General features: G+C 71.3%; 50 protein-coding genes and 1 pseudogene (1 of these 51 running past the window's edge). 19 read left to right on the top strand and 32 right to left on the bottom strand.

Going from position 1 to position 57,671, the window contains the following annotated elements; genetic code table 11:
• Positions 1-1,006, top strand: partial view of a GGDEF domain-containing protein gene (locus tag F0L68_RS25910; protein ID WP_149852412.1) — the 3' portion only. It extends 191 nt beyond the left edge of the window; only the last 1,006 of its 1,197 coding nucleotides appear in the window; its start codon lies off the left edge, out of view; it ends in the stop codon at positions 1,004-1,006.
• Between the two features lie 3 nt (positions 1,007-1,009).
• Here F0L68_RS25910 and F0L68_RS25905 read toward each other — a convergent pair whose 3' ends face one another.
• Positions 1,010-2,191, bottom strand: a complete 1,182-nt coding sequence (locus tag F0L68_RS25905; RefSeq protein ID WP_149852411.1) for an AI-2E family transporter — start codon at positions 2,189-2,191, stop codon at positions 1,010-1,012.
• 317 nt (positions 2,192-2,508) lie between these two features.
• On the opposite strand from F0L68_RS25905, the gene F0L68_RS25900 reads away from it, so the two are divergent.
• Entirely contained in the window at positions 2,509-3,402 is an 894-nt protein-coding gene (locus tag F0L68_RS25900; RefSeq protein ID WP_149852410.1) for a hypothetical protein, read from the top strand.
• A gap of 216 nt (positions 3,403-3,618) precedes the next feature.
• A complete protein-coding gene (locus F0L68_RS25895; RefSeq protein ID WP_149852409.1) occupies positions 3,619-6,699 on the top strand; it encodes a beta strand repeat-containing protein in 3,081 nt (1,026 codons plus the stop codon).
• Positions 6,700-6,788: 89 nt separating this feature from the next.
• On the opposite strand, the gene F0L68_RS25890 is transcribed toward F0L68_RS25895, so the two are convergent.
• From F0L68_RS25890 to F0L68_RS25880, 3 genes are all read right to left on the bottom strand, one after another.
• On the bottom strand, positions 6,789-7,640 hold the full coding sequence (locus tag F0L68_RS25890) for a GGDEF domain-containing protein (protein ID WP_149852408.1): 852 nt from the start codon (positions 7,638-7,640) through the stop codon (positions 6,789-6,791).
• Positions 7,641-7,704: 64 nt separating this feature from the next.
• On the bottom strand, positions 7,705-8,655 hold the full coding sequence (locus tag F0L68_RS25885; RefSeq protein WP_149852407.1) for an exonuclease domain-containing protein: 951 nt from the start codon (positions 8,653-8,655) through the stop codon (positions 7,705-7,707).
• Positions 8,656-8,664: 9 nt separating this feature from the next.
• Positions 8,665-9,441 carry a GIDE domain-containing protein gene (locus tag F0L68_RS25880; RefSeq protein WP_149852406.1) on the bottom strand — a complete coding sequence of 259 codons (777 nt, stop codon included), beginning with the start codon at positions 9,439-9,441 and terminating at the stop codon, positions 8,665-8,667.
• 100 nt (positions 9,442-9,541) lie between these two features.
• Here F0L68_RS25880 and F0L68_RS25875 point away from each other — a divergent pair, with 100 nt between their 5' ends.
• Entirely contained in the window at positions 9,542-11,500 is a 1,959-nt protein-coding gene (locus F0L68_RS25875) for an APC family permease (protein WP_149852405.1), read from the top strand.
• Position 11,501: 1 nt separating this feature from the next.
• Here the strand turns inward: F0L68_RS25875 and F0L68_RS25870 are convergent, their stop codons facing one another.
• The 3 genes from F0L68_RS25870 to F0L68_RS25860 all read right to left on the bottom strand — a co-directional run bounded on the left by F0L68_RS25870 (position 11,502) and on the right by F0L68_RS25860 (position 13,813).
• Positions 11,502-12,695, bottom strand: coding sequence for an MAB_1171c family putative transporter (locus F0L68_RS25870; protein ID WP_149852404.1), 1,194 nt, complete (start codon positions 12,693-12,695; stop codon positions 11,502-11,504).
• Position 12,696: 1 nt separating this feature from the next.
• Positions 12,697-13,263, bottom strand: coding sequence for an ImmA/IrrE family metallo-endopeptidase (locus tag F0L68_RS25865; RefSeq protein ID WP_188316831.1), 567 nt, complete (start codon positions 13,261-13,263; stop codon positions 12,697-12,699).
• 94 nt (positions 13,264-13,357) lie between these two features.
• On the bottom strand, positions 13,358-13,813 hold the full coding sequence (locus F0L68_RS25860; protein ID WP_149852431.1) for a helix-turn-helix domain-containing protein: 456 nt from the start codon (positions 13,811-13,813) through the stop codon (positions 13,358-13,360).
• A gap of 248 nt (positions 13,814-14,061) precedes the next feature.
• Between F0L68_RS25860 and F0L68_RS25855 the strand changes: the two genes are divergently transcribed.
• A complete protein-coding gene (locus F0L68_RS25855; protein ID WP_149852402.1) occupies positions 14,062-14,829 on the top strand; it encodes a hypothetical protein in 768 nt (255 codons plus the stop codon).
• 13 nt (positions 14,830-14,842) lie between these two features.
• Here F0L68_RS25855 and F0L68_RS25850 read toward each other — a convergent pair whose 3' ends face one another.
• A complete protein-coding gene (locus F0L68_RS25850) occupies positions 14,843-15,376 on the bottom strand; it encodes a mycothiol transferase (RefSeq protein ID WP_149852401.1) in 534 nt (177 codons plus the stop codon).
• 117 nt (positions 15,377-15,493) lie between these two features.
• The gene (locus F0L68_RS25845) at positions 15,494-17,056 is read right to left on the bottom strand and encodes an MFS transporter (RefSeq protein ID WP_149852400.1); all 1,563 of its coding nucleotides are present in this window, start codon (positions 17,054-17,056) and stop codon (positions 15,494-15,496) included.
• 323 nt (positions 17,057-17,379) lie between these two features.
• On the opposite strand from F0L68_RS25845, the gene F0L68_RS44925 reads away from it, so the two are divergent.
• Positions 17,380-17,784: a pentapeptide repeat-containing protein gene (locus F0L68_RS44925; RefSeq protein WP_368732281.1), complete on the top strand. Its 405-nt coding sequence runs from the start codon at positions 17,380-17,382 to the stop codon at positions 17,782-17,784.
• On the opposite strand, the pseudogene F0L68_RS44595 reads toward F0L68_RS44925, so the two are convergent.
• The 5 genes and pseudogenes from F0L68_RS44595 to F0L68_RS25820 all read right to left on the bottom strand — a co-directional run.
• Positions 17,682-20,558: pseudogene (locus F0L68_RS44595) on the bottom strand (AfsR/SARP family transcriptional regulator); the annotation flags it as partial. The gene F0L68_RS44925 and the pseudogene F0L68_RS44595 sit on opposite strands and share 103 nt — an antisense overlap.
• Before the next feature lie 93 nt (positions 20,559-20,651).
• The gene (locus F0L68_RS25835) at positions 20,652-22,319 is read right to left on the bottom strand and encodes a carboxylesterase/lipase family protein (protein ID WP_149852398.1); all 1,668 of its coding nucleotides are present in this window, start codon (positions 22,317-22,319) and stop codon (positions 20,652-20,654) included.
• Between the two features lie 74 nt (positions 22,320-22,393).
• The gene (locus tag F0L68_RS25830) at positions 22,394-23,005 is read right to left on the bottom strand and encodes a class I SAM-dependent methyltransferase (RefSeq protein WP_149852397.1); all 612 of its coding nucleotides are present in this window, start codon (positions 23,003-23,005) and stop codon (positions 22,394-22,396) included.
• A gap of 102 nt (positions 23,006-23,107) precedes the next feature.
• A complete protein-coding gene (locus F0L68_RS25825) occupies positions 23,108-23,665 on the bottom strand; it encodes a hypothetical protein (protein WP_149852396.1) in 558 nt (185 codons plus the stop codon).
• A gap of 69 nt (positions 23,666-23,734) precedes the next feature.
• Positions 23,735-24,382 (bottom strand): TetR/AcrR family transcriptional regulator, encoded by a 648-nt coding sequence (locus F0L68_RS25820; RefSeq protein WP_149852395.1) that lies wholly within the window; start codon positions 24,380-24,382, stop codon positions 23,735-23,737.
• Positions 24,383-24,542: 160 nt separating this feature from the next.
• Here F0L68_RS25820 and F0L68_RS25815 point away from each other — a divergent pair, with 160 nt between their 5' ends.
• Positions 24,543-25,574 carry a medium chain dehydrogenase/reductase family protein gene (locus F0L68_RS25815; RefSeq protein WP_149852394.1) on the top strand — a complete coding sequence of 344 codons (1,032 nt, stop codon included), beginning with the start codon at positions 24,543-24,545 and terminating at the stop codon, positions 25,572-25,574.
• 98 nt (positions 25,575-25,672) lie between these two features.
• Here the strand turns inward: F0L68_RS25815 and F0L68_RS25810 are convergent, their stop codons facing one another.
• Positions 25,673-26,605 carry an RNA polymerase sigma-70 factor gene (locus F0L68_RS25810; RefSeq protein ID WP_149852393.1) on the bottom strand — a complete coding sequence of 311 codons (933 nt, stop codon included), beginning with the start codon at positions 26,603-26,605 and terminating at the stop codon, positions 25,673-25,675.
• 228 nt (positions 26,606-26,833) lie between these two features.
• Between F0L68_RS25810 and F0L68_RS25805 the strand changes: the two genes are divergently transcribed.
• Both F0L68_RS25805 and F0L68_RS25800 read left to right on the top strand, forming a co-directional pair.
• The gene (locus F0L68_RS25805; protein ID WP_149852392.1) at positions 26,834-27,319 is read left to right on the top strand and encodes a carboxymuconolactone decarboxylase family protein; all 486 of its coding nucleotides are present in this window, start codon (positions 26,834-26,836) and stop codon (positions 27,317-27,319) included.
• A 123-nt stretch (positions 27,320-27,442) separates the two neighbouring features.
• Positions 27,443-28,660 (top strand): GNAT family N-acetyltransferase, encoded by a 1,218-nt coding sequence (locus F0L68_RS25800; protein ID WP_149852391.1) that lies wholly within the window; start codon positions 27,443-27,445, stop codon positions 28,658-28,660.
• A gap of 69 nt (positions 28,661-28,729) precedes the next feature.
• Here F0L68_RS25800 and F0L68_RS25795 read toward each other — a convergent pair whose 3' ends face one another.
• A complete protein-coding gene (locus F0L68_RS25795; protein ID WP_149852390.1) occupies positions 28,730-29,317 on the bottom strand; it encodes a TetR/AcrR family transcriptional regulator in 588 nt (195 codons plus the stop codon).
• Positions 29,318-29,462: 145 nt separating this feature from the next.
• Here F0L68_RS25795 and F0L68_RS25790 point away from each other — a divergent pair, with 145 nt between their 5' ends.
• Both F0L68_RS25790 and F0L68_RS25785 read left to right on the top strand, forming a co-directional pair.
• Positions 29,463-30,374 carry an alpha/beta hydrolase family protein gene (locus tag F0L68_RS25790; protein WP_149852389.1) on the top strand — a complete coding sequence of 304 codons (912 nt, stop codon included), beginning with the start codon at positions 29,463-29,465 and terminating at the stop codon, positions 30,372-30,374.
• A gap of 5 nt (positions 30,375-30,379) precedes the next feature.
• Complete coding sequence (locus F0L68_RS25785; protein WP_149852388.1) at positions 30,380-31,243, top strand: LLM class flavin-dependent oxidoreductase; 864 nt, start codon at positions 30,380-30,382, stop codon at positions 31,241-31,243.
• A 50-nt stretch (positions 31,244-31,293) separates the two neighbouring features.
• Here F0L68_RS25785 and F0L68_RS25780 read toward each other — a convergent pair whose 3' ends face one another.
• The gene (locus F0L68_RS25780; RefSeq protein WP_149852387.1) at positions 31,294-31,881 is read right to left on the bottom strand and encodes a TetR/AcrR family transcriptional regulator; all 588 of its coding nucleotides are present in this window, start codon (positions 31,879-31,881) and stop codon (positions 31,294-31,296) included.
• Positions 31,882-32,001: 120 nt separating this feature from the next.
• Between F0L68_RS25780 and F0L68_RS25775 the strand changes: the two genes are divergently transcribed.
• Positions 32,002-32,790, top strand: a complete 789-nt coding sequence (locus F0L68_RS25775; protein WP_149852430.1) for a class I SAM-dependent methyltransferase — start codon at positions 32,002-32,004, stop codon at positions 32,788-32,790.
• Positions 32,791-32,839: 49 nt separating this feature from the next.
• Here the strand turns inward: F0L68_RS25775 and F0L68_RS25770 are convergent, their stop codons facing one another.
• Positions 32,840-33,814 (bottom strand): helix-turn-helix transcriptional regulator, encoded by a 975-nt coding sequence (locus F0L68_RS25770; protein WP_149852386.1) that lies wholly within the window; start codon positions 33,812-33,814, stop codon positions 32,840-32,842.
• Between the two features lie 138 nt (positions 33,815-33,952).
• Between F0L68_RS25770 and F0L68_RS25765 the strand changes: the two genes are divergently transcribed.
• The gene (locus tag F0L68_RS25765; RefSeq protein ID WP_149852429.1) at positions 33,953-34,348 is read left to right on the top strand and encodes a RidA family protein; all 396 of its coding nucleotides are present in this window, start codon (positions 33,953-33,955) and stop codon (positions 34,346-34,348) included.
• 30 nt (positions 34,349-34,378) lie between these two features.
• On the opposite strand, the gene F0L68_RS25760 is transcribed toward F0L68_RS25765, so the two are convergent.
• Positions 34,379-34,792, bottom strand: a complete 414-nt coding sequence (locus F0L68_RS25760; protein ID WP_149852385.1) for a winged helix-turn-helix transcriptional regulator — start codon at positions 34,790-34,792, stop codon at positions 34,379-34,381.
• Between the two features lie 65 nt (positions 34,793-34,857).
• On the opposite strand from F0L68_RS25760, the gene F0L68_RS25755 reads away from it, so the two are divergent.
• Entirely contained in the window at positions 34,858-35,754 is an 897-nt protein-coding gene (locus F0L68_RS25755; RefSeq protein WP_149852384.1) for an alpha/beta fold hydrolase, read from the top strand.
• A 38-nt stretch (positions 35,755-35,792) separates the two neighbouring features.
• On the opposite strand, the gene F0L68_RS25750 is transcribed toward F0L68_RS25755, so the two are convergent.
• Positions 35,793-36,743 carry an NAD(P)-dependent alcohol dehydrogenase gene (locus tag F0L68_RS25750; protein WP_149852383.1) on the bottom strand — a complete coding sequence of 317 codons (951 nt, stop codon included), beginning with the start codon at positions 36,741-36,743 and terminating at the stop codon, positions 35,793-35,795.
• 131 nt (positions 36,744-36,874) lie between these two features.
• On the opposite strand from F0L68_RS25750, the gene F0L68_RS25745 reads away from it, so the two are divergent.
• Positions 36,875-37,732, top strand: coding sequence for a helix-turn-helix transcriptional regulator (locus F0L68_RS25745; protein ID WP_149852382.1), 858 nt, complete (start codon positions 36,875-36,877; stop codon positions 37,730-37,732).
• A 19-nt stretch (positions 37,733-37,751) separates the two neighbouring features.
• On the opposite strand, the gene F0L68_RS25740 is transcribed toward F0L68_RS25745, so the two are convergent.
• Positions 37,752-38,900 carry an FAD-dependent oxidoreductase gene (locus F0L68_RS25740; protein WP_240543006.1) on the bottom strand — a complete coding sequence of 383 codons (1,149 nt, stop codon included), beginning with the start codon at positions 38,898-38,900 and terminating at the stop codon, positions 37,752-37,754.
• 128 nt (positions 38,901-39,028) lie between these two features.
• On the opposite strand from F0L68_RS25740, the gene F0L68_RS25735 reads away from it, so the two are divergent.
• Positions 39,029-39,628, top strand: a complete 600-nt coding sequence (locus F0L68_RS25735; protein ID WP_149852380.1) for a TetR family transcriptional regulator — start codon at positions 39,029-39,031, stop codon at positions 39,626-39,628.
• Between the two features lie 103 nt (positions 39,629-39,731).
• Here F0L68_RS25735 and F0L68_RS25730 read toward each other — a convergent pair whose 3' ends face one another.
• From F0L68_RS25730 to F0L68_RS25705, 6 genes are all read right to left on the bottom strand, one after another.
• Positions 39,732-43,307, bottom strand: a complete 3,576-nt coding sequence (locus F0L68_RS25730; RefSeq protein WP_240543007.1) for a replicative DNA helicase — start codon at positions 43,305-43,307, stop codon at positions 39,732-39,734.
• A 647-nt stretch (positions 43,308-43,954) separates the two neighbouring features.
• Positions 43,955-44,413, bottom strand: coding sequence for a 50S ribosomal protein L9 (gene rplI, locus F0L68_RS25725; RefSeq protein ID WP_188316832.1), 459 nt, complete (start codon positions 44,411-44,413; stop codon positions 43,955-43,957).
• Positions 44,414-44,444: 31 nt separating this feature from the next.
• A complete protein-coding gene (gene rpsR, locus F0L68_RS25720; protein ID WP_033428226.1) occupies positions 44,445-44,684 on the bottom strand; it encodes a 30S ribosomal protein S18 in 240 nt (79 codons plus the stop codon).
• A gap of 56 nt (positions 44,685-44,740) precedes the next feature.
• The gene (locus F0L68_RS25715) at positions 44,741-45,241 is read right to left on the bottom strand and encodes a single-stranded DNA-binding protein (protein WP_149852378.1); all 501 of its coding nucleotides are present in this window, start codon (positions 45,239-45,241) and stop codon (positions 44,741-44,743) included.
• Positions 45,242-45,263: 22 nt separating this feature from the next.
• Positions 45,264-45,560, bottom strand: a complete 297-nt coding sequence (gene rpsF / locus F0L68_RS25710) for a 30S ribosomal protein S6 (RefSeq protein WP_149852427.1) — start codon at positions 45,558-45,560, stop codon at positions 45,264-45,266.
• A gap of 108 nt (positions 45,561-45,668) precedes the next feature.
• Positions 45,669-46,697, bottom strand: a complete 1,029-nt coding sequence (locus tag F0L68_RS25705; protein WP_149852377.1) for a hypothetical protein — start codon at positions 46,695-46,697, stop codon at positions 45,669-45,671.
• A 145-nt stretch (positions 46,698-46,842) separates the two neighbouring features.
• Between F0L68_RS25705 and F0L68_RS25700 the strand changes: the two genes are divergently transcribed.
• The 3 genes from F0L68_RS25700 to F0L68_RS25690 all read left to right on the top strand — a co-directional run bounded on the left by F0L68_RS25700 (position 46,843) and on the right by F0L68_RS25690 (position 50,502).
• A complete protein-coding gene (locus F0L68_RS25700) occupies positions 46,843-47,613 on the top strand; it encodes a deoxyribonuclease IV (RefSeq protein WP_149852376.1) in 771 nt (256 codons plus the stop codon).
• Between the two features lie 23 nt (positions 47,614-47,636).
• Positions 47,637-49,097 carry a glycosyltransferase family 87 protein gene (locus tag F0L68_RS25695; protein ID WP_149852375.1) on the top strand — a complete coding sequence of 487 codons (1,461 nt, stop codon included), beginning with the start codon at positions 47,637-47,639 and terminating at the stop codon, positions 49,095-49,097.
• A 145-nt stretch (positions 49,098-49,242) separates the two neighbouring features.
• Positions 49,243-50,502, top strand: coding sequence for an SGNH/GDSL hydrolase family protein (locus tag F0L68_RS25690; protein ID WP_149852374.1), 1,260 nt, complete (start codon positions 49,243-49,245; stop codon positions 50,500-50,502).
• 25 nt (positions 50,503-50,527) lie between these two features.
• On the opposite strand, the gene F0L68_RS25685 is transcribed toward F0L68_RS25690, so the two are convergent.
• From F0L68_RS25685 to F0L68_RS42660, 5 genes are all read right to left on the bottom strand, one after another.
• Positions 50,528-52,120, bottom strand: coding sequence for a glycosyltransferase family 87 protein (locus F0L68_RS25685; protein ID WP_438672319.1), 1,593 nt, complete (start codon positions 52,118-52,120; stop codon positions 50,528-50,530).
• A 53-nt stretch (positions 52,121-52,173) separates the two neighbouring features.
• Positions 52,174-52,476 carry a hypothetical protein gene (locus tag F0L68_RS25680; RefSeq protein WP_149852373.1) on the bottom strand — a complete coding sequence of 101 codons (303 nt, stop codon included), beginning with the start codon at positions 52,474-52,476 and terminating at the stop codon, positions 52,174-52,176.
• A 250-nt stretch (positions 52,477-52,726) separates the two neighbouring features.
• Positions 52,727-53,785 (bottom strand): S8 family serine peptidase, encoded by a 1,059-nt coding sequence (locus tag F0L68_RS25675; RefSeq protein ID WP_188316829.1) that lies wholly within the window; start codon positions 53,783-53,785, stop codon positions 52,727-52,729.
• A gap of 68 nt (positions 53,786-53,853) precedes the next feature.
• Entirely contained in the window at positions 53,854-54,111 is a 258-nt protein-coding gene (locus F0L68_RS25670; RefSeq protein ID WP_149852371.1) for a hypothetical protein, read from the bottom strand.
• A 12-nt stretch (positions 54,112-54,123) separates the two neighbouring features.
• Positions 54,124-57,671 (bottom strand): golvesin C-terminal-like domain-containing protein (locus tag F0L68_RS42660; protein WP_188316828.1); only part of this gene is annotated, 3,548 nt, incomplete at its 5' end.

Here is a 57,671-nt window from a genome sequence, read left to right as displayed (position 1 = left end):
CCAGCGGCTCGGCGAGCCGCAGCGCAACCCGTGGGCGACGCACCTGTGCTACCTGACCGCCGGCATCGTCGCGCTGCCGGTGAACCTGTTGGTGCTGCTGCTGTTCGGGCCTGCGCTGCACGGCGTCCTCGCCGCGCGGCCGGAGTCGCACCGCTGGGTGTTCACGCTGTCGGCGACCACGCTGGCGACCTTCGCCGCCCGGCTGTCCGTCGGTTGGAACACGCCGAGGCTGGATCTGCTCACCCTCGTGCTGGGCGGCACCGTGCTGCTGATCTGCCGCGCCGCGCTGGTCGCGCTCGGGCTGCGGCTGCGCCGCCCGCACGCCGAACGCGAGGACACCTTCGGCGAGCCGATCGACGTGGTGCTCGGCGTCGTGGCGACCAGCATCGGCGGCCTGATGGGCTGCGTGACCCTGGCCAACCCCGTGCACGCGCTGCTCGCCGCGCCGCCGATGGCGCTGCTCGAACGCGCGTCGCAGCTGCCGCAGTGGCGGCGGTCCGCCCAGCGCGACGCCAAGACGGGACTGGCCAACGCGGTGCACTGGGACACCAGGGCGCGCTACGAGCTGGCCAAGGCGCGGCGGCACCACTTGCCGATGGCCGTGATGCTGCTCGACCTCGACCACTTCAAGCGGGTCAACGACCAGATCGGACATCTCGCCGGGGACGCGGTGCTCGGCGCCGTCGCGCTGCTGCTGCGCGGCACCGTGCGCAGGGGCGACCTGGTCGGGCGGTTCGGCGGCGAGGAGTTCGTGGTGCTGCTGCCCGACGCCGAGCCCGACGAGGCCGAGTCGGTCGCCCAGCGAGTGCGGCGGGCCGTCGCCGCGCTGCGGGTGCCGACCAGGGGCGCGGACAACAACCAGCACGAGCTGACCGGGCTCACCGTCAGCATCGGCGTCGCCACGTCGAGCCGGTACGGCTACGAGCTGTCCGACCTGTTGGTGACGGCGGACGCGGCCCTGTTGGCGGCCAAGGGATTTGGCCGCAACCTGGTGGAGATGGCCTGAACCTCAGCCGGCCGGCGTCGCGTCAGCAGAACCGGATTCTGCTTGGCCGGATTTCGCTTGGCCAGATTCTGCTGGGCCAGCCTCGGCGGCCGCGGTGGCGTCCACTTCGGACGGTCGCACCTGTGAGTCCGAGTTGCTCAGCAGCGACCGCACCCCGGAGTTGAGGACGGCGAGCAGCGGCACCGCGAGCAGCGCGCCCGCGATCCCGCCGGCGAGCAGGCCCGCCGCGATGGACAGCACCACCGCGAGCGGGTGCAGCTTGACCGCGCGGCCCAGCAGCAGCGGCTGGAGCACGTGGCTCTCCAGCTGCATCACGCCGATCAGCACCGCGAGCACGACCAGCGCCGGCACCACGCCGTTGGCCACCAGCGCGATCAGCACCGCGACCGCGCCGGTGAGGACCGCACCGATGATCGGGATGAACGCGCCGAGGAACACCAGCGCGGCCAGCGGCACCACCAGCGGCACGCCGATGATCCACAGCCCGATGCCGATGCCCACCGCGTCGACGACGGCGACGGCCGCGGTGGCCCGCACGTAGCTGACCAGCGAGGCGAACCCGCGCCGCCCGGCGACGTCGACGCGGTCGCGCACGTCGACCGGCACCGCGCGGGTCAGGAACCGCCAGATGCCGTCGCCGTCGTGCAGGAAGAAGATCAGCGTGAACAGCATCAGCAGGAAGCCGGTGAGCAGCTCGCCGACGGTCGCGACGGTGCTCAGCGCGCCGGAGGTGATCTCGGCCTGGTTGTTCTTGAGCGTGTCGACGATCCTGCCGAAGAAGTCCTGGATCTGCTGCTGGTTGACGTGCATGTCGTCGCGCAGCCAGGTCCTGATCGCGTCGAGGCTCTTGTTCACCTGCTGGGACAGCTGCGGGAGGCCGTTGGAGAACTCGGTGATCACGAACGTCAGCACGCCGCCGACCACCGCGAGCCCGCCGATCAGCACCACGGCGGTCGCGACGCCCCTTGGCACCCGCCACGCCACCAGGCGGGCGATCGCCGGCGACAGCAGCGCGGCGAGCAGCAGCGCGATGGCCACCGGGATCACCACGGGAGCCAGGTAGCTGACGGCCTGGACCACCACGTAGAGGCCGGCGATCACCACGACGAAACGCCAGCTCACGGCGGCACTGGTACGCAACAGCCTCGGCACACTGCGGGTGACTTCGTCTTCCCTGGCGTCCACGGGGCCAACCGTAATCCCCGAGGCGGACCGCGTGGACCTTCCTCGGTAGCGCGTCGCGCCGCAGTCGCGGTGATCACGGTTCCCGACCACGGTGCGTGGCGGCCGGGAACACAGCGTGTTCTTCACACGATCCGGCGAACCTCGGGTTTTGCGGCTGCGCGGAACGCTGGACACCTGACAGTCTCTCGGCGTCGACGTGATCGGCGCTGCGTGTCCGATCGGACACGGCGAGTGCGGGCCGAGCGGTCCGCGCCGGCGATCGAGATCGACGAATCCGAGCGAAGTCCGGGCGAGTGCGGAGGAACCAGGTGTCTGTCGTGGGCCAGCGAGCGGGGACGGGGGCGAGCCGACTGCGTCGGCTGCTCTCCCGCACGCTGCTGGTCGCCGGCGGCGCGCTGGCCGGCACGGCCGTCGCCTGGGCGCTGTCCACCGCGTCCGCCTCGGCCGATGTCGTGTCGGGCGGCGACCTGGTCAACCCGGTCGCCGCGCCCACCAGGGCCGAGGCGGTCGCTACGGACGCCAAGGACCTCGCGGCGCTGCCACCCGCGTCGACCGTGCCTACCGCCGTGCCGACCATTCCGGCGGACACGGTGGCCACGTCGGTCGCCCCGGTGGTGCGGCCGACCGAGGCCGCCGCCGCGTCGGTGGCGGACGCGCTGCGCGCCGAGCGGGCGCGGAGCTACGTGCCGCCGGCCGCGCCGGGCCTCGACCAGGTCGTCGCCGGCCTCGGCCGCGGCTTCGGCTCGACGCTGCCGGCCGGTGTCGTCGGCGGCGCGCTCGACCAGAACCAGGGCCAGCGCGGGACTTCCGCCGCGCCGGCCGTCGCCGACCAGCAGCAGGCGCAGCGATCCGTCGCCGGTGACCTGCCCGCGCTGGCGACCACGCCGACCGACCAGTCGGCGCGACAGTCCGCCGAGCAGGCGCGGTTCGCGCCGACCTCGGCACAGGACGACCGGCCCGGCGCGGCTCGCCCGCTGTCGCCGGTCGACCCAGCGCCGTTCCCGTTGGCCCCGGTGACCCCGCCGGCCAACGTCCCGGGGCCGTGCGCCTGCGGCCAGAGCGGCACGGGCTCCACCGGTGGGCCGCAGTCGGCCTGCGACACCGTGTCCTTCTCGCATTTCCTCGGCACCGCCGCGTCCCGCGCTCTCAAGCCGGCCGCGCAGCGGGTGTCCGTCGTGCCCGGCAAGCAGCCCGGCACCACCCCAGACTGATCTCAGCGCGCGGCGACCTGCGGTAGCGACCACGCTCCGCCGGTACTCGGCCAGCGCGCTGTTTGTCTGCGCGTCCCTTTGTTGGCCATCTCCGCCGCGCGTGCCACCCCAGCGGGATCCCCCGCGCCCGAAAAGACTCGGGTGGCCGCTTGCCCCGACGCCTCGCCGTCCGGCCACCCGTCCAACCCCCGTAAGGGACGACAAGAAGGAGACCCCATGCAGACCTGGGCCAAGCGCGGAATTCAGTCCGCACTTGTCACGGGTGGTTTGCTGATGCTCGGCACGGGCATCGCTTCTGCTCAGGAGAACGTCAACCCCGACCAGCCGCCGCCGCCGCTGGACGCCAGCGTCAGCGTGCCGGTCCAGGCGCAGAACGACGCGGTCGGCACCCCGATCGGCCAGATCGACGTCCCGCCGGTCAACCGCGACATCACGGTCGGCACCGGCACGGTGACCGGCACCCTGCCCACCGGGGCGGTCGCGCCGGCGCAGGACGTCGAGGCTCCGGTCGTCGACCAGACCAACCCGCTGGTGCGCGGCACCGCGGACCGCATCGGCGGACCGGCCACCGACGGCATCTTCCGGGGCAACTCGGTGCAGGCCCACGTGCTCGCGCCGGTCGACTTCTCCGGCAACGCGATCGCGGCCGGCGGCGACGCCGTCACGCAGAACCAGTCCGACCAGGACGTGGCCCGCCCCAACAGGGTGACCACGGACGGCGACCACGGCGCGCTGGCCGGCAACGTGGTGGACGTCGAGTGGGCCCTGCCGTTCCTGTTGGACGGCAACGCCATCTCGCTGCTTGGCAACGCCGAGTCGGAGAACCAGTCCAGCCAGGAGGACCGCGTCGGCGGTGACGTCACCTCCGACGGCGACAAGGGCACGCTGTCCGGCACCATCGTCGACGGCCAGTGGGCCACGCCGGTGCAGTTCTCCGGCAACTCCGTCGCCGGCGGCGGCAACGCCGAGACGAACAACGAGGGCGACAGCACCGCGACCTCCTGCGGCTCGCTGTTCACCAGCGGCAAGGACGCGACCGGCTCCGGCACCATCGGCGGCGTGCCGATCGGCGTGCCGATCGAGATCAACGGCCTCGCGGTGTCCGGTATCGGCAACACCAACGCAACGTCGCAGAACTCGGCCGTCGCGCAGGGCGGCAGCGCGGATCGCCCAGGCGTCAACAACATCCCGGCCTGGGCGCACACCAACGGCGACCCGTCGACGGTCTCCGGCAACGTCGTGCAGCCGCAGGCGGCCGGCACGGCGGCGGTCGACGACGACGCGGTCTCCGCCGTCGGCAACTCCACCGCCGACAGCTCGACGAACAACCAGGCCAAGGCCGGTGGGTTCACCGACACGAGCGGCACCGGATCCGCCGGTGCCGGCAACATCGTGGACGCGCCCGTCGCGCTGCCGGTCAACGGCGGCGGCGACAGCGTGGCCGGGGCCGGCAACGCCAACACCACGCACGACAACACCGGCGTCACGCAGGCCGGTGACGGCACCTACACCAACGGCGACAACTCGACGCTGTCGGCCAACACCGCCAGCGTGCCGCCCGCCACCGCCGCCGACGTCTGCGGCGACGCGGTCGGTGGCGCCGGCAACGGCTCCGCGCAGTGCAGCAACAACGTCGACTCGCGGGCCGGCGGCTACAACGGCACCACGGGCAACGACTCCACCGGCTCCGGCAACATCGGGCAGACCCCGACGGCCGTGCCGCTGGAGGCCTTCGGCGACTCGGCCTCGGCCGCCGGCAACAGCTCCTCGCCCGGCACCACCGAGACGAAGGACGTCCGTTCCGGCGGCACGCCGAACAGCAACGACGACAACGGCACCGCGTCCAGCAACGTCGTCACCGCCCCGACCGCCCTCGGCGGCCAGGTGTTCGGCGACTCGGCCGCGCTGGTCGGCAACCCGAGCAGCAGCACCGACAGCTGCACCACGATGATCGCCGGTGGCGACCCGACGGCGAACGGCAAGCACGGCGCCGCCTCGGGCAACATCGTGCAGGCGCCCACCTCCAACCCGGCGCAGGTCTTCGGCAGCACCGTGGTCGGCGGCGGCAACGGCACGACCGACACCACCAGCAACACCACGTCCAAGGCCGGCGGCAACGCCACCAGCCACGGCGACCACGGCTCCGTGGCCGGCAACATCATCGGCGTTCCCGAGGGTTCGGCCCCGACGGTCGCCGGCGACGACGTCGACGCGGCGGCCAACGACGACGTCGCGACGGCCAGCAACCTGTCCTCCAAGGCGGGCGGCGCCAGCACCACTGGCGGCGACTTCGGCTCGATCTCCGGTGACGTGATCACCGCCGAGGCCACGCCGCTCACGCAGGAACAGGGCGACTCCGTCGCGGCGGCCGGCAACGGCCCCGTCGCGATGGACAACGCCTCCGACGTCGACACCGGCGGCCCGATCACCACCTCGGGCCAGAACAGCTCGGTGTCCGGCTCGGTCATCGACGCGCCCGTCACGGCGCAGCCCCAGGTCGACGGCGACCCCATCGCCGCGGCGGGTAGCTCGGAGACCACCGACAGCAACACCATGGACTCCGACACCGGCGGCCCGGTGACCACCGACGGCAGCGGCACGCTGTCGGGCACCGAGCTGGCCCAGGTGCCGGCCACCGCCGAGACCCGCGTGCACGACGTCCCGGTCGAGGTCGTTGGCCAGGCCACCGACCAGGACACCGACGAGGACACCCTCGACGACGGCAACACCGCCGGCGTCGGGGACGCCCCCGAGGCGATGCGCGGCATCACCCTGCCGACGGGCGTCGACCACCTGGTGCAGGCGAACGAGCTGCCCAGCTTCGCGAAGCTGGACTCGCTCGGCAACGCGATGCCGCGTCCCGCGCACCGCGCGCGGTCGCTGCCCACCGATGGCGCCGGCCTGCCGAACTTCGCCGGCAAGCTGCCCGTCGGCGGCTCGGCGCTGAACCTGACGCCCAACCTCGGCGGCCTGCTGCCGCAGCTCGGTGGCGCCCACGGTCGCAGCCTGAACACGCTGCCGAACGTGAACTCGCTGCCGGTCGGCAACCTCGCCAAGGCGACCGGCCTCGTGTCCGGGCTCATCGGTGGCGCCCACGGCCGCAGCCTGTCCGGCGTCCCCGCCGTGCCGGCCGTGCCGAGCACCGACGCGGTGCAGGCCCCGTCGCTGAGCAACATCAAGCTGGACCCCGCTGGCGACGCCCTCAAGACCGGCCAGGCCGGGCGTTCCTTCCAGACCCCGGCGCTCTCCGCGCTGGACACCGCTGCGGTGCAGCGGACGCTGACCGGCCAGCTCTGAGCTGACCGGGGTAGTTCCTCCGAATAACGGGCTGGGCCCAGGGTCGCGACGGCGTCCCTGGGCCCAGCCTTTTCGGTGTCCGTGTTCGGTTACCGTCGTAGCCGTTCGTCCACGACGCTGACGACCGAGTGCGTTGGGGCGGTGCCGTCGCTGGTCACCCAGCAGACCCGCACCCCTGGCCGCAGCCGCGCCCCGCCGACCCGGACCGCCCGGCCGGCCAGCTCCCTGACCCGCTCGGCCAGCGGCTCGCCGGTGCCGTCCGGGTGCTCCGCGACGATCGCGAACTCGTCGCCGCCGTACCTGGCCACCGTGTGGTCCGCCCGCAGGCCCTGGCGCAGCCGGCCGGCCAGCACCGTCAGCAGCTCGTCGCCTCGGTGGAAGCCGTGCTCGGCGTTGACCGACGCCAGCCGGTGCACGTCCACCAGCACGAGGGAGGCCAGCGTGCCGTGCGTGCGGGCCCTGGTCAGCGCCTGGTCGAGCCGGTCGAGCAGCAGCGCCCGGCCGGGCAGCCCGGTCAGCGGGTCGAGCAAACCCTTGCTGTGCGGCACATCCGTGTGCACCGGCTGGAGTAGCACCAGCACGCAGGGCCGGCCGCGCAGCCGGATGGGGTGGTAGTCCGCCCACAGCCGGACGTGCGGGACGCCGTCCCTGGTGACCACCAGCGGCAGGGTCAGCGGCGCGCCGGTGCGCAGCACCTGCCCGGCCAGCTCGGCCCGCTCCGGCAGCGGCGCGCCCGAGTCGTCGCAGGCCAGCCAGCCCGCGGGCCTGCTGCCGTCGAGCAGCTCGCGCCTGTGCAGCCCGAGCAGGTCGGCCGCCAGGCTGTTGGCGGCCAGCACCTCACCATGTTCGTCCTGCAACAGCACGCCGACCGGCAGCTCCGCGACGAGTTCGCGCCAGATCGCCTCGGCTGTGCTGGGTGCCGTCGTCTCCACGGTTCGCATCCGACCCGTACTTTCCGCTGGCTGGAGGGCTTTCGTCTGAGCCTCCCCCGCGAATACGCACAGTTCAAGAGCCCCCGCACCACTCGGTCCGGTGATCTTTTCGTCCGATTCCGTCCGCCATCGCCGCCAGCATCCGATCGAAGCCGTCCTCGGTCACGATCGGCACGCCGTAGGCCTGCGCCCGCCGTGCCTTGCTGGACAAGGAGTCCGGGTCGGCGGCGACGAGCAGCCGGGTCTGCCTGGTCACGTAGCCGCTGTTCACCCGGAGCCCGGAGGCGAGCGCGCGGGCCACCAGGACGTCTCTGGGCTCGGCCATCTCGCCGGTGAACACGACCAGGTCGTCGCGGCGCAGCCGCAGCCCGATCAGCTCGGCCGACACCCGGCCGAGGAAGCGCGGCCCGACGGCCTCGCCCCGGCGCACCAGCGTCGCCTCGTCGGGCGGCAGCCGGGGCCACGGCGTGCTCGCCGCGTCGTGCAGCAGGTCCGACCACGGCTCGGGTCGGCCTGCGCTGCGCAGGTAGCCGGCGAACAGCGCGGCGGCGGCGTGCGCGTCGTGCAGCGCCGAGTGCGCGTCGGTCAGCGACACCCCGGCCGCGTCGCAGCACGCCCGCAGCGACCGTCCCGCCCGGTCCGGCAGGTAGTGGTCGGCCAGCCGCATGGTGCACAGCCCGGCCTCGGCGGCCACCGGCACGCGCACCCCGGCGCGGTCGAACTCGGCGGCCAGGAACCGCGCGTCGAAGCCGAGGTTGTGCGCGACGAGGACCCGGCCGGCCAGCTGCCCGGCGAGCGCGCCAGCGATGCGGTGGAAGCTCGGCGCGTGCCGCACCTCGGCGGCGGTGATCCGGTGGATGCGCTGCGGCCCGAGGTCGCGCGCGGGGTTCACCAGCGTGCACCACTCACCGGTGACGGAGCCCTCCAGGTCCAGGTGCACCACGGCGACCTCGACGACGCGGTCGGAGCCATGCGCGGCGAGCCCGGTCGTCTCCACGTCGACGACCGCATAGCCGCGTGCCAACTTCGCCCCTCAGTGTCCTCTTACCGCCCCGACAACAACCAGCACCAGGCCCAAGATCACCACGGCCAGACCGCCGAAAGCGTAGACCTTCTGCTGCACGCCGGAACTCCTGCGCAGCTCCTCCTCGGTCCGGTTGGACACGATGAACGGTCCCTTCGCCGGCTTGCCGAACACCAGCTGGCCGCTCTGGTCGGACGCCTCGCCGTGCACGTAGAGCCGGACACCCGGCCGCACCACCCATTCCTTGTACTCGTAGCCGATGGTGTCCCCGTCGTACCAGCCGCCGAGCACCATGCTGCTGACGATCTGCCCGACGGTCGCCGAGTGCCGCTCGAACCGACTGAGTACCTGCTCGATCGCGTCCGAGCGGAGGCCGCTCGGCCGGACCAACACGCTGCCCGTCTGATCGGCGACCAGGATCGGCGTGTCCGAGGTGAACTTCGAGACGGTCTCGGTGTGCTCGCTGGTGTGCCTGCGGCCCTCCGAGTCGTGCCGCACCTTCCGGTACCGCCGGATGATCTCGTGCCGGTGCCAGACGCACGGCGTCTGCGTCAGCTGCGACGCGAGCAGGCCGTTCGGTGCGGGCTGGGTCGTCCCGATGACCTCCGAGACCCTGCGGAAGCCGCCCGGCCCGCTCACCTCGAGGGCCGTCCGGTGGTACAGGTCCAACTCGGCGACGGTCAGCGTCTCGGTGCCGATCATGGCGTGCACGTTCCGCCGCATCAGGTGCGCCATGAAGAACCCGGCGACCCCCGCCACGAGCAGCACAACCCCCAGGATGACCATGCGTCAGACCTTCCCCCGATTGTCCCGCCGGCTACCGGCAATCTACCGACGGACGGGCGGCCTCCGGCCCGTTTCGGGCGACGCCGTTACTGTTCGGTCCGTGACGACGACGGCCAACCAGGAGCGCGCCACCGACCGGACCAGCCGATTTCGCAGCTGGCTGTTGGAGGGGCTGACCCACCGCCACCGCAAGCTGGCCGGTCCGCACAAGGACGTCGCCCCGCACGAGACCCAGCCGTGGTGGAAGGTCATGTGCCTGACGGGCGTCGACTACTTCTCCACGCTCGGCTACCAGCCGGGCATCGCGGCGCTGGCCGCCGGGGTGGTGTCGCCGCTGGCCACGCTGGTGCTGGTGGCGCTGACCCTGTTCGGCGCGCTGCCGGTGTACCGGAGGGTGGCCAGGGAGAGCCCGCACGGCCAGGGTTCGCTCGCCATGCTGGAGCACCTGCTGCCCCGGTGGTGGGGCAAGATCCTGATCCTGGTGCTGCTGGGCTTCGTGGCGACGGACTTCATCATCACGATCACCCTGTCCGCGGCGGACGCGACCGCGCACGCGGTGGAGAACCCGTTCATGCCGAGCTTCTTCGGCGGCCACAACGTGCTGCTCACGCTCGTGCTGATCGCCCTGCTCGGGGTGGTGTTCCTGAAGGGCTTCACCGAGGCGATCGGCATCGCCGTCGGCCTGGTCGGGGTGTACCTCGCGCTGAACGTGGTCGTCGTGTTCGTCGCGGTCCGGCACGTGATCGCCGCGCCGCACCTGGTGGTGGACTGGCAGAACCTGCTGATCAGCCAGCACGGCAACCCGTGGGTGGTGGTCGGGGTCGCGCTGATCGTGTTCCCCAAGCTGGCGCTCGGCCTGTCCGGCTTCGAGACCGGCGCGTCGGTGATGCCGATGGTGCGGGGCGGCAAGGACGACGACCCGTTGCGGCCGGAGGGCCGGATCCGCAACACCCGCAAGCTGCTCGGCACGGCCGCGGTGATCATGAGCGTCTTCCTGATCACCACGAGCTTCACCACCACGCTGCTCATCCCGCAGGCCGAGTTCCAGCCGGGCGGCCAGGCCAACGGCAGGGCCATGGCGTTCCTGGCGCACGAGTACCTCGGGTCGGGGTTCGGCACGGTCTATGACCTGTCCACGATCGCGATCCTGTGGTTCGCCGGGGCGTCGGCGATGGCCGGGCTGCTCAACATCGTGCCGAGGTACCTGCCGCGCTACGGAATGGCGCCGGACTGGACCCGCGCGATGCGTCCGCTGGTGCTGGTGTTCGTGGTGATCTCCTTCGCCATCACCATCATCTTCAATGCCAACGTCGACGCCCAGGGTGGCGCGTACGCGACCGGCGTGCTGGTGCTGATCTCCTCGGCGGCGGTCGCGGTGACGCTGTCCGTGCGGCGGCGCGGCAAGAAGGCGGCGACCGTCGCGTTCGGCGTGATCACCGTCGTGTTCCTCTACACGACCGCGGCCAACATCATCGAGCGGCCGGACGGCGTGAAGATCGCGACGTTCTTCATCGTCGCGATCATCGTGACCTCGCTGGTGTCCCGCGCGATGCGGTCGACCGAGCTGCGCGTCACCGAGGTGGAGATGGACGAGACGGCGCTGCGGTTCCTCACCGGGTTCGGCGAGGACAAGATCCGGATCATCGCGAACGAGCCGGACGATCGGGACGAGCAGGAGTACCGGGAGAAGGAGCGCGAGCAGCGGGACAACCACGGCATTCCGGAGGACGCGCCGCTGCTGTTCCTCGAGGTGACCGTGGTCGACTCCTCGGAGTTCGAGTCGAGCCTGAAGGTGACCGGCGAGGAGCGGTTCGGCTACCGCATCCTGCGGGCCGAGAGCACCGCGGTGCCCAACGCGATCGCCGCGGTGCTGCTGCACGTCAGGGACGTGACCGGGCAGCGCCCGCACGTCTTCTTCGCCTGGATGGAGGGCAATCCCGTCTGGCAGCTGCTCGGCTACGTGCTCACCGGCGAGGGCGACGTGCCCCCGCTGACCCGCGAGGTGCTGCGCAGGGCCGAGCCCGACGCCGAGCAGCGCCCCATGGTGCACGTCGGCTGACTCAGCTCTCGGTAAGCACCGCCGCGACCACGGGCGACCGGCGATAGGCGTCGGCGACGCGGCCGAGCCAGCGGACCTCGTCGGCCAGGTCGACGCCGCCAGCGCCGGCCAGCACGGCGGGGGCATCCGGGCCGGCCCGCTCGCCGGACCTGGCGCGCAGCGCGGCGGCGAACGTGGCGGCCTCGGCGACCGCGTCGAGATCGGCGCCGCTCAGTCCCGCCGCCGCGCCGCGCTCGCGCGCGAGGTCGTGCACGCGCTGGTCGAGGTAGGGACGCAGGGCGAGCCGGCCGTCGCGGATCTCGATGACCCTGCGGTAGAGCCGGAAGTCGAGCGTGCGCCACGGTCCCGCGCCGGCGAGTCGGGTGTCCGGCGGCACGAACGCGATGTTCGGCATCGCTAGTGTGGTCGCCGACCAGAGCGGCCACAGCCTGCGGTACGCGCGGTAGCGGGCGAGTTTGTCCCACTGCCTGGAGATTGCCGGGCCCCAGCCCGCGATGGTCGCGCCGACGACGAACGGGAGGACGGCGCAGCCCGTCAATATCGTCGACACGGGCCCCTCCGGCCATGGCGGCGAGCCGTCGAATCTCCTGACCAGCGCGTAGAACGCCTTGTGCAGCACAAAGGCCACGCCGATCAGGACACCGGCGCCCATCGTGCGGAGCCCGATCCGCAGAAAGGGCTGCGTCGCGTGGCGCGCGTATCTGGTGGACAGCCGGAACACGTCGCCGAGCGACACGGTGAGATAACCGAGAAAGACCAACAGGTATTCGGTGACGAACGGCTTGCCGGCGTACTGGTTCACGAAGTCGTCCGCGTCGTTGCCCAGCGGCGCCAGTTCGAACAGCACGATCAGGGCGAGCACGGACGCACCCGCGTACCCGGCGCGCAGCCTGCTGGCGGCCCTGGTCCGATCCGGCGGGAAGGTCAGGCGGACGAAGAGCACCTGCATCCAGTAGCCGGCCAGCACGGTGAGTTCGTGCTGGATCAGCTTGACCAGGCTCGGCGACGCCATCAGCCACGGTATGCGCTGGTAGAGCGGCGGCAGGCTGACGGTGACCGAGCTGGCGAACAGGAACAGGACCGCGCAGAGCGCGCGCAGCGCTGGGCTGTCCTTGCCGCGTCGAAGGTCGCGGACCTTGTACGCGAAGGCCGCCCAGCACAGGGCGATGGCGATGAGGTGGATCGCTCTGATCACGTCAGTCGCCCTCTGGTGAGCCGGTGCCCTGTGGTGAGTCGATGCCCTCTGGTGAACCAATGCCCTGTGGTGAACCAAGTACGGACCACAGCCGGTTCAACACGTCGGAGATCTCCTCTGAGGCGACCGGAATGTGCCGGGTGTCGACGCGAAATCCCGCCTTGGACAGGATCAGGGAGGCGAACATCTCGGCCTCCTGCTCGTCCTGTTCGGAGTAGTTGGAGCGACCGAGCACCCGTCGGACCACCGCCGGATCGATGTTGGGCAGCAGCAGTCGGGCGGTCGCCTCGGTGAGCGCCGGGGCGCCCGTGTGGTTCAGCATCAGGTGACCGATCTCGTGCAGGATGATGTGGTCGCGATGCAGGAAGCTGGTGTCTTCCTCGTAGAAGACGTAGTCGGCGGTCGCCGAGGAGATCCAGAGGCCGGTGGGATTGGCCGCGCGGGCCGGCATGGGCAGCAGGCGAATGGGTCGACCCCGCTGGCGGCCGAGGTCGGCGCACAGCGCGCCGATGTCCAGGGGTGTGCCGATCCTTAGCCGCTCGATCTGTTGGATGCATCGTTGATGCACCTGACCTAGGTCCATGCCCCGCCCCCGGGCCGTGCGGCGTCCTCGGACACCGCGCCATGGTCATCGCGGGGCGGTCGTGCCCAGCCGGAGAAGTCTACTGGCCGGGGGGCCGGGGGCTGTCGCCGTTCGCCGGCGGCAGGCCTTCCAGCTGCCGGATGCGGTCGACCAGGTCGTTGACGGTGTCGAGGCTCGCGGGCGACAGGTCGGCGACGCGGAGCGCGACCTGGCGGACCGAGCCGTCCCGCAGCGCGGCGAGCAGGGCCAGCTCGGTGTCGACCTGGGCCGAGGTCGAGTCGTCGAAGAAGTACGCGGGCGAGACACCGAAGAACGCGGCCAGCCCCTCGAGGTGGCGTTTGGTCGGGTTGGTGCGGATGCCCTTGCGCAGCTGCCAGACGTAGGTGTGCGAGATCGAGATGCCCTGCTCCCGGATGCTCGCCGCCACCTCCTCGTAGCTGTACTCCTCGCGCGCCGCCGGCCGGACGAGCTGGAAGAGGTGGTTGAGCTTGTCGGCCAGGCTGCGCCCGCCGTCGGTGTCGGTGTCCTGCTCCACCTCGGGCACCTTCTCCACCTCGGGCACCTGCTCTCGGCTCGTCAACTGGTGTTTATGGCGTGCCCTGTTCACGAAGCAACAGTTGACAGGGTGCGGTGCTTCCAGCTTATAGTCTCACCCGGGGCTCAACTGAGGTTGATAGCAGGGGGATCCAACGTAGTCTCAGTTTACGATTTCGCGCGCCATCGCTCCCGAATCCTGCTGGGTGGACAAGGCAGTTCCGCATGTTCCCAACGCAAGGAGATGTTGTGAGGGTTCGAAACGTGTTCGTCGCTGCGGTGGCCGCGGTGGCCGTCCTGGCGCTCAGCGGTGTCGGCTCCGCGTCGGCGGCTCCGCAGACCGGCGGCAACGGCGTGTCGCCGATGCTGTTGGACGGGCAGTCTTTCCTTGAGGTCAAGGACAACGGCGACCTGATCCGCTGGGGTGCCGGCTACCAGAACGCGCAGGTCGGCAACGGCTGGGGCGACGCCAGACTGATCACCGGCCTCGGCCGGACTCCCGGCAATCCGCAACGTGACGACTTCCTTGAGGTCAAGGCCAACGGCGACCTGATTGAGTGGCTTGGCGACAACACCGGCACGACCTACGTCCCCACCCAGGTCGGCACCGGCTGGGGCGACGCAAGGCTGATCACCGGCCTCGACGACACGCACTTCATCGAGGTCAAGAACTCCGGCGAACTGGTGATGTGGACGTGGAACGGCAGCAACTGGGTGCCGAGCCACGCCGGCGACGGTTGGGGCGACGCGCGCATCATCGTCGGTCTCGCCACCAATGACTTCCTTGAGGTGAAGGCCAATGGCGACCTGATCGAGTGGACCGACAGCGGCTCCGGCTTCCAGGGGAAGCAGGTCGGCAACGGTTGGGGCGACGCAAGGCTGCTGGCCGGCGTCAGCTACACCCGGTTCGTTGAGGTCAAGGCCAGCGGCGACCTGATCGAGTGGAACTGGAGCGCCGGCTCCTACGTGCCGACGTTCATCGGTGGCGGCTGGGACAACGCCCGGCTGCTCGGCTAGTCAAGGCAGGTAGTCACTCGCCGACCCGGCCGTCGGCCGCCTCGCGCAACGCGTCGAGGTGGCCGACGTGCCGCGCGGTCTCCTGGCTCACATGGGCCAGCAGCCACCGGACGGTGAACTCCTCCTCGTCGGACGGCGGGCTGGCCACGTCGTCGGGCCGCCGTCCGGCGAGCGCGTCCTCGGACCGCCGCCACTCGGCCACGTAGTCGGCCACCACCGAGGCGGGATCCTCGTGCTCGCCAACCAGGAAGCTCGGGTCGGGGCTGCCCTCCCACAGCGAGGGCAGGTCGGCGCCGCCGCCGACGATGGACAGCCAGTACCGCTCCACGGCGGTCAGGTGTTTGAGCACCCCGAGCAGGCTCATTCCCGGCGAGGCGGGCCACGGCGCGGCGACGGCGGCCGCGCGGTCCAGGTCCGCCACCTTGTTCACGGCGGTGGCCCGCAGGAACCCGAGGAACTCCCAGGCCAGCCGCAGCTCGTCGGTGGCCTTCGCCTCGGGCCACGACCTCGGCACCTCCGCCGACCGGCTCGAACGCGTGTTCGACATGTCCCGGATCCTAGGGCAGCGGTCGCCGCGCCCGCCACGGCCGACACGCGAACGCCGCCCTCCCCGCCGGGGTCGGCGGAAGGGGCGGCGCCCGGTCGGAGTCCTCGACGGCCCCGGTCACACCCTGGCGGGGGCGACTGGCTCGGCGCTGCCCTCGACGGCGTCCCCGGTGAGCACCTTCGGCACTCGGCGCAGCGCGACCAGCGCGGTCAGCGCCGCGACGGCGGCCAGCCCCGCGCTGCTGACCGCGGCGACGTGCATGGCGCCGACGAAGGCGTGCCGCGCCGCGTCGACCACCTGGCCAGCGAGCTCGGCCGACATCCTCGACGCGCTGTCCAGCGCGCCGCCGAGCGAATCGCGGACCTCGGCGACGTCCCCGCCCGACAGCCCGGCCGGCAGGTCGAGGCCGCCCCGGTAGGAGCTGTTCAGCACGCTGCCGAGGATCGCCATGCCGAGCGCGCCGCCCAGTTCCGTCGCGGTCTCCGAGATCGCGGACGCCGCGCCGGACCGCTCCTTCGGCACGGAGGCGAGCACGGTGTCGGCGGTGACGGTGAGGGCGAGACCCATGCCGAAGCCGATCGGGAGCATCGCGGCGAGCAGCGCGGGGTAGTCGGGGGTGGTGCCGGTCAGCATGTACAGCAGGAAGCCGACGCCGGTCAGCGCGAGGCCGATGGCGACGAGGCGGGCCCTGCCGAACACGCCGACCAGCTTGCCGGCGAGCACGCCGCCGACCATCGCGACCACCGAGGCGGGCAGGCCGGCGAGGCCGGACTTCAACGGCGACCAGCCGAGCACGAGCTGGAAGTACTGGGCGAAGATCAGCGACTGCGCGATCATGGCGAACATCGCGAAGAGGTTCGTGCCGATCGCGCCGGAGAAAGCGGCCCTGCGGAACAGCCGGACGTCGATCAGCGGTTCGGCCAGCCTGGTCTGCCGGCGCAGGAACACCGCGAGGCCGGCGACCCCCAGCACGGCGGCGACCAACACCTGGGTCTGGCCGACGCCGCCGCGCGCGGCCTCCTTGATGGCGTAGACGATGCCGACCACGCCGAGGATCGACAGCGGCACGCTGAGCGCGTCGACGCGGCCGGGGTTGGGGTTGCGCGACTCCGGCAGCACGACCAGCCCCGCGACGAACACCGCTGCCATGATCGGCACGTTGATCAGGAACACCGCGCCCCACCAGAAGTGGTCCAGGATCGCGCCGCTGATGACCGGCCCGAGTCCGATGCCGGCGCCGACCACGCCGCTGGAGATGCCGACCGCGGCCATCCGCTCCTTCGGGTCGGTGAAGACGTTGCGCACCAAGGAAAGCGTGGACGGCATGATGGTCGCGCCCGCGATACCGAGCAGCGCCCGCGCCGCGATCAGCATCTCGGGGGTCGAGGCCCCTGCCGTCAGCGCGGAGGCGACCGCGAACGCCACGGTTCCGGTCAGCAGCAACCGCTTGCGGCCGAAGCGATCCCCGAGGTTGCCCATCGTGACCAGCAGGCCGGCCAAGGCAAAACCGTAGCTGTCGGCGATCCAGAGGACCTGGGTCGACGACGGGTTCAGGTCCTTGATCAGGCCGGGGATGGCCAGGTGCAACGCGGTCATGTCGATGGCGAGGACGAGCCCGGCCAGGCAGCAGATCACCAGCGTGGCCCACTTGCGGCCGTTCGTGATCGGGGAGGAGGTCATGGTCAGTACCCTCGGCGCGGGCACTGACCGCTCACGCACCGAGCACTGACCGCCTCGCGTGCAGTTCGGCGAGCGCCTCGTCCCGCGACAGCGCGGCGCCCCGGTCGAAGGCCGCCACGTACGCATGCCGGCCGAGCAGCTCGGCCGCCCGCCCCGCGATCCGCGCCACGTCGGGGTCGCCGGCCACCGAGGAGCCGCGCAGCCGAACGCCGACGCCAAGCAGCAGCGCGGCCCGCTCGGCGTCGCCGTTGAGCAGCGCGACACCCGCAAGGCCCTCCGCGGCCGACCCGGCGATCCGCAGGTTCGCGCCGCCGAAGGCGGCGATGCCCAGTGCGTCGCGGTATCTGGCCAGCATGTCGGCCACGTCGCCGTCTGCCGTCCTCTCGTCTGCCGTCTTGTCGTCTGCCGTCTTGTCGTCTGCCGTCTTGTCGTCTGCCGTCTTGTCGTCTGCCGTCTTGTCGTCTGCCGTCTTGTCGTCTGCCGTCTTGTCGTCTCCCGTCTTGTCGTCTGCCGTCTTCTCGTCATCGAGCGTTCCGTCGGTGGTGGTGCCGTCGTCGGCGGCCGTCCTGCCGGGCGATCCGGCGAACCCGGCGGTCGAGCCGCCGAGCGTGGACGCGGACAGCGCCTCGCGGTACCAGCCGTCCGCGCCGTCCGCGTCGCCGTCGGCCACGGCGATCTGGCCGAGCGTGATCTGGATGTTGGCCCGCAGGTCCGCGACGCCGAAGTAGTCCGACGGGCTGCCAGCCAACGCCAGGTCGCACCATCGCCGCGCCTCGGCCAGGTCGCCGCGCAGCCTGGCCACGTTGCCAAGACCGTGCTGCGCCCGCGCCGCCTTCTCCGGCGCGCCCGCCCGCCCCGCCGCCTCGATCGCGGCCTCGTAGTCGCCGTGCGCCGGGTCGAGGTCGCCTGCCCGCACGGCGTTGTCGGCCCGGTTGGCCAGCAGGTCCGAGGTCTCCTCGGCCGCGCCGAGCAGCGTGGTGAGCTCCAGCGCCTCGTCGATCAACTCGGTCGCCTCGGCCCGGTCGCCGCGCAGGTCCACGAGGGTCGCCAGCTCGGTCAGCGTCTGCACGATCCCCCACCGGTCCCCCGCGGTGCGGAACTTCGCCAACGAGCCCCTGAACTCCCGCTCCGCCTCCGTCGGGGCACCGTTCACCAGCCAGAACTGGAAGGCGATGCTGAGCTGCAACAGCCCCTGGATCCACAGGTCCGTGCTCGCCGCGAAGTGCTTGAACAGCGGCGGAATCGGGTCGCCCTCGGCGGGCGGCCCGGTGTACAGCGCCCACGCCACCAACAGGAACGGCCGGTGCAGCGGCCGGTCGAGCGTGCCCATGATCCGGTGCGCCTCGCGCACTGGGACGTCGAACTCGGGACCGGCCGACCCGCCGGACACGGCGCTGACCACGCACAGCACGTACTCCTCGGCGAGGTCCTCCCGCACGGTCGGGTCGACGAGCTTCAGCAGCGCGCGGGCCAGCGGCGTGCCCTCCGTGCGCTGCCCGCGCAGCCGCCAGTACGAGGACAGGGCAGCGTGCAGGCACAGCGCGGTCCTGGTGTCGGCGGAGTCGACGGACCAGCGCAGCGCCGCCTGGAGGTTGCCGTGCTCGGCGGCCAGCCTGGCCAGCCACTCCAGCTGCTCGGCCCGGCGCAGGTGCGGGTCGGCCGTCTCGGCGAGGTCGAGGAAGTACGCGGCGTGCGCGGCCCGCACCCGGTCCTGCTCGTCGGCTTCGGCGAGCCGGTCAGCGCCGAACTGGCGGACCGTCTCCAGCATCCGGTAGCGCCCGCCGCCCGCCTCGACCAGCGACTTGTCCGACAGGCCGGCGAGCAGCTCGTCCACCTCGTCCTCGGGCAGCCCGCAGACCCGCGCCGCCGCGTCGAGCGTGGCGCCGCCGGCGAACACCGTCAGCCGCCGCGCCAGCGTCTGCTCGGTCTCGTCGAGCAGGTCCCAGCTCCACTCGACCACCGCGCGCAGCGTCTGGTGCCTTGGCGCCGCCGTGCGGCTGCCGCGCGACAGCAACCGGAAGCGGTCGTCCAGCCTGGCGGCGATCTCCTCGACGCCGAGCGAGCGGAGCCGGGCGGCGGCCAGCTCGATCGCCAGCGGCAGGCCGTCCAGCGCGGTGCAGATCCGCAGCACGGCGCCGAGATTGTCGTTGCGCACAGCGAAGTCCTGCCGCACGGCGGTCGCCCGGTCCGCGAACAGCCGCACGGCCGGGTACGCGAGCGCCTGCTCCGGCGTCGCGTCGGCGGGCGGCACCGGCAGCGGCGGCACCGGGCTCAGCGCCTCGCCGGTGATGCCGAGCGCCTCCCGGCTGGTGGCCAGCACGCGGAGCCCCGGGCACGCGCCGAGCAGCCGGTGCACGAGCCGCGCGGCGGCGTCGATCACGTGCTCGCAGTTGTCCAGCACCAGCAGCAGTCGCCGGCCGGCGAGCGCGCCGACCAGCCGGTCGGCGACGTCCTGCGCTGCGCCGGATCCCGCGTGCGTGTTGGCTTCGCGCAGCCCCAACGCGCCGAGCACGGCCCGTGGCAGTTCGGTGCCGTCGCCGACCGGCGCGAGATCCACGAAGCAGACGTCGCCGTCCTCCCGCCCGCTCGCCTCGATCGCCAGTCGGGTCTTGCCGCCGCCGCCCGGCCCGGACAGCGTGACCAGTCGCGAGGCGCGCAGCAGCGCGCCGACCCGGTCCAGTTCCTCGTCGCGGCCGACGAAGCTGGTCAGCTGCGCCGGCAGCCCGAGCCGCGACGTGCTCGGCGGGGTCGCGGCGAGCGAGGGCTCGGCCCGCAGGATCGCCAGGTGCACCTCGGCCAGCTCGGCGGAGGGGTCCGTGCCGAGTTCGTCGGCGAGGATCCGGCGCGCGTCCTCGAACACCGCGAGCGCCTCGGCCTGCCGCCCGCTGCCGTACAGGGCGCGCATCAACTGCCCGCGCGGCCGCTCGCGCAGCGGATGCGCGGCGACCAGCTCCTGCAACTCCGCAACCAGGCCGCGGTGTTCGCCGAGCGCGAGCGCGGCCTCGGCGCGGTCCTCGGCGGCGGTGACGCGCAGCTCGGCCAGCCGGGTCGCCTGCGCCTCGGCGAAGGGCACGTCGGCAAGCGCGGGCCCCCGCCACAGCGCCAGCGCCTCCCCGAGCAGCGCGGCGGCGCCCCGGTTGTCCCCGGCGGCCATGGCCCGCTGGCCCTCGCGGGTCAACCGCTCGAACCGGTGCGCGTCGACGTCGTCGGGGTGCACCGCGAGCCGGTAGCCGGCCGGGTGGAACTCGACGATCGCGCTCGACCCGCCGGCGTCCCGCAGTCCCTTGCGCAGCCTGGACACCTGCGACTGGAGGGCGTTCGCCGCGTCGCCGGGCGGGTGCTCGCCGTACAGGCCGTCGATCAGGCCCTCGGCGCTGATCAACTGGCCGGCGTTCAACAGCAACAACGCGAGCAGCGATCGGACCCGGGGCCCGCCGACGTTCACCGGACTCCCGTCGGCGGACTGCCGGACTTCGGTCGTGCCAAGGATGCCGAACCACATGCCGTGATTGTCACCCATCGGGACGAACGATCTGGACAGAACGACGCCGGGACCCGGCGCGGGGGCGCGCCGGGTCCCGGTGGTCACGAGCGTTCAGCCGAGGGACTTCCAGAAGTCGTACTGGTGGTCGCGGCGGAGGTCGGTCCGCCCGATCGCGCCGGGCGCGAGGGACTGGACGTACTGGCCGGCGCAGTGGAACCGGGACCAGGCTGGCAGGCCGGGCGCGTTCGGGTTGCCGGTGCGGGCGAACTGGGTCCAGTAGCGGATCATCCGGTCGGACAGCGCGTCCTGGGCCGCAGTGCGGCCGCCGACCCAGTCGACGCCGAACAGGTAGGACAGCTCGCTGGTGTGGTAGGCGCCGACCGGGAAGGACATCGGCGCGCCGGCCAGCCACGGGGCCTGCTCGTCGGCGAACTCGTAGGCGTAGGTCGGCACCTGCGCGGCGAGCGCCCGGTCGGTGTCGATGGCGGGCTTGGTGAAGACCGAGTCGGTCAGCACCGAGGACAGCGCGAGGGCGGGCGAGCCGTCGTGCGCGCTGAGCGGGTACGCGGCGTGCACCTTGTCGGCCCGGTCGCAGCCGGTCGCGCCCTGGTCGCAGAAGTTCGCGACGAGCTGGGCCAGGTAGTCCTGGTCGGTGGCCAGCGGCACGTGCTGCGCGGCGAGGCCGTAGACCATGAACCGTTCCTCGTCGTGCGTGGTGCCGACGATCATGGGCACCTTGTTGAAGTGGCCGCTGCTGATCGCCTGCGCGGGGTCCGTCGGCAGCACCGGGCCGCCGACGACCGGGCCGAGCCCGAAGCCGTACATGTAGTCGAAGCCGAGCGCGGCGATGTCGGCGGTCGACCTGCCGTGCAGGCACTGCGCGACGGCGGCCCGGTCACCCTTGTCGCAGCCGAGCCGCGCGGCGATGGCGAGGCCCTGCTGCTCGGCGGCGGCCCTCGGCCTTGGGTAGCTGCCCATCGTCTTGGACAGCGGGGCGACGCACGGCGCGCTCTGCGAGATGGCCCGCTGGAACAGGCCCGCCGCGCCGGGCGAGGCGAGCTGCGCGCAGGTGCTGATGGAGCCGGCCGACTCACCGAACAGCGTCACGTTGCGCGGGTCGCCGCCGAACGCGGCCGCGTTGTCCCGCACCCAGCGCAGCGCGGCCTGCTGGTCCTGGAGGCCGTAGTTGCCGGACAGGTCGTCGGGCGTCGCGCCGTCCAGCGCGGGGTGGTCGAGGAAGCCGAGCGCGCCGAGCCGGTAGTTGATCGTGACCACCACGACGTCGCCCTTGGTCGCCAGCGGCGCGCCGCCGAACAGGTCGCCGGCGCCGAACGCGAGGCTGCCGCCGTGCATCCAGAACAGCACCGGCAGCTTCCGGCCCGAGGCGTTCCTCGGCGTCGTGACGTTGAGGTAGAGGCAGTCCTCGGACGTGCTCGCCTTGGCCATCGGCATGCCGACCTGCGCGCAGGAGCTGCCCGGCGCGGTCGCGTCCCGGACGCCCTGCCACGGCTCGGCGGGCCGGGGTGCCCGCCAGCGGAGTTCGCCGACCGGCGGCTTGGCGTAGGGAATGCCCTGGAACGAGCGGTGGTCCTCGGTGACCGTGCCGCGCACCGATCCCCGGTCGGTGACCACGACGGCCGGGTCCGAGCCTGGTGTCCCGGCCTCGGCGACCGCAGCGCCCGCAGTGCCCGCGGCGGTGAGCACCAAGCCGATGGCCGCCGCGCCGGTCCAGATCCTGGCCAGCCGCCGCAGGCCCGAGCTGTTCGCTGTGTTCTTCATGCCGGCAACTCTCGGCTTGCGCGCTGACCGCCCGCGCACCGCCGGCTGACCGCCGCGCACCGGCGTGACGCCCGCTACTCCGGCAGTCGGGCGATGACGTTGTAGAGGTGCCAGTGCTTGGGGCCGCCGAACGCGTTGCCGTCCCGGTCCTCCACCTCGAACTTCACCAGCTCCATGCCGTCGAACAGGGCGCGCGCCTCGGGTTCTGGCAGGAACGTGTACGTGCCGGTCTCGGTCTGCGCGTAGGAGTCGCGGTCTCCCAACAGGTTCACCGCGCACCACGCGCCGGGCCGCAGCGCGGCCCTGAGCACGCCCCACAGCCGCGCGAAGTCCTCGGGGGCGATGTAGGGCAGCGAGTAGCCGGAGTAGACCAGGTCGGCCCCCGGCAGGTCGGCGAGTTCCGCGAAGCCGGCGATCTGGATGGTCAGCCGCTCCCGGTGCTCTCGCGCGGTGCTGGCCGTCAGGTTGGCGCGGGTGCCCTCCTCCCAGTCCACCGCGTGCGTCCGCCAGCCGGCGCCGAGCAGCGCGTCGGTCTCCCTGCCAAGCCCGCAGCCGAGGTCGATCGCGGTCCGGCCGTTTCCCGGTCCGGCCAGCTCGATGACCTCGAGGCACAGCGGTCGCACGGCGCGGTCCGACTGGGCGGCGTTGTAGGTGGCCCAGATCGAGGGCTCGGCGGTGTCCGACATCAGCGGATCATGTCAGGACGCGGCCAGGAATTCGTTGCCAGTGACCGAATTCGCCGCGGGCCGTGACGCTGCGTTCCGTGCCCCCGAGTCAGCGCTGCCGTCTCAGCGTTGCCCGGCGACGCCGAGCCGCCGCGTCGAATTCGGCGACAGGGTCATCGGCTCGAACCAGCCCTGCCGGACCAGTTCGAGCTGGCCGGGCAGCGGCAGCACCGGGTACAGCGGGATGCCCCTTGCCCAGTTCCGCAGCACGCCCTCGGTCGCCTCGACGGCGGTGACGACCATCGTCACCGGCCGCCCGTCCTCGGCCCAGGTGTTCCACAGCGCCCAGCCCTCCTCGCGGGCTGGCACCCCGAGCCTGCGGCACAGCTGCTCGTAGGTCTCGGGCACTCCGGCCGGCATGGCGTCCGGGTACAGCAGGAGCACGCCGGCCAGCCGCAGCTCCGGCCGCTCGCGCTCGTCTGGCAGGCAGCCGTCGCCGTCGAAGTGGTGGCGGCGCACGGACCTGGCCAGCCGGTTGACCGCCCGGTGCAGCCGCGTCGCCCCCGGCGGCTCCTCGCCGTAGGTGAACCAGTCCTCCCCGCCCGCCGCGTCCGCCACCGCGCGCGCCAGCTGTTCGATCTCCCGCAGGTACTCGGCCTCGGTCAGCTCGGGTTCAGCCACGCCGGCAGTCTCACACCGACACCGGGACCCGACCAGCCGATTTCCGGGAGGCGGCGCGGCCGCCGACGGTCACGTCGCCGGGTCGGGCCGGTCCAGCAGGCGGTCCAGTTCGGCCGCGAACAGCAGCGCGGGGTCGAAGCCCATCCCGGCGAAGTGGCCGGCGAGTTCCAGCGACAGCACGCCGTGCAGCCGGGTCCAGAAGGACAGCGCCCAGTGCAGTGTCGCGGTCGGCGCCGGGTGCCCTCTTGCCCACTCGCGGTGCCGTTCGAGGTGCCCGTCGAAGGCGGTCGCGGGGCCGGCCTGCGCCGGTCCGCAGGCGTCCAGCACCGTCGCCATGATCTCCGAGGAGATCACCGTCGTGTCGTCGGGTGCGTGGTAGCCGGGCACCGGCGTGCCGTAGATGAGGAAGTACCGCTGGGGGTCCTCGACGGCCCACCGGCGCATCGCGTGCGCGAGTCCGGCGAGGTCGGCGCCCGTGGCCTGCGCCGCGCGCATGGCGTCGGCGAGGCTGCGGTAGGCGTCCCTGATCAGCTCGGTGATGAGCTCGTCGCGGCTGCCGAAGTACCGGTAGAGCGCCGGGCCGCTCATGCCCAGCTGTTTGGCGATCGCGTTGAGGGACAGCGCGGACGCGCCTGCGACGGCGATCTGCTCCCACGCCCGCTCCTTCACCTCCTCGCGCACCTGCGTCCGGTACCGCTCGCGGGGGGTCCCCGTCATGGCTCGCCACCTCTCCACGCTAGTTAGAAGCTATCACCATCATCACATTATCTAACAAACCTGCTCGCCAACCCTTGACGACCGCGCACGCTCCCGCCAAGCTGGTTACAGCATCTAACGTACGCAACAGTATCTAACTGATCACGCACCGGAGGTCGTCATGAGCGTCGGAGAACTCGTCGAAGTGGTCCTGCCGGGCACGGTGGAGCCGGAGGGGCTCGAACTCCGGCGCGGCCCCGTCCCGACCGCGGGCGCGGGCCGGGTGGTGGTCCGGATGGAGGCGACCGGCGTGTCCTTCGCTGAACAGCAGATGCGCCGGGGCCGGTACTACGACCAGCCGCCGTTCCCCTTCGTGCCCGGCTACGACCTGGTCGGCACGGTCCTGACGGCCGGCGCGGGCGTCGACCCCGGCCTGGTCGGCAGGCGGGTCGCCGCGCTGACGAAGGTCGGCGCCTGGGCGAGCCACGTCGTCCTCGACGCGGCGGACGTCGTCGAGGTGCCCGCCGGCATCAGCCCCGCCGCCGCCGAGACCGCGGTGGTCAACGGCATCACCGCCTGGCAGCTGCTGCACCGCAGGGCGCGGGTGCGGGCCGGGCAGACCGTCCTCGTGCACGGCGCCAACGGCGGCGTCGGCTCGATCCTGGTCCAGCTGGCCCGCCGCGCGCGTGTGCGGGTGATCGGCACCGCGTCCGCGCGGCACCACGACGCGCTGCGGGCGCTCGGCGTGACGCCGATCGACTACCGGACCGAGGACGTGCCCGCCCGGGTCAGGGAACTGGTCCCCGCCGGGGTGGACGCCGTGTTCGACCACGTCGGCGGCCGCAGCGTGCTCGACTCCTGGCGGCTGCTCGCGCCGGGCGGCACGCTCGTCTCCTACGGCACCGCGGCGACCAGGGACGACTCCGGGTCCAAGCAGTGGCCCGTGCTCAAGATCCTCGGCCGGGTGTGGCTGTGGAACAGCCTGCCCAACGGCCGACGCGCGTACTTCTTCAACATCTGGGCCGGCCGGTCCCTGGCCAGGAACCGCTTCCGCGCCCGCCTGCGCGCCGACCTCACCGAGGTGTTCGCCGCCATGGCGCGCGGCGAGGTCACCGCCACGATCGCGGCGGAGCTGCCGCTCGCCCGCGTCGCCGAGGCCATGCGGCTGGCGGAGTCCGGCACCGTCGCCGGAAAGGTCGTGCTGACGCCGTGACCCGCGCGCCACTCGGCGGCCGACCGTCCTCAGTGGACCGTTCTTGGGCGAGTTTTCCCGCCCCGCAAGGGCGGGCAGGCTCTCCGTCCGGCCCAGACTCACCGCCGCAGCGCGATCTCCCGCCGCATGTGCGACAGCTTCTCCGGATTGCGCACGGCGTAGAGCCCGGTGATGAGGCCGTCGTCGATGCGGACCGCGATGACGGTGTCGATCTCGCCGTCCTGCCGGACGATCAGCGCCGGATAACCGTTGACCTGTGCCGACTCCAGCGACATCAGGGCCGCGATCCTGCCAAGCCCGGCCTCCAACACGCGGGCCACCTTGTCGGCCCCCACGACGGGCCGCAGCACGGCCTGCACGACTCCGCCGCCGTCGCCGAGGAACACGACGTCCGGCGCGAGGTTGTCCAGCAGCCCCTGGAGGTCCCCCGTCCGCACGGCCCGCTGGAACGCGTCGAGCGCGTCGCGGGCCGCGGCCGGGGACACCGCCCCGCGCGGTCGCCGCGCCGCGACGTGCCCCCGCGCCCGGTGGGCGATCTGGCGGACCGCGGCCGGGTTCTTGCCGACGGCCTCCGCGATCTCGTCGTAGTCCAGGTCGAACACCTCGCGCAGCACGAACACGGCCCGCTCGGTCGGCGTGAGCGTCTCCAACACGAGCAGCATCGCCATCGAGACGCTGTCGGCCAGCTCGACGTCTTCGGCCACGTCCGGCGCGGTCAGCAGCGGCTCGGGCAGCCACGGGCCTACGTAGGACTCCCTGCGGCGGCCGAGCGTCCGCAGCCGACCCAGCGCCTGCCGGGTGGTGATCCGGACCAGGTACGCGCGCTGGTTCTGCACGATGTCCAGGTCAACGCCCACCCACCGCAGCCAGGTCTCCTGGAGGACGTCCTCCGCGTCGGCGGCCGAGCCGAGCATCTCGTAGGCGACGGTGAACAGCAGGTTGCGGTGGGCGAGGAACGCCTCGGTGGCGGGGTCAGGGCGGTCGTCCTGGCTGGCGCTGTCCTCGGGCGCGGTCCGCGACGTGCCGGTCATGGGTGGCTCCTCGTTCACTCTGGACTGGGTCACCCACCAGACACCGGTACCCGTCCCTGTGTGACACGGCGACGGTAACCAATCCGCGTCGCACGCCCGGGACGGGAGCCGACGTGGTCACCGCCCATGGCGTACGTCACAAGGCCGCGCTGTCACAGGGTTCGGGCCGCCGGCGTCTCGTGTTCGTCCAGTGCGGCAGCACCCGACACCACGAGAGAGGACGAAGTCATGGAACCCCGATTCGCCATGTTCGACAACGAGATCGGCGCCAAGTTCACCAAGCGGTTCGCCAACGCCAGCCTGGTGATCCACAAGTCGCCGCTGCCGGCGTCCACGCAGGAGCTGGTGTCGTTGCGCACCAGCCAGATCAACGGCTGCGGGTGGTGCGTCGACATGCACACCAAGGAAGCAGCGGCCGCAGGGGAGACTGCGGTCCGGCTCAACCTCGTCGCCACCTGGCGCGAGTCCACCGTGTTCACCGAGGCCGAGCGGGCCGCGCTGGCGCTGGCCGAGGAGGGCACCCGGCTCGCCGACGCCAGCCACGGCGTGTCCGACGAGACCTGGGCCCTGGCGCGCGAGCACTACGACGACGACCAGCTTGCCGCGCTGGTCTGCCTGGTCGCCCTGGTCAACGCGGCCAACCGGGTCGCCGTGATCGTGCGCCAGAAGGGCGGGTCCTACGAGCCCGGCATGTTCGCCGCCGTGTTCGACTGATCAGGAGACCGGGCGGTGCCGTGACCGGCCGTAATTCGCTTGATCCGGCCGAGGGTCCACATTGAACTGTGCCGCGACACCACGCGTCGTGGTGCCGGCATCCCGGGAGAGGCAGCGGCAGCGATGGAGATTCGTCCCACGACCGATCAGGACCGCGAGATCTTCGGCGACACACTCTATGCCGAGTTCGGACAGTTCCCGGGATCCCGGTCCGACGGCGAAACGGTCTGGTGGTCCTCGGTCGAAATGGACCGCAGCCTGCTCGCGATGACGGCGGACGGGCGGCCTGTCGGCACCGCGACCGCGCACTCCTTCGAACTCACCCTGCCCGGTGGGATCCTCGCCCCGGCCGCAGGGGTGACCGCCGTCGGCGTCCTGCCGTCGCACCGACGCCGGGGCGTGCTCACCGCGATGATGCGGCATCAGCTCGCCGAGCTGCGGGCACGAGGGGAGTTCCTCTCCGTGCTGCTGTCCAGCGAGGCCTTGATCTACCAGAGGTTCGGCTACGGACCGGCGACCTACACGCAGCGGCTGACGGTGCCGCGCCACCGGGCCGCCTTCGCCCTCCCCAGGGCGGGCGGAACGGCCGGCACGGACATCGGCTCGGTCGAGGTGTTGCGGCGTGCCGAGTGCGGCGAGATCCTGGAAGAGGTCTACGACCGGTACCGCCGCACACAGCCCGGCGCGTTGTTCCGGCCGCACCGCTGGTGGGCTTCGGGCGCGGGGCAGTCCCCGGTCTCCCTGGCGCAGCGCTACGTCGTCGTCCACCGGGATGCCGACGGCGTCCCGGACGGGTACGCCAGCTACTCGCTCGATGACTCCGGGACCTTGAAGGTCGACGAGACCGTCGCCATCGACGACGCCGGCTACACGGCCCTGGCCCGGTTCGTGCTCGGACACGACCTGGTCTCTCAGGTCGTGTTCAGGAGCGTCCCGGCCGACGACCCGCTGCGCTGGCAGCTGGCCGATTGCAGCGCCGGCCAGGTGAGCGGCGTGACCGACTGGCTCTGGGTGCGGCTGTTGGACGTCCCGCGTGCGCTGACCGCGCGCGGTTGGTTCGCCGACGGCGAACTCGTCCTCGACGTCGACGACCCGTTCCTCGGCGAGCACGACCGCTACCTGCTGACCGTCCGGGACGGCCACGCCGAGTGCGTCCCGACGGACCGGGAGCCCGACCTGTCGCTCGACGTGAGCGACCTTGGCTCGATCTACCTCGGCGGCACCACCCCGAGCACGCTCGTGCGGGCCGGACACATCCGGGCCCACCGCCCCGGCGCGGCCGCCCTCGCGGACGCCCTGTTCCGCGCCGAGCGTGCCCCGCACTGCCTGCACTGGTTCTGACCGGGCGTTGACCGACCCCGTTCGGACCCGGCTGCACCAGCCGGGTCCGAACGGGGGCCCGAACAGCTCCTAGTCCAGGCGCAGTCCGGCGAGCAGGAGTGCGACCACGCGGCGGGCGTCGTACCGAGGGTCCTTGTTCGCGCCGATGCAGAGGTTGCCGACGGCGAACATCAGCTCGAAGGCCCCGATGTCGGCGCGGATCTCGCCCGCGCCAGCGGCGGCGGCGAGCAGGTCGGCGCACACCGGCGTGAGGCGGTCGATGAAGTAGGCGTGCAGGGTCACGAAGGTGGCGTCGTCGGACTGCAACGCCTCGGCGAGGCCGTGCTTGGTGACCAGGAAGTCGACGAAGAGATCGATCCACCGCGTCAGGGCGGTGTGCGGCGAGTCGTTGCTGGCCAGCAGGGTCGGGCCCGCCTCGACGCAGGCCTCGACCTGGTGCCGGTAGACGGCCACGACGAGGTCGGCCCGCGTCGGGAAGTGGCGGTAGATCGTGCCGACGCCGACGCCCGCCTTGGCCGCGATGTCCCGCACCGGCGCGTCGACGCCGCAGGCGATGAAGGCCGCGGCGGCCACCTCAAGCAGCGTCTGCTCGTTGCGCCGGGCGTCGGCCCGCTTCCTTGGCGACGGCGTCGCTGGTCCGTTGCTGCTGTCAGCCACTGCGCAGTCGTCTCCTTGCTAATCGGAACACGGTTCCGTATGTTCGTAACGGAACACGGATCCGCTTGTTCATGATGCCAGGGCGGGCACCCCGTGGCCAGGCGGCCCCACCGCCACTCGACGCACCTCGCAAGGAGAGGCCCCCATGAACCACCCCGACGGAGTCGTCATCTCGGCACGCCCGGTCGTGCTGCCAGCCCCGGACCGCGGCGAGGACCTGCGCGTCCGGGTGTCCGCCCCGGCGACCGGCGACAACCTGCCCGTCATCGTCTTCTCGCACGGCTTCGGCTCGTCGCTGGACGGCTACGCCCCGCTCGTCGACTTCTGGGCCGCCAACGGTTTCGTCGTCATCCAGCCGACCCACCTCGACTCGCGGACGCTGAACGTCACGCCGGAGGACCCCCGCTACCCGGAGATCTGGCGCTTCCGGGTCCAGGACCTGACCCTCGTCCTCGACCAGCTCGACCGCCTCGAAGCCGCCGTTCCCGGCCTCGCCGGGCGCCTTGACCGCGACCGCATCGCCACCGCAGGGCACTCCTGGGGCGCCCAGACGGCGAGCATGCTGCTTGGCGCGCGGGTCCTCGACGCCGACGGCGTCCCCGGCAAGGACCTGTCCGACCCGAGGATCAGGGCCGGTGTGCTGCTCGCCGTGCCTGGCACAGGCGGCGCGGACCTGACGCCGTTCGCCGCGGAGCACTTCTCCTTCATGAGCCCCGGCTTCGCGGAGATGACCACCCCGGCCCTGGTGATCGCCGGGGACAAGGACCAGTCCGCCCTGAGCGTGCGGGGACCGGAGTGGTTCACCGACGCCTACTTCCTGAGCCCTGGCCCCAAGAGCCTGCTCATGCTGTTCGGCGCGGAGCACTCGCTCGGCGGGGTCTCCGGCTACTCCGTCACGGAGACGACCGACGAGAGCCCCGAGCGGGTCGCCCTGATCCAGCGGCTCACGTCTGTGTTCCTCCGCAGCGCGCTCGACCTCGCCGACGCCAGCTGGGCCACGGCGAGCGCCGAGCTGGCACACGACGCCGACCGCCTCGGCGAGATCGAAACCAGGTGACGCCCATGCCGAGCTTCGGGATCATGACCGCCCCCATGCAGGTCGACTACCACGACATCCTGCGGGTCTGGCGGGAAGCGGACGCCATCGCCGAGATCGAGCACGCGTGGCTGTTCGACCACCTGCTGCCGATCGCCGGCGACCAGCGCGGCCCTGCCCACGAGGGTTGGACGCTGCTCTCGGCCCTTGCCGCGCAGACCCGGCGGCTGCGTCTCGGCCTGCTGGTGACCAGCAACCGCTTCCGGCCGCCCGCGATGCTGGCCAAGATCGCCGCGACCGTGGACGTCGTCTCCGGCGGGCGGCTCGAGTTCGGGATCGGCGCTGGCTCGCGTCCCGACCACCCGCTGGCCCGGCGCGAGTACGAGGCGCACGGCCTGCCCTTCCACGACTTCGCCCACTCGGTGGCGAGCCTGGCCGAGGCGTGCGTCGTCATCCGGCGGTTGTGGACCGAGACCGAGCCGTTCGACTTCGACGGCGCCCACGTCCGGCTCACCGGCGCGACCTGCAACCCCAAGCCGGTCCAGCGCCCCCATCCGCCGATCCTGATCGGCGGGCGTTCCTCGGCGACGCTGCGGGTGGTCGCCGAGCATGCCGACGTGTGGAACATCCCCGGCGGCGACCTCGACGACGCCGTCCGCCGCGGCGCGCTGCTGGACCGCTACTGCGCCGAGATCGGTCGCGATCCCGCTGCCATCACCCGCTCGATGCACCTGCCGGTCTCCTACGACCGGCCGCGCGTCACCCGGGACGCGATCAGCGCCGCGGTCGCCTCGGGCTTCGGGCACATCGTCCTCGGCCTGCCGGCGCCCTACCCCGCCAAGGTCGCGCGGTGGGTCGCCGACGAGCTCATCGCCGGGTCGAGGCCGTGAGACCGGTCCGGCCGGTCGCCCTGCCGGTCCCGGACCCGACCTCCCGCTGACTACCGCAGGGCGCCGGCCAGGACCGTGGTCACGACCTTCCGCACGGCCTCGGGCTCCGGTTGCCTGTCCTTCTGCTCGGTGAACAGCAGATGCGCGGCGCCGATCACCATGGGCGCGAGCGCGTCGAGGTCGGCGTCGGGCGCGATCCGGCCGAGGTCGCGCTCGGCCGTCAGGTATTCGACGATCATGGCCGCGCCCTCGCCGACGAGCGGGAATCGAGAGGTGCCGGCCGCGCGCAGCCGCCCGCGCAGCTCGTCCCTGGCGATGACGAGGACCACGATCGCCACCATGACCGGCTCGAAGCTGGCCAGCAGGACGCTGGTCACGTTGTCGGCGACGGTGCCGGTCCCGGCCGCCTCCAAGAGGGCGGCGGTGCGGGCCCGGACCCGCGCGATGCGGTCCAGCACCAGCTCGGTGAGGAAGGCGTCGAAGTCGGCGAAGTGCCGATGCAGGACCCCTTTGGCGACGTCCGCCTCGGTGGTGACCGCCCGGCTGGTCAGGCCGGTGACCCCGTCGCGGACGAGGACCCGCTCGGCGGCGTCGAAGAGCTGCTGGCGCGGATCACGCAGCGCCACACCGGTCGGCACCGCGCATCTCCTCCTTCACCGACAGCGAACACCCCACTCTAGTGGGCACATGCCCACTAGAGTGGGCACATGGCCACTCTACCGCCGCCGGCCGCGCCGGAACCACATCTGCACCGTCCCATGGCGGAGTCGTTCGGGGTCGACCCGCAACGGTACGACCGGACCAGGGCCGCCTATCCCGAGGCCATGATCGAACGGATCGTGGCCGCCGGTCCCGGCCCCGACTTCCTCGACGTCGGCTGCGGCACCGGCATCGCGGCCCGCCAGTTCCTGGCCGCAGGCCGGACGGTGCTCGGCGTCGAGCCCGATCCCCGGATGGCCGACCACGCGCGGGGCACCGGACTCGACGTCGAGGTCGCGACCTTCGAGGCGTGGGAGCCGGCCGGCCGCACCTTCGACGCGGTCGTCTCCGGCACGGCCTGGCACTGGGTCGACCCGGTCGCCGGCGCGGCCAAGGCGGCGCGGGTCCTGCGGCCAGGAGGCGTGCTGGCGCCGTTCGGGCACGTGTACCAGCTGCCGCCCACCGTGGCCGACGCCCTCGCCTCGGCGTACCGGCGGGTGGCTCCCGATTCGCCGATGGGCTTCGACGGCAGGTCCGGGACGTCGATCCTGGACGCCTACCAGGGGCTGTACGCCAGGGCAGCGGACGGAATCCGCGAGGCCGGCGGGTTCGACGAACCCGTGCTGTGGCGCTACGACTGGGAGCGCGCCTACTGCCGCGACGAGCTGCTGGACCTGATCCCGACCTCCGGCGGGCTCACCAGCCTGCCACCGGACCGCCTTGCGGAGGTGTTGGCCGCCCTTGGTGCGGAGGTCGACCAGCTGGGCGGCAGCGTCACGCTGCCGTACGCCACCTGGGGCCTCACCGCGACCCGCACCGACGTCCCACCCCGGCACACCTCGGACTGAGGGAAGGGGCCGCACCGCGTCGACGGCGGCCCGCAGCCGGCGACGACTCTCACGGCGACCTCGCATAGCGGGTGGCGATGGCGGCGGCCCGGTCCCGCAGACAGACGCGCAACCACTGCGGGGACAGGGCTTCCGCGTTCGCGGCGAACTGCCACAGCGCCCACTCGGCGTGCCTGCAATCCTGGAAGGTCACCGCCAGCCGCAGCCAGCCGTCCGAGTCGGCCTCCTCGGCGAGGACGGCCAGCGCGGTGCCAACCAGGTCCTCGCGCCGCGCCGGGTGCACCCGGACCAGCACGGTGACCTGGTCGTCGCCCGCCCGAAACCGCGTGGCGCGTTCCTGCCAGGCCCGGTCAAGGTCGACCCGGTCCGGTCGCTGGGCGGGTTCGGCGAGTTCCTCGGCGGCCAGGACCCTGGACAGCCGATAGGTGCGGTCCGCGCCGGACCTCGTGGCCAGCAGATAACCCTGGTCGCGCAACGTGACCAGGCCGATCGGGTCGACCGTGCGCCACCTCGGGGCCTGGTGCGCCGCCGCGTAGTGGATGCGCAGCTTGTGCCCGGCGAGCACCGCCCGCCGGATTTCGGCCACGATCGCGTCGGGCAGCTCCTCGGCGACCAGTCGGCGCGAGAGGAGATCCGTCTCCGGGTCGATGAGCAGTCGCTGAGTCGCGTCGGCCGCGGTGGCCCGCTGGCTTTCCGGCAGCGCGTCAACCACCTTGAGCATGGCCGAAGCGAGCGCCGAGCCGAGGCCGAACGCCTGCGCCCCGCGCCGCGATCCGGCGACCAGCAGGGCAAGCGCCTCGTCGTGGTTGAGCCCGGTGAGCTCGGTCCGGAAACCGGGCAGCAACGCGAAACCGCCGTGCCGGCCGCGTTCGGCGTAGACCGGGACGCCGGCCGAGGACAGCGCCTCGATATCGCGCAGCACGGTGCGGGTGGACACCTCCAGCTCGCGGGCCAGCGCGGTCGCGGACAGCCGACCGTGCTGCCGCAGCAACAACACCAGCGAGACCAACCGGTCGGCGCGCACCTGAAAAACCCTACGGAAATACTCGACACAGGATGTCGTGATTTGCCGAGAGGCTGGTCCCCACGACGTCAAAGCCGGTGACTACCGAGCCGATGGACGTCCGTACTCGCGATGAGTCGACTGGGAGCTGATGTGGCAGTGCAACGAACAGCGGTCAACCCCGTGCAGTGGTCGGTGGGGATGGGATTCAACCAGGGCGAGATCGTCTCAGGGCACACCAGGACCCTGTACTGCTCCGGGCAGACCGCGATGAGCGACGACGGCGAACCCCAGCACGCAGGTGACCTGGCGGCACAGTTGGTGCTGAGCCTGGACAACCTGGAGGCCGTGCTCGGCGCGGCTGGCATGTCGCTGGTGAACCTCGTGCGGCTCAACGTCTTCACCACCGACGTCGACCGGCTCTTCCGGCACTACGGCGTGCTGGCGTCGCGGTTGGCCGCCGCCGGGGTGGCCCCGACCACCACGATGCTCGGGGTGACCCGGCTGGCGATCCCCACCCTGCTGGTCGAGCTTGAGGGGACCGCCGTCGCGTGACGCGACCCCGCCGCCTCCGATGCGGCAGCGTCACCTGTTGTCAGTGTCCGCCTGGGCATCGACGATCGCGTTGATCCGGTCGATCTCGGCCATGTGCTGCTCCGCCCAGGCCCGAACCGCCGCGAGCGGGATCTCCAGCGACAGGCCCAGTTCGGTGAGCCGGTAGTGCACCCGTGGCGGCACGGTCGGCTCCACTCTGCGCGTGACCAGACCATCGCGGGTCAGGCTGTGCAGGGTCACCGACAGCATTTTCTGTGAGACACCGGGCATCCGCCGCCGCAACTCGGCGAACCGCACCTCCTGCGGGGCCGCGTCGGCGAGCACCTTGATGGCCATCGACGTCCATTTCGTGCCGATGCGGTCCAGCAGCTGGCGGGTCGGGCACGCCGGCGAGAACAGATCACCACGCGCGGCGCCGGTCGCACGCTCCGTCCGAGTGGTCACCTGGACCTCACCACCTGTCGGCAAGGTGCCGTCTTGGCGGCACCGTCGGGGTTACCTAACGTTCCATGGTAACCAATGGTGACCACCTGGAGGACTCCTTGTCCGGCATACCTACCTCTCCCGTCACGCTGAGGCGGATCGCGACCAACGGCATCCACGCCAACGTGGCGACGGCCGGCACGGGCCCGCCGGTCGTGCTGCTGCACGGGTTTCCGCACACCTGGCAGCTCTGGCGTGAAGTCATCGGCCCGCTGGCCGAGCACCACCGGGTGATCGCCCCGGACCTGCGCGGGTTCGGGGCCAGCACCCGTGCCGTCGACGGCTACGACGCGGGCACCCTGGCCGCCGACATCGACGGGATCCTCGACGCCCTTGGCGAACCCACCGCGGCCGTGGTCGCCATCGACGCCAGCGTCTCCGCCGCAACCCTGCTCGCGCTGAGGCGACCGGACCGGATACGACGACTCGTGGTCATGGAATCACTGCTGGGGTCGCTGCCCGGCGCTGAGGGCTTCCTCGCCGCAGGCCCGCCATGGTGGTTCGGATTCCACGCCGTGCCCGGTCTCGCCGAAACGGTCCTGACCGGCCACGAGGCGCAGTACATCGACTGGTTCCTGCACGCGGGCACCCTCGGCCGCGGTGTGCCACCGGAGATCCGCGACGCATTCGTCGACGCCCACACCGGAACCGACGCGCTGCGCTGCGCCTTTTCCTTCTACCGCGCCCTGCCCACCAGCGCCCGCCAGATCGCCGACGCCGTGGCACACGGCGGACTTGCCATGCCCACCCTCGCGATCGGCGCCCATCCCGTCGGCGCGACCCTGGCACGACAACTGCGCCCCGTGGCCAGTGACCTCACCGGACACCTCATTCCGGACTGCGGCCACATCATCCCGCTCGACCGGCCAAGCGAACTGCTGGACCTGCTGGTGCCCTTTCTCGCGCCACCGCACCAGATCTGAGACCGCAACGACACAAGCCGGTAGGGCTGGCCCACCAATCACCCGGATACCGTGATCACCTGCTTGCCCACCACGCCGCCGCGCTCGAACGCCTGGTGCGCGGTCGCGATGTCCGCCAGCGGCCAGACGCTGTCCACGACGGGCCGCACAGCGCCGGAGGTGACGTAGCCGGCCAGGTCGCGCAGCAACGCCGCGTCGGGATTCGCACTGAATGCGCGGATGCGTCGGGCGCCGTGGACACTCGATGCGGCGATGGCGGCCAGCGCGCCCGCGGACAGGCCCACCGTGACCATCCGGCCGTTCCTGGCCAACCGACTGCGGTAGCAGTGCAGGTCGGTGCCCACGGTGTCGAGGATGACGTCGAACGGGCCGATCTGGTCGGATGTGGTGGTGCGGTAGTCGAGGACGTCGTCGGCGCCAAGGGCGGCCACGGTCTCGGCGTGAGCGTCGCGGGCCAGCGCGGTGACGTGACCGCCCAGCGCGTGTGCCAGTTGCACGGCGGCAGTGCCTACCCCGCCGGCGGCGCCCCGCACCAGGACCCGCTCGTCGCGGGTCAGCCGGACGCTGTCCCGCAACGCGATCAGCGCCGTCGTGCCCGCCACGACCAGGGACGCGGCGTCGACCGATGACATGCCGGCCGGGGCAGGCGCGACGCGATCCGCGGGCACCAGCACGTACTCGGCCGCCGCGCCGGTCGCGTGTCGCTGCCGAGGGTGCACCGTGCCCCACACGCGGTCGCCGACCTGATAGCCGCCGACGCCGGCCCCGGTCGCGGCGATCGTGCCGGCGAAGTCCAAGCCAACGCCGATGGGGAAGCGACGGCCGGACACCATCTTCAACCCACCGGAGCGGACCACGATGTCGTGCCCGTTGACGCTGGATGCCTCGACGGACACCAGCACCTCGCCGACGCCGGGCGTTGGCCGGTCGATGTCGGCGATGTGGAGCACGTCAGGTGCGCCGAAGCGGGTGATCTGTGCAGCCTTCATGGCGGGTGTTCCTTCCGTGATCGGTGGTAGGCAACCGATTTTATTGGCCGGCCGGCCGATCACGGTCGTTCGCTGTGTCCTGGGACTGGCAGACCCACCCTCGCCGGCCGCCGCGTGGGCATACTGGCCCGGTGAGCGAGGACTCCCGACGCGCGCTGGCCGAGTTCCTGCGCACGCGTCGTACCCGGGTGCGACCGCAGGACGTTGGCCTGGAACCGGGTCCGCGGCGGCGGGTCGCCGGACTGCGGCGGGAAGAGCTTGCGCTGCTGGCCGGGGTGAGCGCCGACTACTACCAGCGCCTGGAGCAGGGCCGGGACGTGCGGCCGTCCGACCAGGTGCTGGACGCGATCGGGCGGGCGCTGAACTTCACCGCCGAGGAGTCCCGGCATCTGCACGGCCTGGCCACGGCCGCGCGCACCCGGGCACGGGCGCCGCGCCCGCCCGAGCCGGACGTGGTGCCACCGACCACGCTGCGGCTGCTGCGGTCGATGACGGCGCCCGCGATCGCGGTGAGCCGTTTCCTGGACGTGCTGGCGTGGAGCCCACTGGCCGGCGCGTTGCTTGGTGAGTTCACCCGGCTGCCCACGGCCGAGCGGAACCTGTTGGCGTTGTTGGTGCATCCCGAGGCCGACCAGAGCTGTCCGAACCGGGCGGCCACCGTCGCCGAGCTGACCGCGATGCTGCGCACCCAGGTCACCGCCGATCCGGCTCATCCACGTGCGGTCGAACTGGTCGGCGGACTGGCCGTGCGCAGCGACGAGTTCGCCACGCTGTGGGCACGCCACGACGTGGCGGACGCGACGCGCGGTCAGCTGCGGGTCAACCACCCGCTGGTGGGGGAGATCAACCTGGACTGGGACGCCTATCCGATACCGGGTGCCGCCGGGCCGGCGTTGATCGTCTACACGGCCGAGGAGGCCAGCCCCGACGCCGAACGACTCCAGCTGCTCGCCGGCCTGGTCGACACGTCGACCGCCGTTCGAGGTTGACCACACCGGCGATCAACGCCTATTGATGCGAGCGTTGGATGGAGCGCGCGATCAGGCTGCGGATTCCCGGGAGCATGGTGGCTCGGATGGCGAGGTCGCGTGCCACGACATGTGCCTTGGTGGGTGGCACGAACTGGCTGATCCCCTTGCGGGCCAAGGCTTGTCGCTTGCGGATCTCCGGACGCAGCCGGGTCTCCCAGGTGGCCAGCGCGGTCGGAATGTCGTGGCCGTTCTCCTCAAGGGCGACGGCGAGTTGGTCGACCCCCGCGAGGGCGAGTGCCGCGCCGTAGCCTGCGAACAACGTGACGCACCAGGCCGCGTCGCCGAGCAACACGACCCGGCCGTCGCTCCATCGGTCAGCCTTGATCTGACTGACGGAGTCGAAATAGGCCCCCGTTGGGTCAGCCGCGAGCTGATCGAGCACCTCGGGCACACTCCCGCCCAGATCTGCGAAAGTCGAGCTGAGCGCTCGCGCCGGCCCTTGTGCCAGTTCGGCAGCCGGATCAGTGGCGCGGTAGGTGAAGAACGCCGAGGACCGTCCCGGACCCAGGTTGATCACAGCCGCAGTGCGTCCCGGGCCGATGAACGTGGTGCTCGCGCCCTCCGGCACGTCCCGTGGAACCCCGCTGAGCGGGAACGCGCCCACGACATGCCGCAGGTCCACCCGGAATTCGGCCTCGGGGCCGAACACGATCTCGCGGACACCGGAGTGCAGGCCGTCGGCGCCAACCAGGAGTGCGGCGTGCTCGGACGTACCGTCGCTCAGCTCGATCTGGACGTGGTCCGCGTCCTGGGCCACGGCCCGCACGGTGGTGCCGAACCGGATCTCCACCACGTCGTGCACCAGCTCGTACAACGCGGACTCCAGATCGCCCCGGAACACCGTCAGCGCCCGTCCGCCGAACGCGGCCTGCGCGAGCGCGGCCGGAACCGTGAACTTCTGTCGGCCATCGGCTTTGACGAGGATCGAGGAGAACGCTCCGAGGTCCCGAGCCGCCAGTGCCGGCAGCACACCGAGACGCTCTGCCGCCGCATAGCCCTGCCCGAGCAGGTTCACCAGGTAGCCGCTGCTGCGGCGAGCCGGGGCGCGCTCGACCACGAGTACGTCCCAGCCCGCCTGGTGAAGCCGCAGCGCCGTGGCCAATCCGGCGATCCCAGCGCCCACCACGAGCGCTCGACGACTCCTGCCAACAAGACCATCCGCCACTGTCGCTCCTTCGGACCCCAGTATGAGCATGTGTTCAAACTTAGTATGAACACATGCTCATTCCTGGTGCAAGCCCGTAGACTGCGGACGTGCCACGAGGCGTCGCCATCCCGGAGGTCAGGCAGCAGTTGTTCGCCGCCGTCGAGCGCGTGATCACCCGCGACGGGCCGAGCAAGCTCAGCGGCCGGGCGGTGACCAGCGAGGCCGGCGTCGCAACCGGGCTGCTCCACGCGCACTTCGCCGACATGGACGACTTCCTCGCCGCCTACGCGGTCGACCGCTCATTCGTGGTCTCCGCCGCGGCCGCGGCCCTGCCGGAACGGGCCGGCACAGGCAGTGTCGCCGAGAACCTGTGCGACGCCGTTCTCGCCACACCGCCGGCGACCATCGGGGTGCTGCTCAGGCTCCTGGCGGCCAGGCCCGAGCTACCGGAACGTGTCCGCGCCGTTCTCGGCGACACGACGGCTGGCCTGGACGCGATCGAGAACGCCGCCGCCACCTACCTCACCGCCGAGCAACGACTCGGCCGCGTCGCCGCGGCCGCCGACCCCGCAGCGCTTGGTCTCGCGCTCGTCGGTGCGCTCCATTACCTCGTGCTCACCTCGGCCGCCGAGTCCGATGTGCACGCACGCGTCGCGCGGACCATCGTCGCGCTGGTCGAGGCCGTCACCACAGCGACGCCACACTGACCGGTCCAGCCGGGGCGAACGCGGCACGTAGCCGGCCCAGCCGGCCATCACGAAGTTTGTGCTCGTCGCTGCGACGATTCGAATACGCGGTCCCGCCGCGAACTCAGCCCTGGGCGAGGTCGGCGAACCGGCTGTAGTGCAGCTGGTGGGCGACGGTGACCGTCGAGGTCGGGCCGGCGCGGTGCTTGGCCAGGATCAGGTCGGCCTCGCCGGCCCTCGGGTCGTCCCGCTCCCAGGCGTCCGGGCGGTTGATCAGGATCACCATGTCGGCGTCCTGCTCCAGGGAGTTGTGGACCGCGATGCCATCCGCCACGAAGTTGTGGGTTCCCGGCACGGTTGCGTCGTAGACGGGCTGCTCACCAAGGCTGACCATCTCGACCACCTCGTCCCAGAACACGTCGTTCGTGGCGAGAAGGTCGAGATCGGCATCGTCGAGCACAGCGGCGGCCCTGGCCAACCTGGAGCGGCTTGGTGCGTGCTTCCACATCGTCGAGCCGCAGAAGCGCGAGCCCATCGCGGCCGCGAACTCGCGGTGCGTCATGCGCTGCGCTGCCAGGATTCCCCTTACCTGCTGCCAGATTTCGCGAGGAACGGTGTCGAGGTTGGTGTTGCCGGCAATGCCGCGCAGCTGCTCGGCCGCAACCTGCGCGGAGAGACCGCGCAGGCCGTGCACACCGATCTCATCGAGGAAGATCAACTGGTTTTCCGCGCCGTAGACGTAGAGATGCCAGCCGTCCCGATAGCCGCTCTTGGGCGCCCGCTTGATCCGGCTGAGCACGCCGAACCGGAGAAGCAGTCGCGCCACGTCCTCGACCAACCTGCGGCTGGTCGAGGCGTAGTAGATCCGGGCCTGGCCGGCCTTGTCGTCCCAGCGGACCGAGCCGTCGGTGGCCCACAGGTGCCGCAGGAACAGGCCCACCTGGTCCCTTGCCAAGGAGAACACGGCCGGCGGCACGAACTTCTCATGGCTTCGCAGGCCGAAGAGACCGAGTTCGTCGAGCCACGCCGCGATCGGATTCCGTCTGCCGCGGGTCAGGTGGTACGGCGCGGGCAGCCGCAACGAGGTGCACCGGGCGGCGGCATGGTCGTCACGGACAGCGGTGACACCAAAGTGCGTGGCAGCCTCGGTGACGGCACGAAGGTTTGCCTCGTCCGTGCTCGCGTACCTGATCGGCTGCCTGCGCACGAAGGACCCGTCGCCGATCAGGTGGCCGAGCATGATCACTTCGGCGTCGGGCATCGGCGTCGGCTGGAGTGGTTCGGGCACCGTGCGGGGCACCGCGAGCCGATCTCCGACGCCCAGTTCACCCAGTGGAACCCAGCCGTCGATGGTCTGGAACGGATGGTTGGCTGTCGCCTCCACCTCACGCCCGGACGCGAGGCGCAGCCGAAAGACTTCCTTGACTCCGCTGGAGAACACCCTCGTCATCGGGCGGGGCACCATGCGGAGGCGTTCGTCCAGCGACCACACAACCGGCTGCTCGCCCGAGTCGAGCAGTTCACCGAGGGTGGCCTCGGTCCCGTTGTCCGCGCGCAACACCCTGGTGTTGAGCGTGAGGCAGCCGGACTCGCGGAGGTCGGACAGCATCGGGCGCTTGTCTGTGCGCTGCTCGGGACCACGGTTGAGCTGGCTGATCGCGACGACCGGCACCTCGAGCTCCTTGGCCAGCAGCTTGAGGTTTCGGGAGAACTCCGAGACCTCCTGCTGCCGGGACTCCACGCGCTTGCCCGAGCTCATCAGCTGCATGTAGTCGAGGATGATCAACCGAAGGTCGTTGCGCTGCTTGAGCCGCCGCGCCTTGGCCCTGATCTCCATCATGGTCATGTTCGGCGAGTCGTCCACGAACAGCGGCGCCTCGCTGATCTCGCTCATCCGCCTGGCCAGCCTGGTCCAGTCGTCGTCGCTCATCCGGCCACCGCGCATGTCGCCGAGCCGGATCCGCGCTTCGGCGGACAGCATGCGCATGACGATCTCGGTGCGGCTCATCTCCAGCGAGAAGATGACGCTGGTCATGCCGTGCTTCACCGAGCACGACCTGGCGAAATCCAGTCCCAGGGTCGAGTTGTGCGTGGGGATCATCGATCGACTGGCGAGATACAGGTGATCGGGGTTGTCCACCTCGACGCACCGCACCGGTACGGACGGGATCGCTCGCACGTCGACGATGAACCTCGAGCCGGTCATGCGAGGGGTGCGCGTGTTGCGTTCCTTGTGCACCAACCGCTTCCGCTCCAGCCGGAACACGTCGTCCTGCGTGGTGAAGGTGAGCAGGTAGGCGGTCGACGACTCCTCGGACCGCCCCTTGACCCGCTTGGTGGTCAACGAGCAGCGGTAGCCGAGCCCGACGACCAGGTCGTAGGTGTCCTCCGCCAGCCGCCGGTTGGTCACCGCGAACTGGACCGACCCGCTGGGCAACACCGTGCCGTCGGTGTCGAGCAGACCGGCCAACAGTGCGCGCCGCTGCGGTTCGGACGCCCTCAGGTACTCGACCGGAATGTGCTTGTCGCCCAGCACTCCGAGCGTCCGGAGAACGGGAGCCGGCAGGCGGATGCCATACAGCAGATTTCCGTGCGGGACCACGTCGAAGCCCTCAGCTTCGACATGCCAGACGATCTCGGGGTCGGCCGTGGTGAACCGGGCTCCTGCGGAATGTCCGTCGCCAAGCCAGACGCCGAGCACGTAGGGCGCGAGGGCCAGCTCGCGATCCGGCAGGTCGAGCGGCCGGCAACCGTTCACCGAGTGGTTCAGTCTGCGGTCCGCAGTCGCGCAGCGCAGGGTGGCCGCGATGTCCTCGGTGGTGCGCACCTCGGCGAAGGTGCGTTGGTTCCGGTAGCCGTTGTATCCCGTCGCCGCCTGCTGTGCGGAACGCCGTGACGCCCTGGTCTCAGTCAGCCACTGGTGTTCGGCATCGGCGACGATGACGGTCCCGTCGGAGAACTCGACCTCGTAACACGGCCGGCCGGTCATCACCTCGGTGGCGGCGACGACCGTGGTCGGTCGGCCGTCGGCGTCGATCAGCGTGTCACCGACGCCCACCTCGCCCATCGTGGTCCAACCGGACGGGGTCGGCAGCGGGGTGTCCAGCGCGAGCGCCTTGCCCACACCGGGACGCGCCGCGACGATGATCATCTGGCCGGGGTGCAGGCCGTTGGTCACCTCGTCGAGGTCGACGAAGCCGGTCGGCACGCCGAGCGAGGACCCGCCGCGCGAGGCGATCGCGTCGATCTCGTCCATGGTCGGCTGCAACAGCTCTTCGAGGGCGACGTAGTCCTCGCTCGTGCGCCGCTCGGTGACCTCGTAGATGGCGGCCTGCGCGCGGTCGACGACCTCGTCGACGTCCGCGCCCTCGGCGCCGTTGTAGCCGAGCTGGACGATCCTGGTGCCCGCTTCGACGAGCCTGCGCAGCACCGCCTTCTCGGACACGATCTCGGCGTAGTAGCCGGCGTTGGCCGCGGTCGGCACGGTCGCGATGAGCGTGTGCAGGTACGGCGCCCCGCCGATGCGCAGCAGCTCGCCCTTGCGCTCAAGCTCGGCGGAGATGGTGATCGGGTCGGCAGGCTCGCCGCGCCCGTAGAGGTCGAGGATGCAGTCGTAGATCGCCTGGTGCGCCGGGCGGTAGAAGTCGCTCGGGCTGAGCGCCTCGATCACGTCGGCGATCGCGTCCTTGCTCAGCAGCATGCCGCCGAGCACGGACTGCTCCGCGGCGAGATCCTGCGGTGGCTGCCGCTCGAACCCGGACTCTGCTCCCCGGTCGTCAACCAACGCCACCGCGCCCCCACCTCCATGCGTTTCGGGATGTCGCGCAGCCTGCCCCCTCGGCGCGCGGTCACTCGTTTTGTACCTCGCCGGTCCGACAATTCCCGGCCGCCACGCACAGCGAGGGAGGCCGCTGCGAACTCGGACGCTAGATCCCCCGTCCGGACCAGGCAAACCTGCCTGGGGACGCCCCTGTGGACACCATGGGGACAACTGTCGGCGGCTGGCCACAACCGGGTGGCCGCATGTGGACAACCTGGGGACAAACCGGCGAGTGACGGAAATAATCACAGGTCAGAGGCTGTGTACAACGTGTGGAAAAACTGACTTCGCCGGCCCTCGGCGTGTCGCGTGTGACGGGCGTTTCGGCGTGTCGTAGGTGGACTGTCACAGCGAACTGTCCACAGGCGGGTGACAACAGCACGCTGCTGCAAACGAGCGAAAGCGCCGCCCCTACCGGCGGAACCGGCGGGACGACGCTTTCTCAGCACCGAATCGGGCGAACGTGACGTCGGGGCTAAATCAGTGCCCCGACGTCACGTTCGCCCGTGTTCGAACCTGTGCCTGGGTCAGCCAGCCGCGGTGACGTCGACGGCCAGTGCCACGGTGACCTCGGGGTGCAGTCGGACGTTCACCGAGTGCTTGCCCGTGGTCTTGATGTGGTTGGACACGTCGACGGCGCGCTTGTCCAGCGTCGGACCGCCCGCGGCCCGAACAGCGGCCACGATGTCGGCGGTGGTGACCGAGCCGAACAGCTTGCCGCCGCCGGCCGCGGCCTTCGCCTTCAGCGCCACGGTGCCGAGGCCCTCGAGGGTGGCCTTGACCTCCTTGGCGTGGTCGAGGTCGCGGATCCGGCGGGTCTCCTGGGCGCGACGGATGACCTCGACCTGCTTCTCGGCACCCTTGGTGGCCTGAATGGCCAGGCCGCGAGGCAGCAGGTAGTTACGGCCGTAACCGTCCTTGACCTCGACGATGTCGCCAGGGCCGCCGAGGCCGCTCACGTCAGCGGTGAGAATGAGCTTCATGATCTGCTCCTGCGCAATCAGTCTCGGGCCGCGCTCAGCGGGCGGTCGAGGTGTAGGGCAGCAGCGCCATCTCGCGCGCGTTCTTGACGGCGACAGCGACGTCACGCTGGTGCTGGCTGCAATTGCCGGTCACCCGGCGGGCACGGATCTTGCCGCGGTCGGAGATGTACTTCCGCAGCAGGGTGGTGTCCTTGTAGTCGATCAGGTTGGCGTTGCGGTCCTTGCAGAACGCACAAACCTTCTTCTTCGGCTTGCGCACAGGCGGCTTAGCCACGGGTGAACTCCTGGATTAACGCGGTTGAAGGTTGTTCTGGATGACGCGCGATGCGGTCAGAACGGGGGCTCGTCGGCGAAACCGCCGGAGCCTGCCGGCGGGGCGGAACCCCACGGGTCGTCCGAGGGGCCGCTGTTGGAGGAACCGCCGGAGGGCGCGCCGAAGCCGCCACCACCGCCGCCCCCGCCACCGCGGCTGACCTTGTTGACCTTGGCTGTCGCGTAGCGCAGCGAGGGGCCGATCTCGTCGACCTCAAGCTCGATGACGGTGCGCTTCTCGCCTTCCTTTGTGTCATAGGAACGCTGACGCAACCGTCCGCTCACGATCACCCGCGAGCCGCGGGTGAGGGACTCGGCCACGTTCTCCGCGACCTGTCGCCAGACACTGCATCGCAGGAACAGCGCTTCGCCGTCCTTCCACTCGCCCGACTGCTTGTCGAACGTGCGGGGGGTCGAGGCGACCGTGAAGCCGGCCACCGCCGCCCCGGACTGGGTAAAGCGGAGTTCCGGGTCGGAGGTCAGGTTTCCGACCACCGTGATCGTCGTCTCACCAGCCATGGTGTGGGAGCCCTCCCGGTCTCTAGGCCCGGGAGCCTTCGCGCCGCATGACCTTGGTCCGCAGCACCGACTCGTTCAGGGACAGCTGGCGGTCCAGCTCCTTCACCGCGTCGGCCTCCGAGGTCAGGTCGAGCACCGCGTAGATACCCTCGGTGTTCTTCTTGATCTCGAACGAAAGCCGGCGCTTGCCCCAGACTTCGACCTTCTCCACGTTGCCACCCGTCGTGCGGATGACGTTGAGGAACGTGTCGAGCGACGGCGCAACGGTGCGCTCATCGAGACTGGGGTCGAGGATGACCATAACTTCGTAATGACGCATGTAGACCACTCACCTCCTGTGGACTCGCGGCCACGGACGTTCCGTGGCAGGAGGGTCGTCGCGTCAGCAACCCCACGAGAGTACCGGACGCCCCCGGCACCCCTTGACTCAGGCGGCCGCGCGGCGTAGCACCCAGGTCCGCACGGTGGCGGCCGTCACACCGGAGAGCACGAGGACCGCGAGCAGCACGGGGAAGGCGACCCGGCCGCCTGCCGGACCCGCCGGCAGCGCCTGGGCCTGGCCAGCGGTCTGCACGCCGTCGGACGGGGTCGACTCCGTGCCGGCCGCGCCGAACTGCGGCGAGTAGCCGGGCACCTGGCCGCCGTAGCGCACCCCGGGTGACGGGGCGAACAGGCCGGGCGAGGCGAAGGGCAGCGAGCCGTAGCTGAACAGCGGCACCCTGCCGAAGTTGGCGCCGAACGCGCCCGTCGGGTCGAACAGCTGCGTGTCGCCGGTGACGAAGCCGCCGAGCGGGTCGCCGATGCCCTGGGGGGCCACCGCGCCAGGCTGGGTCTGCTGGCCGGTCTGGCCGGGCTGCTGCGGCTGCTGGGTGCCCGGCTGCTGGCCCGGCTTGGTCGCGCCGGGCTGCTGCGGGGTCAGGCCGGGGATCCTAGGGAGGTTCGCGGTCGCCTGCTGCGAGGCGTCCGCGATGGACTTCGCGCCGTCCTGCACCGGGGCGGCGACCTGGTTCACGCCCTGCACGGCCACGCCGCAGCCGGCCGTGAGCGCCTGCTGGACGCCGCCGACCACGACGCCGAGGACCGGGCCGAGCAGCGGGATCTGGTTCAGGGCGGCGACCACCTGGTTCGCGATCGTCCCGCCGGTGATGTAGCCGTTGCCGGTCGGAATCGCGCCGATCGGGATGGCCGGCAGCGCCGCGAAGGCCTGCCGGAACGGCTCGGCCAGCGGCGGCCCGAGCAGCGGAACCGCCCTGACCAGGTTGACGATCGGGTCGACGACGGCGGCCGGGCTCAGCGACACCGGTTGGCCCGGTGCGCCCTGGATCGAGGTGGCGCAGCTGCCGATCACGATCGGCTCGGCCGCGGCCGCTGTGCCTGCCCCGGCCAGCAGCGCCGAGCCGCCGACCGCGAGAAGCACGGTGGCAAGGGCCACCAACCTGTGCAAACGCGCCCGCATCGCGCCCCTCCGGCCTACCCGTCAGTAATCTCTATACGGGTGAAACGACGGTACGCGCCGATGGTGACGCCTGTCATGCCGTCGATCTGAGAATCTTCCACGGCGGATCCTGGCCGGTCTGCTAGGCCGACTACCCTGCATGGTCATGCGCATCGGGGCCCATGTCCGGGACGACGACCCACTCGGCGCGGCCGAGGAACGCGGCGCCGAGGTCGTTCAGTTCTTCCTGTCCGATCCCCAGGGTTGGAAGGCGCCAAAGCCGCACCCGCAGACCGAGGGGCTGCTGGCGTCCGACCTGACGGTCTTCGTGCACTCCCCCTACGTCATCAACGTCGCCTCGCTGAACAACCGCATCCGCATACCGTCCCGCAAGTCGGTGCTCCAGCAGGCCGAGGCCGCCGCGACGGTCGGCGCCAAGGGCCTGATCGTGCACGGCGGGCACGTCACCAAGGGCGAGGACCCGGCAGAGGGCGTGGCGAACTGGCGGAAGCTGTTCGAGCGGCAGGCCGAGGCCGGCGGGTTCGCGACGCCGATCCTGATCGAGAACACCGCGGGCGGCGACAACGCCATGGCCCGCGGCTTCGACATGCTGGCCAGGCTGTGGGACGCCGTCGGCGAGTTCGGCGCGGGCTTCTGCCTCGACACCTGCCACGCGTTCGCGGCGGGCGAGGACCTCGTCGGCATCGTGGAGCGGGTCAAGGCCATCACCGGGCGGATCGACCTGGTGCACCTGAACGACTCGCGGGACGAGTTCGGCTCGGCCCGCGACCGGCACGCCAACATCGGCGCCGGCACCATCGACCCCGAGCAGCTGATCGCGGTGTGCGCGACCGCGGGCGCCCCGGTCGTGGTGGAGACGCCGGCCGAGGGCCAGGCCGCCGACATCGCGCTGCTCCGCGAGGGCATCGGCCGATGAGCGGAGCGCGGTCCGGTCGGCCGATGGCGGAGGAGACGAGGACTGTGGTGCCCGAAGAGGCCAGCTCGCTGGTGCGGCGAGCGGGCCGGCCGGGCGCCGCGCTCCGCTTCGGCCGCGCCGCGCTCGCCGTGGTCGTGCTGCTCTGCGGCCTGACGTTGGTGCTCGGCTTCGCCAACAAGGACCGCTGCACCGGGCCGTCGTTCGACCAGTGGGGCCGCAGCCAGCCCGACTACGAGAAGCGCAACAAGGGCGAGGTCTGCTACTCCGACATCCAGCACCTGTGGATCGGCCGCGACATCGACCGGCACGTGTTCCCCTACGTCGACGGCGGCATCAACAGCCAGGGCGTGCTGATCGGCGGCAGCGTCGAGTACCCGGTGCTGACCGGCCTGGTGATCTGGGCCGGCGCGATCTTCGCGCACAACGACGCCGACTTCCTGCTGTGGTCCGCGCTGCTGATGGCCCCGTTCGGGCTGCTCACCGGGTGGCTGCTCGGCAAGCTCGGGCGCTGGCGCGCGCTGATCTGGGCGATCGGGCCGCCGCTGGTGCTCTACGCCTTCCACAACTGGGACCTGCCGGTGGTGGCGTGCGCGGTGGCCGCCGTGTACGTGCTGCACCGGGGCTGGGGGCGGGCTGGCGCGAACCGGCCGCTGGTCCGGCGGGCGGTGGTGTCCTCGGTGCTGCTCGGCCTCGGGTTCGCGTTCAAGCTCTATCCCGGCGCTTTCGTGCTGCCGCTGATGCTCTACGTGCTCACCGGCGGCCAGGGCGGTCGCGAACTGCCGGCCGGCAAGCGGTTCGACGTTCGCGGCGCGGTCAGGGTCGGGCTGGCCGCGGTCGTCACCGTGGTGCTGGTGAACCTGCCGTTCGCGCTGTTCGGCTACGACGGCTGGCGGGCGTCGTTCACCTTCCAGCAGTTGCGCAAGGTGGACATCACCACGAACTCGATCTGGTTCTGGGGCCTGCGGCCGTTCACCACGGAGGCCAACGAGGACACCATCCAGGCCGTCGTCAGCGTCGCCTCGCCGCTCGCGGTGCTCGCGTCGTTCGGGTTGGCCGCGTGGCTGGGCTGGCGGCGGTTCACGCGGGAGGGCAGCTACCCGTGGGTGGCGGTGTCCGCCGCGATGCTGTGCGGGTTCCTGTTGCTGCACAAGGTGCACTCCCCGCAGTACACGCTGTGGCTGGTGCCGATGTTCGTGCTGGTGCGGGTCAGGCTCACCTGGGTGTTCGCCTACTTCGTCGCGGATCTCGCGATGGGCATCGGCATCTTCCGCTGGTACTACGCGATCGAGTACGGCCAGCCAGCCGGGATCTACGACGGCTTCGCCGCGCAGGCCGTGATGATCGGCGTGTGGGGCAGGGCCGCGCTGCTGGTCGCGCTGTTCTTCGCGTTCCTGGCCGCGCGCTCCGTCGTCGACGACGAGCCCGCGCGACGGCGGCCGGCCCCCGCCGCGACCGGCCCCGCGCCGGTGGGCCTGCTGGACTGACCGCCCGGGTGGGCCGCTCGGCCCCCGGCGCCGGCCGTCCGCCTGCCGGCACCAGCCGTCCGGCCGCCGTCACCCGGTCGGCGGCTGCGCGTCCGCGCCGGACGCCGCATCGTGGGTGGTCCGCCGCCGGATGTGGAGTGCAGGCATGCACGGAACAGCGTGGCGGCCGTTGACGGCTGCCGGCGCGGTGCTGGCGTTGGTGTTCGGGGTGCTCGCGGCGACCGGAGCCGCGCGGGGCGGCGAGGCCGTCGGCACGGCCCGCCCCGACGCGGTTCCCGGTGGCTGGATCGGCACCTGGTCGGCGTCGCCGGCAGCGGCGGTCCCCGGCACGGACAACGGCTATCCCAACTTCTCGATCCGCAACGTGGTGCACACCAGCGTGGGCGGCTCCGCCGTGCGGGTGCGGCTGTCCAACGCCTTCGGCGCGTCGCCGCTGCCGCTCGGGCACGTGACGGTGGCCGTGGCCTCGGCGCCGACCAGCCCAACGGCCGTGCCGGGCACCATGCGCGCGCTGACCTTCGGCGGGCGGACGACGGTGACGGTCCCGGCGGGCGCCGAGGTGCTCAGCGACGGTGTCAACCTGACCGTCCCCGCCGACGCGGACCTGCTGGTGACGACGTTCTCGCCGACACCGTCCGGTCCGGTCACCTACCACCCCGCCGCGGCGCAGACGTCGTTCTTCACCCGCACCGGTGACCACTCGACGGAGGAGTCCGGCTCGGCCTACACCGAGCAGACCTACGTGTGGCACTACGTGGCCGAGGTGGACGTGCGGACCGCCCACCCGGTCGGCTCGGTGGTCGCGCTCGGCGACTCCATCACAGACGGGGTCGGCTCGGCCGCCAACGCGAACCACCGCTGGCCGAACTTCCTCAACGGCAGGCTGCTCGGCAGCGGCGACCAGCGTCAGCTCGGCGTGCTCAACGCGGGCATCAGCGGGAACCGGCTGCTGCTCGACGGCGGCACGGCGGGCCGCAGCGCGCTGGCCCGGCTGGACCGGGACGTGCTGACCGCGACCGGCGTGCACACGCTGGTCGTGTTGGAGGGCATCAACGACATCCAGCAGGACCCGCACCAGACCGACCCGACGCAGCTCATCTCGGCCTACCAGCAGCTCGTCGAGCAGGCGCACGCGCGCGGGGTGCGGGTGATCGGCGCGACGATGACGCCGTTCGAGGGCTGGCGGGTCTACTCGCCGACGCTGGAGGCGACCAGGACGGCCGCCAACGACTTCATCCGCAACAGCAAGGTGTTCGACGGTGTCGTCGACTTCGACGCGGCGATCAGGGACCCGCAGGATCCGCTGAAGATGCGGGCCGCCTACGACTCCGGCGACCACCTGCACCCCAACGACGCGGGCTACCAGGCGATGGCCGCCGCCGTCCCCCTGTGGTCCCTGTACTGACCGCTGTGCCCCGCCGGCCAGGCCACTAGCCGACCTGGCTCGGCTCCGGCTCGCGACGCCGCGCCCCGGCCGGCGTCGCGAGCCGCAGGCGCCGCTGATCCGGGGCGCCGTCGAGCACCCCGCCCGCCGGGTCGTCCATGCCGGCCTGCCGCACTGGGTCGTGCTCCGGGCGGAGGATGTCGCGGATGACCAGCGCGCACAGGCCGAGCACCGCGAGGTCGCGCAGCACGACCGCGCCGAGGAACCACTCGATCGGCAGGCCCTTGTTCTCCGTGCCCAGGTAGAAGAACATGCGCGGCACCCACACCAGCGCGTCGATCGTCATCCAGGCCAGCAGCAGTTTCCATCTCGGCATGGCCAGCACCGCCAACGGCACCAACCAGAGCGAGTACTGCGGGCTCCACACCTTGTTGGTCAGCAGGAACGCGGCGACCACGAGGAAACAGAGCTGCGCGAACCTCGGGCGGGTCCTGGCGGACAACGCGAGGACGGCGATGCCGAGGCAGCAGATCGCGAACACCGTCAGGCTGAAGCCGTTCAGGCCGTCCGGGGTCTGGTTGGGCAGCAGGTTCTGGTCGAAGCCGCGCCACCCGGTGAACTGGGCGATGACGTTGTACAGCGAGTCGGGGTCGGCGCCGCGTTCGGTGTTGAGCCGGAAGAACTCCTGCCAGCCCGGCCGGAAGTAGTAGAAGATCGGCGCGTTCACCGCGGCCCAGCTGAGCACTGCGGCCGCGGTCGTGCGCAGGCCCTCTCTCATCCGGCCCGATCGCCAGCACAGCAACAGCAACGGCCCGAGCAGGAACAGCGGATACAGCTTCGCCGCGCCACCGAGCCCGAGCAGCACGCCGGCGAGCACGGGTCGCCTGCGCGCCCACGCGAGCATGCCGGTGGCGGCGAAGGCGGTGGCCAGCGTGTCGAAGTTGGTGAACGCGTGCACGATCACCAGCGGCGACAGCGCGAGGATCGCCCCGTCCCAGACGCGCCTGCCGCTCAGCCGCGCCACCGCCCACGAGGTGATCAGCCAGGCGAGGGCGAGCCAGACCGCGGTGATGTCGAAGTAGACGATCACCGTCATCGCGCTCGGCAGCCAGCCCGCGCTGGCGACGGCGACCCACCCGTGCGCGAGCTTCGCGTTGAGCCACTGGAACATCCCGGTCACCACGGGGTACTCCATGTAGCGGATGTGCTCGGTCGGCGTGCCCTTGCCGTCGATCCAGTGGGTCTTGTACGGGAAGGTGTCCGGCTGGTCGAGGCGTTCGGCCGTGTACAGCGGGACCGTGTCGGAGTAGCACAGCGCGACGAACTGGCGGCTGCCCCGCCAGTCGAGCTGCACCTGCCCCTTCTCGTCGGTGTACTGCTGGATGCACGGCGACTTCTGGAGCCACGCGAGCGCGAGCACGACCAGGGTCAGCAGCAGCACCACCCGCAGCGGCGACCAGAACCAATGCCGGCCGACCAGGGCGTGCCGGCCGAGCGGGCCGCCGAAGGGTCGGCTGGCGCGCCTGGCCAGCGACTCGGTCCAGGTCGGCACGACCCGTTCGTCCGGGCCGAGCGAGTCGGCGTCGTCGGTCACCGACTGCGTCGGCGTGCCTGGCTGCGTCTGCGTGGGGCTGGACACCCGCCGGATGCTACGGGTCCCGATGTCATCCCGGGGTCAGCCACCGCGCGTGATCAGCAGGGAACGTCGGTGGATGAGGTGAGCCACCAGTCGGCCACCCAGCCGCTGACTCCGGTCTGGTTCACCACGATGTTGTTCATGGGCGGTTGGTCGCCCTGGCCCTGACCGATGGTGTAGCAGTAGACGGTGGCTGTCTGGCTCGTGTTGGCGTAGCCGTTGACCGCGCAGGCGGATTCGTTGGGGCAGGCGTAGATCGCCACGCCGTTCTGCACGAATCCGCTCTGGTTGCTGGCCGGGCTGAGGGTGACCTGGTAACTCCTCACCGGTGTCGCTGCGGTGGCGCTGGTCGCGCACATCAATACCACTGGAATTGCGGCCGCAGCAGCAAGACCGATACGGCCAAGTCGGTTCGTCAAGGGTGCCCACCTGCCTCTCTGGTAACTGTTCAATCGCTTCTCGTATTTGATTCAACCGGCAGTCGCAGTCGATGGCAAGAAGGCGTTGGCAGGTCAGGTCTCGCTGGCGGGACACGTGAGTCAGAGTTTTTGTGCACGTCGGTGGCCGTGTCTTGAATATCATCGAACGGCCCGCCAGAATTGTTGGCGCTTATTTCGCGGACTGCCGACGTAGGAACACGATCGTGCCGAGCGCCGCCGCGAGCGCGACGAGACCGCCGGCCACCCACGGCCACACCGGCCGACCCGTCGCCTCGACCGTGGTGGGCGAACGTTCCACCAGGGTGCCCAACGGGTTCCGGTCGACGGGCGGCACGTCGGCGGTGAGCGCGCCGACCGGGTCGACGACGCCGAAGCCGTACTGCTCGTCCCTGCCCCGGCCACCGGGACGCGCGGCGGTGCCGGTGAGGCGCGCCACCACGTTCGCGGCCGTCAGCTTCGGGAACCTGGCGCGGACCAGCGCCGCGACGCCGGACACCAGGGCCGCCGCCTCGCTGGTGCCGCGACTCGCGCGGGGGCTGTTCGCGGTCGTCAGGTCCACACCGGGCGCGGCCAGCGCGACCTCGGGACCCTGCACGCTGACCTCGGGCCGGAACGCGCCCGTCCGGTCGACCGCCGACACCGCGAGCACGCCGGGCCGGTCCGCCGGGCTGGTCACGCCCCGGTCGGTTCGGCTGTTCCCCGCCGCGGCCACCACGACCACGTCGTGCTCTTGGGCGTACCGCAGGCCGTCGTCGTAGTCGGCGGTGTGTGCGGTCCCGCTGCCGAGCGACAGGTTGACCACGGTCGCGCCGTGGTCAACGACCCATCTGATGGCGCTGTTCACGTCCGTGCCGCCGCCGTTGAGCTTGGCCGGCAGGATCTTTGCCTCGGGCGCTACCCCAAGCGTGCCGTCCGAGTCGTTGTGTCCCCGGCCGGCGATCAGCAGCGCCATCTCCGTCCCGTGGCCCTGCTCATCTCGAGGTCCGGCGCCCAGCTCGGGGAACTCCCGCCCCGGCAGCACCGCGTCCGTCAGGTCCGGAAGGTCCGCGTTCACGCCGGTGTCCACCAGACCGATCGTGACACCGGTGCCCTTCGAGAGCTGCCAGGCCCGCTCCAGCCCCAGTTGCCCAATCCAGAACTGGCCGTCGCGAACGGGATCGGCGCTGGCGGGAGCCACAGCGAAGGCCACAGAGACGGCAAGGACGCCCGCCGCCATGCGAGGAATCACCGCACCACCCTTGGAAAAATGCGGTGTGGGGCCGGCCTCGACCGGCCCCACACCTGGTGTCATACCCGTCAGCGTCGTACGGCTCGGGGGTCGCCCGCCGCCAGCAGCAGCCTGACCACAGCGATCAGCGCGCCTGGTGCCAGCGGCACCACCCAGAGCCACCACCGTCCAAGGGACGTCGGCAGCAGGATGGCCAGCAACACGGACGCCACAATGTGCGCGGCCATCAGCCAGGCGCGGCCCCTCGGCTGGCGCCACGGCAGGCACGCCAGCAGCGCCCACACCACCATCACCGAGGCGACCAGCACAAGCGCGAGTCCAGTCACCCTGACTCCTGACTATCCGCTGTAATTCGGATCTGGTGCGAGATTATCGGCGTTGGCGCAGAAGTGACCCGTGCCTGGGTCGGTGTCGGAGGCCGACGCCACCGGCAGATCCCACGGATTTCCCGTCCTTCCGCTTCCTGCGCTGCAATTACCGTACGGCGTGTCGGTGAGGAGCGCACCGGTGCTGCTGAAGTTCCGGAAGTCGCCGGTGAGCACCGGTTGGCTGCTGCCGGATGCGGTTCCGTCGAGATTGACTGCCTGGTTGTTGTGGTACAGATACTGACTCGGCATCCAGGACGAACGCAGCACCGGTTGGTCGGCGACCCGCTGGATGGATCCGTCCGCGCACGCCTTGAAGTTCAGCTCCTGCCAGATGGGTGGCGCGACCTTGAACAGGCTGCCGGTGACACCGGGCACGCCGTCGTTGAAGAACATTGAACGGATGTCGGCGGCGAGCGCCGCGATCGGCTTGGCGACCCGAGGATCGTTGCCCAGCTGGTCGGCCCAGTCCTTCATCGCGCCGACCGGGCCGGACTGGCTGAGCATCGGCCGGTAGCCGATGGATCCGCCCGCGTTGACCCGCGCGGCCAAGCACACCGCGTTGTCGGTGGACTGCGCGCCGGACGAGTCGACCAGTGCAGGCGCCATCCCCGACGAGACATAGGCACGCCCGGGGAAGAAGCCACCGTTGGTGTAGGGGTCGACGAAGGTCCACTCGCCGTCGTGATGATTGAGGTCAGGCATCCGGTACCGCAGGTCCGGACGCGAGATGCCGTAGTCGTCCTGCACCGCCTGGAACAGGTCCAGCATGAACCTCGGCAGATGGGTGTTGGCGGTCCTGTGGGCATACTTCGCGGACTCGCTGCCCGAGATGATCTTGCCGTTGTCTCCGGTGACGAACGACATCGTCGCCCGGAGACGGATCTTGTAGCCCGCGTCGTCGTCGAAGGACGCAGGACGCAGGGCGCTGGTCGGCCGATCCTGGTAGGAGTTGCCGAAGCCGATCCAGCGGGCGATCGAGTTGCCCTGCGGATGGTTGGTCGGGTCGGTGCCGGCGTCCCGAACCTGGCTCAGCCAAGCGCTGATCGCCTGCTTACTGTGCGGCTGAAGGCAGTCGCCGACCACTTCCGGCTGGCAGTCCACCAGGCCGACGATCTTTCCCGCGGTGCCGGTGGCCCAGTCGTACAGCGCCTGCCGGTTGGCGAGCGGCCCCGCCAGCCACGACTCCGGCGCCGCCGTGTCGATGTTCTGGTTCTCGTCGAACAACGCGTCCGCCTCGACGGACTCCTCGTGGTACTGCCCGTTCACGGGGACGAAGGCCATGGCGTCGAACGCGAGGTCCTGGCTGCCGTCGCCGTTCGCCGTCACCGTGGACACGCTGACCTCCGGCACGTTGTTGAACATGAACGTGCCGAGCGGAACCCACCTGTTGCCGTCGCCCGGCTGGCGGACGACCACGGTCCGGTCGCCGGTCGCGGTCCTGACCAGGTAGGTCGCGCCGTTGGTCTGCGCCCCGTGGTCGGGCAGCGCCACCATGATCTTCATCGGGCCGTTGCGCGCCTGGTTCAACCGCCAGGTCCCAGTGATCCGCAGTTTGCCGCCGTTGTCGCCGGCGGTCCTGGTGTGTCCGAACCAGAAGTGCGCGCCATAGCCGCCGCCGATCTGGTGCAGGTCGATCTTGGACGCCTCCAGTCCCGTGCTGTCCTTGGCGAAGTCGAACGAGAAGCTGCCGGAGTTGACCGGTCGCGCGCAGTTCGGGTTGCTCACCGGTGCCACGGAGTCGTCGACGTCGTCGACGACCAGCGCGCCGGCCGGGAGGCCGTCGACGCCGCAGCGCGGCGGGTAGCTGGTGCCGTCGACCGGTTCGTCCTGGAAGTCGGGGTAGTCGTAGCGGATGAACTCGTTGCCGCACGAGTACGAGCAGTCGGTCTTCCACGTCACCGAGTCGTGCCACCAGCACTTCAGGTCGAAGTACTGGCCGTTGCGGTGCGCGCACGGACCGGACGGCTCGCCCCGGACGTCGCCCTTGCCGGTGCCGTCACCGGGGTAGTCCGGGGTGTGCAGCGTGCCCCACTCACAGTTGTTCTTGGCGCTGTCGCAGAACTTGTTGATGGGCGGACGCACGTTCGCCTTGTTCTGGGCCGCGGTGCCGGGGCCGCCGGGGCCAGGCAGGGTGCCGTTCCAGTTGGCCGCACGGAAGAACACCACCGACTGGCCGGGACCCTCGAAGCCGCTCGGCGGATTCGCCGCGAAGCCCATCACCTTCTCCGGGTAGGGCCAGCGCTGTGGGTGGGCGAAGTCCGTCGGGTCGGCGCCGAACGGCTGACGGTTCGGGTCGTAGTTGGGGTTGGCGGGGTTGTTGCCCCAGCCGAGCCCGTACGCGCCGGCTGCGTCCGGCTCGCCCTGCTGGTGGTAGCCGGAGTTGTAGGCCCAGGCGGCGAAGAACCAGTTCTCGATCTTCGACGGATCGTTGTCGTTCACCGTCATGTGCGCGTCCTGCAACTGGTTCCACTTGGTCTGCAACAGGCGCAGGCCGGCGGCGACGTTGGCGGCGTAGTCGGTGGCGATCGCCACCTGCTGGTCGCGCGGCAGCGGCTGGTCGTTCGGCTTGTCGGGCCGGGGTTTGCCGGGCAACCGCATGCCGTCGGTCAGTTGGGAGACGCCGTAGCCGCAGTCCGCCTTGTCCCAGTGGATGTCCCAGTCGTCGGCCTCGGTGTTGTTGTAGATGTCGACGCCGTAGTAGTTGCCGACCAACGGGTTCCCGGTCTGGCCCGGCAGCACGAACCTGGCCGCCTCCCAGAGGTTGGACTCCTGGCCGAGGATGCCGAGCAGCACCTGCGCGGGCACCTGGCCGTTGCTGGTGTTGGTCAACGCGATCGGCGGGAACATCCCCTGCGGGGTGTAGGAGGCCAGGCCGTTGCTCTTCCAGTTGGCCGGCCTGGTGATCGACAGGTGTCCCTTGACCGCCATGTCGGCGGCCCACTCGACCTGCTTCGGTTTCGGTTGGTACACCTGGTAGTTGGGGTCGTTGCGGGGCACCGCGCACACGCGGTCCGCGTCGACGGGAGCGGAGCGGGGCGTCAGTGTCGCTGCCGGGTCGACGGTGAAGCCCAACTCCCGGCCGGTCCTGGTGCTCCTGGCCCGCACGTGCACGGGTCGAGGAGCGCGAGGATCGGGCGGTCCGGCAGCCTCGACCCTGGACACCACCGCCTCGCCGCGTGTCGACACGGTGCTGTCCGCGCTCGCGTCCAGTCTGGCTACCGTGGCTGGCAACTGGTGGAGCGTGTCGGTCCGGCCCGTGATGAACACCTTCCCGCCCGTCGAGGTGGTCAGGCCGAGCTGGCCCGGTGGTCCGGTGGCGAGAGTGGTGGCGGGCTGGCCTGCGGCAGCCACCCGTTGGACCCGGCTGGCGCCGCCGTCGCGGTCGACGAACACCACGCCGCCGTCGGCGTCGGGCCGCACCTGGGACGGCACGCCCCCGGTCTCGGCGAGCCGGGTGTGCGTGCCGTTGCCGTCGACCCGCACCAAGCCGACGGCGTCGGCCGCGACGAAGCCGCCCC

Origin of the sequence: Solihabitans fulvus, from assembly GCF_008386585.1 — a bacterium.
In the GTDB taxonomy this organism is placed as follows: domain Bacteria; phylum Actinomycetota; class Actinomycetes; order Mycobacteriales; family Pseudonocardiaceae; genus Solihabitans; species Solihabitans fulvus.
The sequence above is the reverse complement of the archived record's forward strand: the minus strand, read 5'-3'. Positions and strand labels throughout refer to the sequence as shown.

Bases quoted from the DNA above. Each gene is read 5' to 3' on its own strand.
- F0L68_RS25800 (WP_149852391.1), top strand. From the start codon at position 27,443: ATGGAGATTCGTCCCACGACCGATCAGGACCGCGAGATCTTCGGCGAC.
- F0L68_RS25890 (WP_149852408.1), bottom strand. From the start codon at position 7,640: ATGCGAACCGTGGAGACGACGGCACCCAGCACAGCCGAGGCGATCTGG.
- F0L68_RS25880 (WP_149852406.1), bottom strand. From the start codon at position 9,441: ATGGTCATCCTGGGGGTTGTGCTGCTCGTGGCGGGGGTCGCCGGGTTC.
- F0L68_RS25775 (WP_149852430.1), top strand. From the start codon at position 32,002: ATGGCGGAGTCGTTCGGGGTCGACCCGCAACGGTACGACCGGACCAGG.
- F0L68_RS25790 (WP_149852389.1), top strand. From the start codon at position 29,463: ATGAACCACCCCGACGGAGTCGTCATCTCGGCACGCCCGGTCGTGCTG.
- F0L68_RS25835 (WP_149852398.1), bottom strand. From the start codon at position 22,319: ATGAAGAACACAGCGAACAGCTCGGGCCTGCGGCGGCTGGCCAGGATC.
- F0L68_RS44925 (WP_368732281.1), top strand. From the start codon at position 17,380: ATGCCCAGTGCGTCGCGGTATCTGGCCAGCATGTCGGCCACGTCGCCG.
- F0L68_RS25715 (WP_149852378.1), bottom strand. From the start codon at position 45,241: ATGGCTGGTGAGACGACGATCACGGTGGTCGGAAACCTGACCTCCGAC.
- F0L68_RS25755 (WP_149852384.1), top strand. From the start codon at position 34,858: ATGGTAACCAATGGTGACCACCTGGAGGACTCCTTGTCCGGCATACCT.
- F0L68_RS25695 (WP_149852375.1), top strand. From the start codon at position 47,637: ATGGCGGAGGAGACGAGGACTGTGGTGCCCGAAGAGGCCAGCTCGCTG.
- F0L68_RS25830 (WP_149852397.1), bottom strand. From the start codon at position 23,005: ATGTCGGACACCGCCGAGCCCTCGATCTGGGCCACCTACAACGCCGCC.
- rpsF (WP_149852427.1), bottom strand. From the start codon at position 45,560: ATGCGTCATTACGAAGTTATGGTCATCCTCGACCCCAGTCTCGATGAG.
- F0L68_RS25785 (WP_149852388.1), top strand. From the start codon at position 30,380: ATGCCGAGCTTCGGGATCATGACCGCCCCCATGCAGGTCGACTACCAC.
- F0L68_RS25815 (WP_149852394.1), top strand. From the start codon at position 24,543: ATGAGCGTCGGAGAACTCGTCGAAGTGGTCCTGCCGGGCACGGTGGAG.
- F0L68_RS25705 (WP_149852377.1), bottom strand. From the start codon at position 46,697: ATGCGGGCGCGTTTGCACAGGTTGGTGGCCCTTGCCACCGTGCTTCTC.
- F0L68_RS25700 (WP_149852376.1), top strand. From the start codon at position 46,843: ATGCGCATCGGGGCCCATGTCCGGGACGACGACCCACTCGGCGCGGCC.
- F0L68_RS25805 (WP_149852392.1), top strand. From the start codon at position 26,834: ATGGAACCCCGATTCGCCATGTTCGACAACGAGATCGGCGCCAAGTTC.
- F0L68_RS25810 (WP_149852393.1), bottom strand. From the start codon at position 26,605: ATGACCGGCACGTCGCGGACCGCGCCCGAGGACAGCGCCAGCCAGGAC.
- F0L68_RS25690 (WP_149852374.1), top strand. From the start codon at position 49,243: ATGCACGGAACAGCGTGGCGGCCGTTGACGGCTGCCGGCGCGGTGCTG.
- F0L68_RS25730 (WP_240543007.1), bottom strand. From the start codon at position 43,307: ATGCTGCTGAGCAAGGACGCGATCGCCGACGTGATCGAGGCGCTCAGC.
- F0L68_RS25895 (WP_149852409.1), top strand. From the start codon at position 3,619: ATGCAGACCTGGGCCAAGCGCGGAATTCAGTCCGCACTTGTCACGGGT.
- F0L68_RS25750 (WP_149852383.1), bottom strand. From the start codon at position 36,743: ATGAAGGCTGCACAGATCACCCGCTTCGGCGCACCTGACGTGCTCCAC.
- F0L68_RS25850 (WP_149852401.1), bottom strand. From the start codon at position 15,376: ATGTCGAACACGCGTTCGAGCCGGTCGGCGGAGGTGCCGAGGTCGTGG.
- F0L68_RS25680 (WP_149852373.1), bottom strand. From the start codon at position 52,476: ATGTGCGCGACCAGCGCCACCGCAGCGACACCGGTGAGGAGTTACCAG.
- F0L68_RS25845 (WP_149852400.1), bottom strand. From the start codon at position 17,056: ATGACCTCCTCCCCGATCACGAACGGCCGCAAGTGGGCCACGCTGGTG.
- F0L68_RS25820 (WP_149852395.1), bottom strand. From the start codon at position 24,382: ATGACGGGGACCCCCCGCGAGCGGTACCGGACGCAGGTGCGCGAGGAG.